Source organism: Cupriavidus sp. 291-E7 (genome assembly GCF_057798835.1).
In genome coordinates, this window is record NZ_JBYOJV010000011.1 from 164,650 (window position 1) to 220,864 (window position 56,215).

The 56,215-nt window shown below is 64.0% G+C and carries 52 protein-coding genes and 4 tRNA genes (1 of these 56 cut by a window edge); 18 read left to right on the plus strand and 38 right to left on the minus strand.

Annotation, left to right across the window (positions count from 1 at the left end; genetic code table 11):
* Position 1: 1 nt before the first annotated feature.
* Entirely contained in the window at positions 2-265 is a 264-nt protein-coding gene (locus AC3FLX_RS20465; protein ID WP_066738920.1) for a DUF1488 family protein, read from the minus strand.
* A gap of 333 nt (positions 266-598) precedes the next feature.
* Between AC3FLX_RS20465 and AC3FLX_RS20470 the strand changes: the two genes are divergently transcribed.
* Positions 599-674, plus strand: a tRNA-Lys gene (locus tag AC3FLX_RS20470).
* A 123-nt stretch (positions 675-797) separates the two neighbouring features.
* Here the strand turns inward: AC3FLX_RS20470 and AC3FLX_RS20475 are convergent.
* Together AC3FLX_RS20475 and AC3FLX_RS20480 are read right to left on the minus strand one after the other, a co-directional pair.
* Complete coding sequence (locus AC3FLX_RS20475) at positions 798-2,180, minus strand: 8-oxoguanine deaminase (RefSeq protein WP_488699131.1); 1,383 nt, start codon at positions 2,178-2,180, stop codon at positions 798-800.
* Positions 2,181-2,300: 120 nt separating this feature from the next.
* The gene (locus AC3FLX_RS20480) at positions 2,301-3,200 is read right to left on the minus strand and encodes a LysR family transcriptional regulator (RefSeq protein ID WP_488699132.1); all 900 of its coding nucleotides are present in this window, start codon (positions 3,198-3,200) and stop codon (positions 2,301-2,303) included.
* A gap of 124 nt (positions 3,201-3,324) precedes the next feature.
* Here AC3FLX_RS20480 and AC3FLX_RS20485 point away from each other — a divergent pair.
* From AC3FLX_RS20485 to AC3FLX_RS20505, 5 genes are all read left to right on the plus strand, one after another.
* Positions 3,325-3,400 (plus strand) — tRNA-Lys (locus tag AC3FLX_RS20485).
* Positions 3,401-3,682: 282 nt separating this feature from the next.
* Positions 3,683-4,660 (plus strand): tripartite tricarboxylate transporter substrate binding protein BugE, encoded by a 978-nt coding sequence (locus AC3FLX_RS20490; RefSeq protein WP_488699133.1) that lies wholly within the window; start codon positions 3,683-3,685, stop codon positions 4,658-4,660.
* A gap of 178 nt (positions 4,661-4,838) precedes the next feature.
* Entirely contained in the window at positions 4,839-5,213 is a 375-nt protein-coding gene (locus AC3FLX_RS20495; RefSeq protein WP_488699186.1) for a hypothetical protein, read from the plus strand.
* Between the two features lie 337 nt (positions 5,214-5,550).
* The gene (locus AC3FLX_RS20500) at positions 5,551-6,072 is read left to right on the plus strand and encodes a MarR family transcriptional regulator (RefSeq protein WP_488699134.1); all 522 of its coding nucleotides are present in this window, start codon (positions 5,551-5,553) and stop codon (positions 6,070-6,072) included.
* 132 nt (positions 6,073-6,204) lie between these two features.
* Positions 6,205-11,076, plus strand: coding sequence for an NAD-glutamate dehydrogenase (locus AC3FLX_RS20505; RefSeq protein ID WP_488699135.1), 4,872 nt, complete (start codon positions 6,205-6,207; stop codon positions 11,074-11,076).
* A gap of 139 nt (positions 11,077-11,215) precedes the next feature.
* Here the strand turns inward: AC3FLX_RS20505 and AC3FLX_RS20510 are convergent, their stop codons facing one another.
* The 3 genes from AC3FLX_RS20510 to AC3FLX_RS20520 form a co-directional block, all read right to left on the minus strand.
* Positions 11,216-11,605, minus strand: coding sequence for a hypothetical protein (locus AC3FLX_RS20510; RefSeq protein ID WP_488699136.1), 390 nt, complete (start codon positions 11,603-11,605; stop codon positions 11,216-11,218).
* An 81-nt stretch (positions 11,606-11,686) separates the two neighbouring features.
* A complete protein-coding gene (locus tag AC3FLX_RS20515) occupies positions 11,687-11,923 on the minus strand; it encodes a hypothetical protein (RefSeq protein ID WP_488699137.1) in 237 nt (78 codons plus the stop codon).
* A 139-nt stretch (positions 11,924-12,062) separates the two neighbouring features.
* Positions 12,063-12,464: a hypothetical protein gene (locus AC3FLX_RS20520; RefSeq protein WP_488699138.1), complete on the minus strand. Its 402-nt coding sequence runs from the start codon at positions 12,462-12,464 to the stop codon at positions 12,063-12,065.
* Positions 12,465-12,724: 260 nt separating this feature from the next.
* Here AC3FLX_RS20520 and AC3FLX_RS20525 point away from each other — a divergent pair, with 260 nt between their 5' ends.
* Positions 12,725-12,985: a hypothetical protein gene (locus AC3FLX_RS20525; protein WP_488699139.1), complete on the plus strand. Its 261-nt coding sequence runs from the start codon at positions 12,725-12,727 to the stop codon at positions 12,983-12,985.
* 27 nt (positions 12,986-13,012) lie between these two features.
* Here the strand turns inward: AC3FLX_RS20525 and eno are convergent, their stop codons facing one another.
* Complete coding sequence (gene eno / locus AC3FLX_RS20530) at positions 13,013-14,290, minus strand: phosphopyruvate hydratase (protein WP_488699140.1); 1,278 nt, start codon at positions 14,288-14,290, stop codon at positions 13,013-13,015.
* A gap of 118 nt (positions 14,291-14,408) precedes the next feature.
* On the opposite strand from eno, the gene AC3FLX_RS20535 reads away from it, so the two are divergent.
* Entirely contained in the window at positions 14,409-15,260 is an 852-nt protein-coding gene (locus AC3FLX_RS20535; protein ID WP_488699187.1) for a LysR substrate-binding domain-containing protein, read from the plus strand.
* 75 nt (positions 15,261-15,335) lie between these two features.
* On the opposite strand, the gene AC3FLX_RS20540 is transcribed toward AC3FLX_RS20535, so the two are convergent.
* From AC3FLX_RS20540 to AC3FLX_RS20550, 3 genes are all read right to left on the minus strand, one after another.
* Positions 15,336-15,764: a TOBE domain-containing protein gene (locus AC3FLX_RS20540; protein ID WP_488699141.1), complete on the minus strand. Its 429-nt coding sequence runs from the start codon at positions 15,762-15,764 to the stop codon at positions 15,336-15,338.
* Positions 15,765-15,884: 120 nt separating this feature from the next.
* Positions 15,885-17,339, minus strand: a complete 1,455-nt coding sequence (locus tag AC3FLX_RS20545; RefSeq protein WP_488699142.1) for a sensor histidine kinase — start codon at positions 17,337-17,339, stop codon at positions 15,885-15,887.
* Positions 17,336-18,079: a response regulator transcription factor gene (locus AC3FLX_RS20550; RefSeq protein WP_488699143.1), complete on the minus strand. Its 744-nt coding sequence runs from the start codon at positions 18,077-18,079 to the stop codon at positions 17,336-17,338. Before AC3FLX_RS20550 ends, AC3FLX_RS20545 begins: the two co-directional genes overlap by 4 nt.
* A gap of 168 nt (positions 18,080-18,247) precedes the next feature.
* On the opposite strand from AC3FLX_RS20550, the gene msrB reads away from it, so the two are divergent.
* From msrB to AC3FLX_RS20570, 4 genes are all read left to right on the plus strand, one after another.
* Complete coding sequence (gene msrB, locus AC3FLX_RS20555) at positions 18,248-18,766, plus strand: peptide-methionine (R)-S-oxide reductase MsrB (RefSeq protein WP_488699144.1); 519 nt, start codon at positions 18,248-18,250, stop codon at positions 18,764-18,766.
* Between the two features lie 36 nt (positions 18,767-18,802).
* Positions 18,803-20,629 carry a cytochrome c biogenesis protein DipZ gene (locus tag AC3FLX_RS20560; protein ID WP_488699145.1) on the plus strand — a complete coding sequence of 609 codons (1,827 nt, stop codon included), beginning with the start codon at positions 18,803-18,805 and terminating at the stop codon, positions 20,627-20,629.
* Positions 20,630-20,681: 52 nt separating this feature from the next.
* Entirely contained in the window at positions 20,682-21,431 is a 750-nt protein-coding gene (gene msrA, locus AC3FLX_RS20565) for a peptide-methionine (S)-S-oxide reductase MsrA (RefSeq protein WP_488699146.1), read from the plus strand.
* Positions 21,432-21,925: 494 nt separating this feature from the next.
* The gene (locus tag AC3FLX_RS20570; protein ID WP_488699147.1) at positions 21,926-22,696 is read left to right on the plus strand and encodes a hypothetical protein; all 771 of its coding nucleotides are present in this window, start codon (positions 21,926-21,928) and stop codon (positions 22,694-22,696) included.
* 161 nt (positions 22,697-22,857) lie between these two features.
* On the opposite strand, the gene AC3FLX_RS20575 is transcribed toward AC3FLX_RS20570, so the two are convergent.
* From AC3FLX_RS20575 to AC3FLX_RS20635, 13 genes are all read right to left on the minus strand, one after another.
* A tRNA-Pro gene (locus AC3FLX_RS20575) sits at positions 22,858-22,934 on the minus strand.
* 56 nt (positions 22,935-22,990) lie between these two features.
* On the minus strand, positions 22,991-23,428 hold the full coding sequence (locus tag AC3FLX_RS20580; RefSeq protein WP_488699148.1) for a MerR family transcriptional regulator: 438 nt from the start codon (positions 23,426-23,428) through the stop codon (positions 22,991-22,993).
* Between the two features lie 199 nt (positions 23,429-23,627).
* Positions 23,628-24,044 (minus strand): integration host factor subunit alpha, encoded by a 417-nt coding sequence (locus AC3FLX_RS20585; RefSeq protein WP_488699149.1) that lies wholly within the window; start codon positions 24,042-24,044, stop codon positions 23,628-23,630.
* 75 nt (positions 24,045-24,119) lie between these two features.
* Entirely contained in the window at positions 24,120-26,567 is a 2,448-nt protein-coding gene (pheT, locus tag AC3FLX_RS20590) for a phenylalanine--tRNA ligase subunit beta (RefSeq protein ID WP_488699150.1), read from the minus strand.
* A 66-nt stretch (positions 26,568-26,633) separates the two neighbouring features.
* A complete protein-coding gene (pheS, locus tag AC3FLX_RS20595; RefSeq protein ID WP_488699188.1) occupies positions 26,634-27,659 on the minus strand; it encodes a phenylalanine--tRNA ligase subunit alpha in 1,026 nt (341 codons plus the stop codon).
* Between the two features lie 185 nt (positions 27,660-27,844).
* Complete coding sequence (rplT, locus tag AC3FLX_RS20600; protein WP_008650487.1) at positions 27,845-28,201, minus strand: 50S ribosomal protein L20; 357 nt, start codon at positions 28,199-28,201, stop codon at positions 27,845-27,847.
* 28 nt (positions 28,202-28,229) lie between these two features.
* Complete coding sequence (gene rpmI / locus AC3FLX_RS20605; protein WP_006575466.1) at positions 28,230-28,427, minus strand: 50S ribosomal protein L35; 198 nt, start codon at positions 28,425-28,427, stop codon at positions 28,230-28,232.
* Between the two features lie 167 nt (positions 28,428-28,594).
* A complete protein-coding gene (infC, locus tag AC3FLX_RS20610; RefSeq protein ID WP_488699189.1) occupies positions 28,595-29,116 on the minus strand; it encodes a translation initiation factor IF-3 in 522 nt (173 codons plus the stop codon).
* Between the two features lie 47 nt (positions 29,117-29,163).
* Entirely contained in the window at positions 29,164-31,071 is a 1,908-nt protein-coding gene (gene thrS / locus AC3FLX_RS20615) for a threonine--tRNA ligase (protein WP_488699190.1), read from the minus strand.
* 356 nt (positions 31,072-31,427) lie between these two features.
* Positions 31,428-31,504: transfer RNA gene (locus tag AC3FLX_RS20620), tRNA-Val, on the minus strand.
* Between the two features lie 21 nt (positions 31,505-31,525).
* Complete coding sequence (locus AC3FLX_RS20625; RefSeq protein ID WP_488699151.1) at positions 31,526-33,757, minus strand: RelA/SpoT family protein; 2,232 nt, start codon at positions 33,755-33,757, stop codon at positions 31,526-31,528.
* Positions 33,758-33,773: 16 nt separating this feature from the next.
* Positions 33,774-34,136: a RidA family protein gene (locus tag AC3FLX_RS20630; protein ID WP_488699152.1), complete on the minus strand. Its 363-nt coding sequence runs from the start codon at positions 34,134-34,136 to the stop codon at positions 33,774-33,776.
* 25 nt (positions 34,137-34,161) lie between these two features.
* The gene (locus AC3FLX_RS20635) at positions 34,162-35,043 is read right to left on the minus strand and encodes an alpha/beta fold hydrolase (RefSeq protein ID WP_488699153.1); all 882 of its coding nucleotides are present in this window, start codon (positions 35,041-35,043) and stop codon (positions 34,162-34,164) included.
* Positions 35,044-35,219: 176 nt separating this feature from the next.
* On the opposite strand from AC3FLX_RS20635, the gene AC3FLX_RS20640 reads away from it, so the two are divergent.
* Entirely contained in the window at positions 35,220-35,996 is a 777-nt protein-coding gene (locus tag AC3FLX_RS20640) for a 3-hydroxybutyrate dehydrogenase (RefSeq protein ID WP_488699191.1), read from the plus strand.
* Positions 35,997-36,008: 12 nt separating this feature from the next.
* The gene (locus tag AC3FLX_RS20645; protein WP_488699154.1) at positions 36,009-36,488 is read left to right on the plus strand and encodes a DUF411 domain-containing protein; all 480 of its coding nucleotides are present in this window, start codon (positions 36,009-36,011) and stop codon (positions 36,486-36,488) included.
* Between the two features lie 127 nt (positions 36,489-36,615).
* Here the strand turns inward: AC3FLX_RS20645 and AC3FLX_RS20650 are convergent, their stop codons facing one another.
* Together AC3FLX_RS20650 and AC3FLX_RS20655 are read right to left on the minus strand one after the other, a co-directional pair.
* Entirely contained in the window at positions 36,616-37,254 is a 639-nt protein-coding gene (locus AC3FLX_RS20650; RefSeq protein WP_488699156.1) for a CoA transferase subunit B, read from the minus strand.
* An 11-nt stretch (positions 37,255-37,265) separates the two neighbouring features.
* Positions 37,266-37,964, minus strand: coding sequence for a CoA transferase subunit A (locus AC3FLX_RS20655; RefSeq protein ID WP_488699157.1), 699 nt, complete (start codon positions 37,962-37,964; stop codon positions 37,266-37,268).
* A 157-nt stretch (positions 37,965-38,121) separates the two neighbouring features.
* On the opposite strand from AC3FLX_RS20655, the gene AC3FLX_RS20660 reads away from it, so the two are divergent.
* Positions 38,122-38,667, plus strand: coding sequence for a PAS domain-containing protein (locus AC3FLX_RS20660; RefSeq protein ID WP_488699158.1), 546 nt, complete (start codon positions 38,122-38,124; stop codon positions 38,665-38,667).
* A gap of 74 nt (positions 38,668-38,741) precedes the next feature.
* On the opposite strand, the gene AC3FLX_RS20665 is transcribed toward AC3FLX_RS20660, so the two are convergent.
* From AC3FLX_RS20665 to AC3FLX_RS20685, 5 genes are all read right to left on the minus strand, one after another.
* A complete protein-coding gene (locus AC3FLX_RS20665; protein ID WP_488699159.1) occupies positions 38,742-39,143 on the minus strand; it encodes an acyl-CoA thioesterase in 402 nt (133 codons plus the stop codon).
* Positions 39,144-39,151: 8 nt separating this feature from the next.
* Positions 39,152-40,180 carry a DctP family TRAP transporter solute-binding subunit gene (locus AC3FLX_RS20670; protein WP_488699160.1) on the minus strand — a complete coding sequence of 343 codons (1,029 nt, stop codon included), beginning with the start codon at positions 40,178-40,180 and terminating at the stop codon, positions 39,152-39,154.
* 39 nt (positions 40,181-40,219) lie between these two features.
* Positions 40,220-41,524, minus strand: a complete 1,305-nt coding sequence (locus tag AC3FLX_RS20675; protein WP_488699161.1) for a TRAP transporter large permease — start codon at positions 41,522-41,524, stop codon at positions 40,220-40,222.
* Positions 41,521-42,111: a TRAP transporter small permease gene (locus AC3FLX_RS20680; RefSeq protein WP_488699162.1), complete on the minus strand. Its 591-nt coding sequence runs from the start codon at positions 42,109-42,111 to the stop codon at positions 41,521-41,523. The genes AC3FLX_RS20675 and AC3FLX_RS20680 overlap by 4 nt, the downstream gene beginning before the upstream one ends.
* Positions 42,112-42,224: 113 nt before the next feature.
* Positions 42,225-43,010, minus strand: coding sequence for an SDR family oxidoreductase (locus AC3FLX_RS20685; protein ID WP_488699163.1), 786 nt, complete (start codon positions 43,008-43,010; stop codon positions 42,225-42,227).
* A 430-nt stretch (positions 43,011-43,440) separates the two neighbouring features.
* Here AC3FLX_RS20685 and AC3FLX_RS20690 point away from each other — a divergent pair, with 430 nt between their 5' ends.
* Positions 43,441-45,120 (plus strand): electron transfer flavoprotein-ubiquinone oxidoreductase, encoded by a 1,680-nt coding sequence (locus AC3FLX_RS20690; RefSeq protein WP_488699164.1) that lies wholly within the window; start codon positions 43,441-43,443, stop codon positions 45,118-45,120.
* Positions 45,121-45,227: 107 nt separating this feature from the next.
* Here AC3FLX_RS20690 and torA read toward each other — a convergent pair whose 3' ends face one another.
* From torA to AC3FLX_RS20715, 5 genes are all read right to left on the minus strand, one after another.
* Positions 45,228-47,708, minus strand: coding sequence for a trimethylamine-N-oxide reductase TorA (gene torA, locus AC3FLX_RS20695; protein ID WP_488699165.1), 2,481 nt, complete (start codon positions 47,706-47,708; stop codon positions 45,228-45,230).
* The gene (locus AC3FLX_RS20700; RefSeq protein ID WP_488699166.1) at positions 47,698-48,066 is read right to left on the minus strand and encodes a molecular chaperone TorD family protein; all 369 of its coding nucleotides are present in this window, start codon (positions 48,064-48,066) and stop codon (positions 47,698-47,700) included. The genes torA and AC3FLX_RS20700 overlap by 11 nt, the downstream gene beginning before the upstream one ends.
* Positions 48,067-48,342 carry a hypothetical protein gene (locus AC3FLX_RS20705; RefSeq protein ID WP_488699167.1) on the minus strand — a complete coding sequence of 92 codons (276 nt, stop codon included), beginning with the start codon at positions 48,340-48,342 and terminating at the stop codon, positions 48,067-48,069.
* Complete coding sequence (locus AC3FLX_RS20710) at positions 48,339-49,964, minus strand: c-type cytochrome (protein WP_488699168.1); 1,626 nt, start codon at positions 49,962-49,964, stop codon at positions 48,339-48,341. The genes AC3FLX_RS20705 and AC3FLX_RS20710 overlap by 4 nt, the downstream gene beginning before the upstream one ends.
* Before the next feature lie 283 nt (positions 49,965-50,247).
* The gene (locus AC3FLX_RS20715; protein WP_488699169.1) at positions 50,248-51,153 is read right to left on the minus strand and encodes a flagellar brake protein; all 906 of its coding nucleotides are present in this window, start codon (positions 51,151-51,153) and stop codon (positions 50,248-50,250) included.
* Positions 51,154-51,466: 313 nt separating this feature from the next.
* Between AC3FLX_RS20715 and AC3FLX_RS20720 the strand changes: the two genes are divergently transcribed.
* Together AC3FLX_RS20720 and AC3FLX_RS20725 are read left to right on the plus strand one after the other, a co-directional pair.
* Positions 51,467-52,168, plus strand: a complete 702-nt coding sequence (locus AC3FLX_RS20720) for a FadR/GntR family transcriptional regulator (protein ID WP_488699170.1) — start codon at positions 51,467-51,469, stop codon at positions 52,166-52,168.
* 35 nt (positions 52,169-52,203) lie between these two features.
* Complete coding sequence (locus tag AC3FLX_RS20725; RefSeq protein WP_488699171.1) at positions 52,204-53,307, plus strand: NAD(P)/FAD-dependent oxidoreductase; 1,104 nt, start codon at positions 52,204-52,206, stop codon at positions 53,305-53,307.
* Here the strand turns inward: AC3FLX_RS20725 and AC3FLX_RS20730 are convergent.
* The 3 genes from AC3FLX_RS20730 to AC3FLX_RS20740 form a co-directional block, all read right to left on the minus strand.
* The gene (locus AC3FLX_RS20730) at positions 53,304-54,557 is read right to left on the minus strand and encodes an MFS transporter (RefSeq protein ID WP_488699172.1); all 1,254 of its coding nucleotides are present in this window, start codon (positions 54,555-54,557) and stop codon (positions 53,304-53,306) included. The genes AC3FLX_RS20725 and AC3FLX_RS20730 overlap by 4 nt on opposite strands.
* A complete protein-coding gene (aroC, locus tag AC3FLX_RS20735; protein WP_488699173.1) occupies positions 54,503-55,606 on the minus strand; it encodes a chorismate synthase in 1,104 nt (367 codons plus the stop codon). The genes AC3FLX_RS20730 and aroC overlap by 55 nt, the downstream gene beginning before the upstream one ends.
* A 94-nt stretch (positions 55,607-55,700) precedes the next feature.
* On the minus strand, positions 55,701-56,215 hold the 3' portion of the coding sequence (locus AC3FLX_RS20740; protein WP_488699174.1) for a glutathione S-transferase family protein. 265 nt of this gene lie beyond the right edge of the window; only the last 515 of its 780 coding nucleotides appear in the window; its start codon lies beyond the right edge, outside the window — the gene reads right to left on this strand; its stop codon occupies positions 55,701-55,703.

Here is a 56,215-nt window from a genome sequence, read left to right on the forward strand (position 1 = left end):
TTCAGACCGGCGCCACGTGCGCGCGCTTGACCACGACCGGCTGGGGCACGCCCTGCTCGATCAGCACCACGGCCGCGCGTTCGATCGTGTCACGACCGGCGCGGAACGCCTCCTCCAGCGACAACACCTGGTCGGCGCTAAAGCCTTCCCAAAGCGCTTCACGTGTAACCACGCATGTCACTTGCTCACCATCGACAAGCGCGTGGAACAGCAAACCCTCGTTGTTGATGTCGTAGCGGTCTTGCTCCTGGAATTTGATTTCCATCATCACAGCCCTCCATATGCAAGTGGAAAAGAATCCTAACATGGCTTTGCGGAAATCGTCTGCGATCCCCTGCACCGCTCAGGCAGATTGCGAATCGTCTCAATGACCAGTGGCGGGTACGGCAAGTTCCCTCCAGGACAGCACGATCGCCAGCGCGACGGCATAGTGTGACAAGCGTGTGTGTCAGCGTGATGTGCCGATCGATTCGGTCATGCGGGCGCGCGCTACGCGCATGCCCGCAGGTGCCTTGCGGCGCCCGCGCGCGGATTCATGCGCGGCATGCATTTAACGTTTGACAAAGCCAAAAATGCTGCTAGAATCTCGGTCTTCGTCGGGGCGTTAGCTCAGTTGGTAGAGCAGCGGACTCTTAATCCGTAGGTCGAGTGTTCGAGTCACTCACGCCCCACCAGACACATGAAAGGCCGGAAGCAGCAATGCTTCCGGCCTTTTGCTTTCTGCGGCTTTTGCGGCTGGTTGCGGCCGATTACGACTGGCCGCGCCGATGCACAAGGCCGCTCATGCGGCCTGCTCATCAAACCCTGGCACTCTCGAATAACGTGCGCGCCAGGCGGCGATGGTCGGCCAGTACATTCGGCAGGTCCACCGTCAGCAACCGGCCATCGCGTACCACCACGCGGCCATTGATGATGCTGGTCGACACATTCGCCGGCGTGCAGAACACCAGTGCCGCTACCGGATCGTGGCCGCCACCGGCAAAGCCGACGGACGACATGTCGAACGACACGATGTCCGCGGACATTCCCGGCGCCAGCGCACCGATGTCATCGCGGTTCAGCACGCGGGCGCCGCCCAGCGTGGCAATTTCCAGCGCCTCACGCGCACTCATCGCCGCGGGGCCGAATCCCACGCGCTGCAGCAGCATGGCCTGACGCGCCTCCCCCAGCATGTGCGCGCCGTCGTTCGACGCGCTGCCATCGACACCCAGCCCCACCGGCACACCGGCGTCGCGCATGCGGCGAACCGGCGCAATACCCGACGCCAGCCGCATGTTCGAGCACGGGCAATGTGCCACGCCCGTGCCGGTTCGCGCGAACAGTGCCAGCCCCTCGTCGTCGAGCTTCACGCAGTGCGCGTGCCATACATCGTGACCCACCCAGCCCAGGTCTTCGGCGTACTGCGCCGGCGTCATGCCGAATTTTTCGCGCGAGTAAGCGATGTCATTGTCGTTCTCGGCCAGGTGAGTGTGCAGCGAAACGCCATAGTGGCGCGCCATCGTCGCGGACTCGCGCATCAGGTCGCGCGACACCGAAAACGGCGAGCACGGCGCCAGCACCACGCGCAGCATCGCGTGGCGCGACGCATCGTGATATTGCTCCACCAGCCGCTGGCTGTCGCGCAGGATGTCCGGCTCCCGCTCGACCACGACGTCGGGAGGCAATCCGCCCTGACTGCGGCCCACGCTCATCGACCCACGCGCCGCATGAAAGCGCATGCCGATCTGGCGCGCCGCATCGATCGAGTCATCGAGCTTTGAACCGTTCGGATACAGGTAAAGGTGATCGCTCGTCGTCGTGCAACCCGACAGCATCAGCTCGGCCATCGCGGTCTGGGTCGACACGCGAATCATCTCGGGCGTCAGGTGCGACCAGATCATGTACAGGTTGGTGAGCCAGCCAAACAGCTCGGCGTCCTGCGCGGCGGGCACGGCGCGCGTCAGGCTCTGGTACATGTGATGGTGCGTGTTAACCAGGCCCGGCAGCACCACGTGGTCGCGCATATTCACTACCTCGGCGCTGCCGTCGTCGATCTGGCGACGGTATGCCTCGGGCAGATCCGACGTGGCACCCACCCACTCCACGACCGGCCCGTTGGCGACGAGCGCGCCATCGGCAATTTCGCGGCGCTGCGCGTCCATCGTGACCAGCACGTCGGCATGCTGAAGGATCAGGGTCATGGGATTCTCGATGTCGTGATTGTCAACGACACGGAGTCTACGCAGGACCGACATCCGTCCCAAGCGCAGAATTTCGCGCTGGGTGTCCACAAATTGTGGACACCCGTCACCCAACGCCGGCTAACGGAACAGCGCCGCCAGCGCGCCGGCCATGTCATCGGCCATCAGCCCGGCGGCGGGCGTCAGCGAACCACCCCCGCGCGCCACGAGCCGCAGCGTCTGGCGTCGCAGGTCGCTGTCACGCAGCGGCACGAATATCACCGAGCCTCGCGCGCGCTCCTCCATGACGTCGAGCGGATTGAGCAGAGCCACGCCGGCGCCCGTTGCCACCAGGCGCTGGATCAGCACGATCGATGTGGATTCCACGATAGGCATGATGCCGATCGATTGCCGCGCAAATGCGTCATCCACCAGCGCGCGGATCGACAACGACGGCGCCGGCAGGATCAGCGGGTATCCAGCACACTCGGCCAGCGTGGCGGAAGTCTGCGCTGCCAGCGGATGCCCGGGTGCCACCACGGCACCGATCGACCAATCCCGGCTGGCCACCACGCGAAAGGCCGCCACCTCCGGCAGGTCGTACCCCAGGCCGAGATCGGCATCGCCCTGCTCCACGGCCGTGACGATGCCGCCGACCGGCAGATCGGCCACACGCACGACAATGCCGGGCTGGTGCTGGCGGAAGTCATGCACCAGCGACGGCATCAGGGCGCCCGCCAGCCCCGACGTGGTAGCAATCGTCACCATGCCGCGCCGCGCCCCCTTGATCTCGGCCACGCGCGCCTGCAGGGCCTGGTGCTCGCGCAGCGTCTGCCGCACGTGAGCCAGAACCGCCTCGCCAAGCGGGGTCAGATGCAGGCGTTTCTGGATGCGGTCGAACAGGGGCGCGCCAAGCTCGGCCTCCAGTTCCAGGATCTGGCGATTGATCGCGGTCGGCGCCACGTGCAGGTGTTCGGCCGCGCGCCGGATCGAACCGCGCCGCACAACTTCATCGAGATAGCGAAGGACACGGGCGTGCATGGGCGGATGAGACTCATTGAACCGTTCAGGAATCCGCGCATTGTACGGGCCGCAAAATCTTCAAAAAAATCGGTGAAGGGGCTTGCGCGATACAAATCCGCTTGCTAGAATCTCTTTCTTCGTTGGGGCGTTAGCTCAGTTGGTAGAGCAGCGGACTCTTAATCCGTAGGTCGAGTGTTCGAGTCACTCACGCCCCACCAGCGAATTCCTGAAAGGCCCGAAGCAGAAATGCTTCGGGCCTTTTGCTTTCCCGCCCTGCTGTTCTGCCCCGCTTTCCGCCCCGCCTCCCCAGCACGACCACGATTCCGCCGCGGTGGTCATATCTCCACGGGTTCCCCCCTATATCCCACACTTACCTTTCCGGGTTGAATGCTCCTCGGCGCATATCATGGAACGTAGTTCCGTATTGCGGAACCAATAGTCTGTCTTCCGCGAATGACAGGCGACACAAGCACTACAAGCAATAAGTTGGGAGGCATCTCTTGAAAGCAGTTCTGAAAGCGGGCGCCGTGGGCGCCCTTGCCGCACTGGGTCTGATGGCGGCCACCGCACACGCTCAGTCGTATCCGAACAAACCGATTCGCCTGATCGTGCCATTCGCCGCCGGCGGCACGACCGATATCGTTGGCCGCGCCGTCTCCGACGCCCTTGGCCGCGAGCTGGGCCAACCCGTGGTGGTCGAAAACCGCGGCGGTGGCGGCGGCGCGATTGGCGCCGATGCGCTGGCAAAATCCGCGCCGGACGGCTACACGCTCGGCATCGCCACGGTCAGCACGATGGCTACCAACCCGGCCACCAATGCAAAGAACCCGTACGATCCGCTCAAGGACTTCGCACCGATCACGAACCTCGTGAATGTGCCGAACGTACTGACCGTGAATCCGAAGGTGCCCGCGAAGAACCTCAAGGAATTCGTGGCCCTGCTCAAAGCGAATCCGGGCAAGTACAGCTACGCATCGGCCGGCAAGGGCAGCATTTCGCATCTCGATGGCGAACTGTTCAAGTTCATCACCAAGACCGACATGGTCCACATCCCCTACCGTGGATCGGGCCCGGCGCTGAACGACACGCTGGCCGGCCAGGTGAACGCCCAGTTCGACAACCTGCCGTCGTCGATGCCGTTCATCCAGACCGACAAGCTGCGCGCACTGGCCGTAGCCGCGCCCAAGCGCGTGGAAGGCCTGCCCAACGTGCCGACCTTTGCCGAGGAAGGCATGAAGGACATGAACAACATGGCCTGGTACGGGCTAGTGGCACCGGCTGGCACGCCGGCCGCGATCGTCGCCAAGGTGCACGATGCTGCCATCAAGGCACTGCAGGACCCGAACGTGAAGAAGCGTCTGCACGACGCCGGCGCCTACCCCGATGGCAATACGCAGCAGCAATATGCCGCGCAGATCAAGCGCGAACTGGAACTGCGCAAGAAGATTGCGACCGACCAGAACATCACGCTGGAATGACAGCCTGATGATGGCGTGGAAGTAACGTGACGCGCCCGTCGCCCGAGTATTGTTACTACAACTCCGCGCGGCAGGCCGTCACAAATCCCGGTACAGTGTCATTATCGATACAGGCATTTTCCACAAATTTCTGTTTCCGGCCGGCCCACTGTCCGGCCCTCACTTGAAGAGGATGATGATGCTGAAGAAAACCGTACCGACGCTGATCGTTGCCGCCCTGACTACCCTGGGTGCCGTGCAACTGGCACACGCGCAGAAGAACTACACGGACGGTGGCGATCTTTACAGCGGCAGCCACACCAAGAACAAGGCGAACGCAAACCAGAACGCAGCCAAGTCCGGCAAGTTCGATCCGTACACCGACGGCGCAAAGAAATCGACCCGCACCGATCTGGCACCGAACAAGAAGGTCGATCCCTACACCGACGGCGCCAAGTCCGGCAAGCCGGACCCGTACCTGGACGGTGCCAAGGTTGGCAAGGCTGACCCGTACACCGACGGCGCGAAGTCGGGCAAGGCCAATCCCTATACGGACGGCGCCAAGAAGCAATAAGCGGCTTGCGGGTCATCGCCCGCAAACGCGAAGGTCCTCGCAGCCCCTGCCATCCGGCAGGGGCTTTTTCATTGCCGCGCTCACGTCAGACATCCGACAATTCCCGCGCTGCACGGCATGCAGCCACTCCGGCGCCCCTCCGCCAAAAGATTGACTAGGAAATACCCGACCTGTCATGCAAATGTCCCAACATTACTGATAGTGTTCGGCCTACCGATTTTTACAGAAGCGACCGGCCCCACTGAGAGGCAGGCGCCCACGCCGTCCGGGCCGGCTAAAGCACCGGCCCAAGAAGTGTCATAGGCGGCAAGAACCCTTATATGGGAGACCTGAGCAAATGCAGCCCAAAGCACTCGAAATTCATGAGCCTGCCGTGATATCGCTTGTCGATGCCGTCACCGCATGGCAAAGCGCCCTCGAACAGACGCTGAGCGTATCGGGGCTGACCTATCCGAAATGGCTGCTGTTGCGAGCAATCCGGCTCGACCAATTCACGCGCGGCCAGCCATGCCAAGGTGCCATCTTCCTTGATGTGCCCCAGACCGAGCGGATGCTGCGCGAACTCCATGCCGATGGCTGGCTGGAATTCCCGGCAGACGGCAACCCGACGATCGCCCCCGATGCGCGGCCGCGTCTGGAGCGTGCGGCCCAGGCCGTGCGCGCATTGCACTCGGTGTCGGTCGGCCAGCTGGCTTCGGCCGAGCGTGCGGCGCTGACCAGCCTGTTGCATCGCATGACGACCACGCTGAACGATCACGCGGATCGCCACAGCCGGCGCGCCGCGCGCGACACGCACGAGCTGTCGCTGGTGGTATCGGGCCATGCCGGCCACACCGCGCCACAGGCATTGGCTGCCTGACCCTCGCTTCGTTTTCTTCGCCCGGTATCACCGTGACGCCCCGCCCTGCGGGGCGTCGGCGTTTTGTCGCCCCGGCCGTGCAAATCTTTCCTACAGTGTGAGGATGCACCGGCACACCACCGAGGAGACGCCATGCCCCCGGAAAACGAAGAAAAGGTTGCGCAACTGCTGGAGGATCTGGTCGCATTCGCGCGCGAGCGCCTGCCCGCGGCCACCTTTGCCATCGTTGAACCGCTGTTCCGGCACTACTACGACCTTGCCGATACGGAAGACCTGCTGGCGCGCGACGTGGCAGACCTGTACGGCGCCGTGATGGCGCACTGGCAGACCGCGCAGAAATTCGTTCCCGGCTCCGCGCGACTGCGCGTGTACAACCCGAACCTCGAAGAACACGGCTGGTACTCCGACCACACGATCGTCGAGATCGTGAACGACGACATGCCGTTCCTGGTCGATTCCGTGGCGATGGAAATCAACCGCCTCGGCCTGACGCTGCATTCGGCGATCCATCCCGTGTTCCGCGTGTGCCGCGACGCGCGCGGCGGCATCGAAAGCATCGGCCTGGGCGGCAGCGAGGACAGCACCGAAAGCTGCCGGCTCGAATCGTTCATCCATTTCGAAGTGGACCGCACCGGCGAGGCCGCGCGGCTCGACGCGCTGCGGATGGGCATCGCCGCATCGCTGGGCGACGTGCGCGCCGCGGTGGAAGACTGGCCGCGCATGCGGCAGATCGCGCAGGAAACCGTGGCCGGCATGGCCCACGCAAGCGACGCCGGCACACCCGAGTCGACGGAGGCGCGCGCCTTCCTGGAATGGATGCTGGACGACCATTTCACGTTCCTGGGCCAGCGCGACTATGAACTGGTGTCGCGCGACGGGCAGTTCTTTCTGCGCGGCGTGTCGGGCTCCGGCAGCGGCATTCTGCGCGAGGCACTGCGCGACCCCGGCACCGACGATCTCACACCGCTGCCATCCGCGGCGCGCGCCATCGTCGAAGGCGCTTCGCCGATTTTCATCACCAAGGCCAATTCGCGCTCCACGGTGCACCGGCCCGGCTATCTCGACTACGTTGGCGTGAAACTGCTCGACAGCAACGGCAAGCTGTTCGGCGAGCGTCGCTTCGTGGGCCTGTACACGTCCACCGCTTATATGGTGAGCACCAGCGAGATCCCGCTGATCCGGCGCAAGTGCGCCAATATCCTGACGCGAGCGGGCTTTCTGACAAAGGGCCACCTGTACAAGTCACTGGTCACGATCCTTGAGCAGTATCCGCGCGATGAACTGTTCCAGGCCGACGAAGACGAGCTGGCCGAGATCACGCTAGGTATCCTGCGCCTGCAGGAACATCAGCGCACGCGGCTGTTCGTGCGGCGCGACCGCTTCGACCGCTTTATCTCGTGCCTGGTGTTCGTGCCGCGCGACAAGTACAACACCGATCTGCGCCAGCGCATCCAGAAACTGCTGGTGCAATCGTTCAACGGTACGAGCTGCGAATTCTCGCCGCAGCTTTCGGAATCGCCACTGGCGCGCATCCAGCTGACCGTGCGCGGCCAGCCCGGCACGATGCCCGAGGTCGATACGCGCGAACTCGAAGAGAAGATCGTTCAGGCCACGCGCCGCTGGCAGGACGACCTCGCACAGGCGCTGCACGACAGCCGGGGCGAAGAGCAAGGCAACCGCCTGCTGCGGCGCTACGGCGACTCCTTCCCCGCCGGCTTCCGCGAGGACTATGCGGCCCGCACCGCCGTGCGCGATATCGAACTGATGGAACACGCGCGCGCGCATCCAAGCAAGCTGGCGATGAATCTGTACCGCCCCATCGAGGCGCTGCCGGGCGCATTCCGCTTCAAGGTCTATCGCGCGGGCGAACCCATCGCGCTGTCTTCGAGCCTGCCGATGCTGGAGCATCTGGGCGTCCGGGTGGACGAAGAGCGGCCCTACCTGATCGAGCCCGACGGTTGCGAGCCAGTCTGGATCCACGACTTCGGACTCGAGATCGCCGCCGACCCAGACGGCAAGCAGGTGGACGTGGATATCGAGAAAATCAAGCCGCTGTTCGAAGACGCCTTTGCGCGGGCCTGGAACGGCGAGATCGAGAACGACGACTTCAACCGGCTGGTGCTGCGCGCGGGCCTGGCTGCGCGCGACGTGACGATCCTGCGCGCCTATGCCAAGTATCTGCGCCAGGTGGGTTCCACGTTCAGCAATGCCTATATCGAACGCGCGCTGACGGCCAACCCCAATATCGCGGCGATGCTGGTGTCGCTGTTCCTTGCGCGCTTCGACCCGGCAACGGCCACGCCGGGCGCGACGGAAGACGCGCGCAGCCAGAAGTGGCTCAGCGACATCGACGCCGCGCTCGACCAGGTGCCGAACCTGGACGAAGACCGCATCCTGCGACTGTTCCTGAACGTCATCAACGCCACGGTCCGCACCAACTACTTCCATCGTGGCGCGGACGGCCAGTCACGGCCATTCGTATCGTTCAAGTTCAATCCCGCGCTGGTGCAGGGCCTGCCTGAGCCGCGTCCGATGTTCGAAATCTGGGTCTATTCGCCGCGCGTGGAAGGCGTGCACCTGCGTGGCGGCCGCGTGGCACGCGGTGGCCTGCGCTGGTCCGATCGCCGCGAAGACTTCCGCACCGAGGTACTGGGCCTGATGAAGGCGCAGATGGTCAAGAACACCGTCATCGTGCCCGTCGGTTCCAAGGGCGGTTTCGTCGTCAAGCGCCCGCCTCCCGCCACCGACCGCGATGCGTTCCTGGCCGAGGGTGTGGCGTGCTACCAGACCTTTCTGCGCGGCCTGCTGGACCTGACGGACAACCTGGTGTCCGGCGAACTGGTGCCGCCGCCCGACGTGGTACGGCGCGACGACAACGACCCGTATCTGGTGGTGGCCGCCGACAAAGGCACGGCCACGTTCTCCGACTACGCCAATGCGATCTCCGCCGAGTACGGCTTCTGGCTCGACGATGCCTTTGCATCGGGTGGCTCGGTCGGTTACGACCACAAGAAGATGGGGATTACGGCGCGCGGCGCATGGGAAAGCGTCAAACGCCACTTCCGCGAAATGGGCATCGACATCCAGAGCACGCCCTTCACCGTGGTGGGCGTCGGCGACATGTCGGGCGACGTATTTGGCAATGGCATGTTGCTGTCGCCGCATATCAAACTGCTGGCGGCGTTCGACCACCGCCACATCTTCCTTGACCCCGACCCCGATTGCGCCAGGAGTCTCGCCGAACGGCAGCGCCTGTTCGACCTGCCCCGCTCCAGCTGGGCCGACTACAACACCGCGCTGATTTCAGCGGGCGGCGGCATATTCCCGCGCACGGCCAAGACCATCCCGCTATCTCCGCAGGTGCAGGCCGCGCTGAATATCCAGGCCTCGACGCTGTCGCCGAACGAGTTGATGCACGCGATCCTGACCGCGCCGGTGGATCTGCTCTACAACGGCGGCATCGGCACCTACGTCAAGGCCAGTAGTGAGACACACCTGCAGGCCGGGGATCGCTCCAACGACGCCATCCGCGTGAACGGCAACGAGTTGCGCTGCAAGGTCGTAGGGGAAGGCGGCAACCTGGGCTTCACCCAGTTGGGCCGCATCGAATTCGCGCGCAACGGCGGCCGCATCAATACCGATGCCATCGACAATTCGGCCGGCGTCGACTGCTCCGACCACGAGGTCAACATCAAGATCCTGCTTGGCCTGGTGGTGGCCGATGGCGAGATGACGGAGAAGCAGCGCAACAAACTGCTGGCCGAGATGACCGACGAAGTGGGCCTGCTGGTATTGGAGGACAACTACTACCAGACCCAGGCACTGTCCGTGGCCGGACGCGAGGCGCCGGCGCTGATCGATGGCGAGGGCCGCCTGATCCGCTGGCTGGAGCGTGCGGGCCGCCTCAACCGCCCGCTCGAATTCCTGCCTGCCGAGGAGGACATCGCCGAACGCAAATCGCTGGGCCAGGGCCTGACCTCGCCCGAGCGCGCGGTACTGCTGGCCTATAGCAAGATGTGGCTCTACGACGAACTGCTGGCCTCCGACGTACCGGAAGACGCGCTCGTGGCGAACCTGCTGGTCGACTATTTCCCCAAGCCGCTGCAACAGCAGCACGCGGCGGCCATGCAACGGCATCCGCTGCGGCGCGAGATTCTGGCCACGCACCTGACCAATATGCTGGTGAATCGCATCGGCGCGACGTTCGTGCACCGGCTGATGGAAGAAACCGATGCCCGGCCGGCGGATATCGTGCGCGCGTGCCTGTTGGCGCGCGATGTCTTCGGACTGACCGCGCTATGGGAACGCATCGATGCGCTCGACAATCGCGTGGACGATGCCGTTCAGGCGCGCATGTTCGGCGCGCTGGGTCGCCTGCTCGAACGTGCAACGCTTTGGTTCGTGCGCTACCTGCGCGGCGGCGGCACCGTGGAGGCGGGTGCAAACCGTTTCATGGAAGCCGCGCAATGGCTGGCCCCGCAACTGGCGGCGCTGCTGCCGCCAGAGACCTCGCAGACGATGGCCGACGCGGCCCTGTCGCTCACCGAAGCGGGCGTCGACGACGACCTTGCGCTGCGCGTGGCAGCCAGCGACAACGCCGCGGCCGCGCTCGACATTGCCGAGGTGGCCGCATCGTGCAAGCGCAGCCTCAGTGCCGTGGCGGCGGTCTACTTTGCGCTCGACACCGAGCTGAACTTTGGATGGCTGCGCGAGCGCGCGCTGTCTCTGCCGGCCGATACACACTGGGATCTGCTTGCCCGCACAACCACCCTGGAAGACCTGGGCCGGCTCAAGCGCGCGCTGACCACGAGCGTGCTGGCACAGTCGCAGGACAGCGACGATGCCCAGGCGCTGATCGAATCCTGGCGAGGCAGCCGGCAAACAGCACTGGCCCGCTATGCGCAGATGCTGGCCGACCAGCGTGCCTCGGGTGTGTCGGGTGCGGCAGCGCTGTCGATGCTGTCGGTGACGGTCAGGGAGATCGGGCTGCTAGAACGGGCGTGATCCGCGCGGCCACGCAAAGACGCGCTTGATGCCACCGATGCGCGCGAGGGATGTCGTGCCGAGGTACGACATCACGCGACTATCAACGCGGCTAACGGGTGACTCGTGGAGTCGAACCCGTTGACGCCATGCGTGCGTTTCAGTCTTCGTCGATGACGTCGTCGTCGTCGATGTCGCGCAGCGGTGGCGCGTCGTCGCCGTCGTCCATCAGATCGTCATTGGCACCTTCGCCGCGCGCGCGGAATTCCAGCCCCAGGCGCAGAAACAGATCGAACGCATCGGCCAGCAGATGCTTCTGGCGCGGCAGCAGGCTGGCATATGGCATGTCGTAGATCGACTGGTGCGTGCCGCGTGCGCCTTTGAGTCCGCGATCACGTGCGATGTCAGACAGCAGCGCGGCAAAGCCCGAAAGATCCTGAGCGGCCAACGCGGTGTTGAGCACGCGGGCAATGACCTGAGGGGATGCGCCCGCCCAGCCAATGACTTCTGCATTAGAGGCGGAATCGTGGGAGATGTCGCTAATGTCCATGATGTCTTAACGGTACGAGACCGCGCAGCCTTGAGGTGACATCGCTATCGCCATCGGCGTCGCCCCTGTTGCGCAAGAAAGTCAGTGCCGTTTTCCACGGTGAGGCGCCGGCTTGGCGGGACGCACTTCGGCGGGCGCGGCGGCCGCGTGCGTGACCTGGCGGTATTGCAGCGCGCCGTCCCGCCCCTTGCGGGCCTCCAGGTGATTGCGCGCGCCACACATCGGGCAGCGAAAAAGCGGGCCCTGCCCCTCGTTCCTGATCTCCACCTCGTCGAGCGACCAATGGGCACCGCAAGGCTGGTTCTGGCAGACAAACATCATGGACTCCAAATGAAGCGAGTCATCGTATCACGCAGGCATGGCCTGTCACACCGCACGCGGCAATGAATCACGCCCCACGTCGGCGGGATGGCGTGGCGCCATCAGGTGCGCAGTCCTGCTCTTGGCGTGCGCAACACTAGCCGTTGTTCTGCACCCAGTGGCGCGCCCACGCACCCGCGGCGAGCCTTGCCTCCGCCGCGCTAAGGAAGGTCGATGGCGGTCCGCCTGCCTCCTGCACGACTGCACCGGCTTCCCAGATATCGCACCACGCGCGATATCGCTCGGGACCCAGCGCCTGCCAGAACAGGTGCACAACAAACCCGCGGTACTCGAACATGTCCGACCCGCCATCGGTCTCGTGCGATGCCGCCACGGAACGCATCGGCCTGACATCGTCATCCGGCTCCGTATCGGCCTGGCCGGCCATCTGCTGTCGTCGCGCACGCTGGCTGCCCAGCAGCGCACATAATCCGGCCGTGATGGCACCGGTCAGCATTCCGGCCGCAAACCAGCATGCCTTGCTTTCTCGTTCCACCATGCCTCACCTCCCGCTTCGAGACGTCTCTCCGATGTCGAGATGCGTCGGAAGATCGGAGGTTCCTGCACTTCAGGTTATACCAATCTGGCTGCATACCGGATTTCGGCGGGCCGCCTTGCCACCGAAGCCAGACTTTTCAGATGTGATCGGGGCAGCGATTTTGAGAATCCGATACGTGCACGGCCGCGGCAAGGCCGCTATACTACTGTATGTTTATACAGTATTCAGCCCGCCCGCCCCGCCTCTTCCGATTGCTCACCATGCCTGCCTACCAAGCCGCCTCGATTCTGCTGGAAGCCCACTACTTCGGCGACGACGCCGAATTGCTGCACCTGCCCTGCGACAGCGTCACGGTGCACGGCGGCGCCATCGTCGTCGATGGCCTGGAGACAAGGTATCTGCGCAATCTGCGCTGGACCCCGGACTATCTGTCGTTCGAGGCAGGCGGTGACCGTCATCGCTATCCGGTCAGCCGCCCGGCCGTCGTGGGTCCGCAGGCGGCGCGTTTTGCGCTGCTCTAGCGGGATGCTCGATGCTCGCCGGCCTGTTCAGCGACGCAGGGCCGCGCCGCCCGCATAGACCGCGCTGGCGCCCAGCATGCGCTCGATACGCAGCAACCGGTTGTACTTGGCCGTACGATCCGCGCGCGATAGCGAACCGGTCTTGATCTGCCCGCAGCGTGTCGCCACGGCCAGGTCGGCAATCGTGACATCCTCGGTCTCACCCGAGCGGTGCGACATCACGGCGGCATAGCCATGCCCACGCGCCACGCTCACGGTCTCCAGCATCTCGCTGAGCGTGCCGATCTGGTTGGCCTTGACCAGGATGGCATTGGCCATGCCTCGATCCACGCCCTCGCGCAACAGCACGGGATGGGTACAGAACACATCGTCGCCAACCAGTTGGCAACGTTTGCCCAGGCGCTGCGTCAGCAGTTGCCAGCCTGCCACGTCATCTTCGGCCATGCCGTCCTCGATCGATACGATCGGGTAGCGCGCGACCAGGCCAGTCAGATAGTCGACCTGTTCCGCACGCGAGCGTGTGACGCCCTCCCCCGCGTATCGATATGCTCCGTCGACGTATAGCTCGCTCGCCGCCGGGTCCAGCGCGAGCGCAATGTCTTCGCCCGCACGATAGCCAGCGCGGCCGATTGCGTCGACCAGGAAATCCAGTGCCGCCTCCGCGGTGCGCAACGCTGGCGCGAACCCACCCTCGTCCCCCACGTTGGTGTTGTGGCCCGCCGCCTTGAGCAAGCCACGCAGCGTATGAAAGACCTCGGCGCTGGCGCGCACCGCCTCGGCGAATGTAGGTGCCCCAACGGGGGCAATCATGAACTCCTGGAAATCGAGCGCATTGTCGGCATGGGCGCCACCGTTGATCACATTGATCAGCGGCAACGGCAGCAGCGTGGCCCGTTCACCGCCAAGGCTGGCAAACAGCGGCTGGCGCTTTGATGCGGCGGCGGCCCGCGCGACAGCCAGCGACACCCCGAGCAGCGCGTTGGCGCCCAACCGGCTTTTGTCCGCCGTGCCATCGAGGTCGATCATGAGCGTGTCGACCTGCGCCTGATCATGGGCATCGCGGCCCATCAGCGCTTCGTGCAACGTCGTATTGACGGCCTGCACGGCACGCGACACTCCCTTACCAAGAAAGCGTTGTGGATCGCCATCGCGCAACTCCAGCGCTTCACGCGCGCCGGTCGACGCACCGGACGGCACGATGGCACGCCCGCTTGCGCCATCGTCCAGCATCACTTCCACCTCGACAGTCGGGTTGCCCCGGCTGTCCAGAACCTCCAGCCCCGATACCTCCACGATACGTGCCATGCCAACTCCCTCTGTGAGAAAAATAACGATGAGGCGATCGTAGAAGGCTTCCTCTGCACCGAATATCGAGTTATTTTCCAGACTTCGTCAGCTTTTCTCACAAAGACAGATCATGCCGATGCGCAGCCTGCCGCCGATGTCCACGCTCCGTGCGTTCGAAGCGACCGCTCGCACGGGTTCGGTCACGCGCGCCGCCGAGGAACTGTTCCGCACCCACGGCGCCGTCAGCCGACAGCTACGCCAGTTGCAGGAGCACGCCGGCGTTGAATTGTTCGAGCGCGATGGCACCGGCGTGCGACTCAACGAACACGGCCGCGCCTTTTACGATGTAGTGCGCGCCGTATTCGACCAACTCGAACAAGGCTACGGCCGCGTACTGGACCAGGCTCGCGGTCCCACGCTGCATGTGGCGTGCAGCGCCACGTTCGCCATGCGCTGGCTGGTGCCGGAACTGGTGGATTTCTATCGCGTGCGGCCCGACATCCGCATTCGCCTGTCGATGACCTCGGCGCGCGAGATGCGCACCGAAGGTGCCGACTTGGTGATTGCCTGGGACCTGTCGTCCTATCCCGCCACGGATCGTCAGCGCGCGATACCGCTGGCGCCGGTCATGTTCGGGCCTGTCTGCACACCGGCGAATGCAAGGAAGTTGGCCAAGGGCCAGCGGATCACGCACGACTTCACATCGAGCGCCTGGGACCAGTGGGAAGCCAAGACCGGTCACCGTATTGCACCCAACACCGGACTGACATTCCCCCACACACATCTATGCATCCAGGCGGCGCTGGCGGGGCTGGGGGTGGCACTGATCGAGCAGCGGTTGATTCGCGCCGAACTTGAGGCAGGCACCCTGGTGGCGCCTTACGGGTTCACCGGTTTCGATGGGGGCCTGATGGCGGTGCCGGCGGAGCGGCAGATACATGCCGACGTCGCGGCATTCGTTGAATGGTTGCGCGAGCGATTGCGCTAAGCGGCGCCCCAAGTGGCGCGCCGCGTGGTGCGGCACCCCTCTCCCGCCCGCGGAAGAGGGGAAGCCCAGCGCTCGTCAGGCGTCCACGCCAACGATCACGCTCGATGCCTTGAACATCGCCGCGGCAGCCTTGCCCACGGCCAGACCCAGGCGATCGACGCTGTTGTTCGTGATGATGGCCGACACTGCCAGGCCGCTGGCATCGGTGATCGTCAGATCGGCGTTCACAGCGCCTTTGGTCAGCTCGGTAACCTTGCCCTGCACTACGTTGCGCGCGGATACCTTGCTGGCATCGGCATCGACCATCACGATGACCGACGTCGCCTTGACCAGCGCAACGGCCTTCTTACCCAGCGTCAGACCCAGGCGCGTCGCGCTGTCATGGGTCACCGTGGCCACGATCTGCTGGCCGCCGGCCAGCTTGATGACGATCTCGTCATTGACGGCGCCAGTCGTGGCCTGGATGACTTCACCCTGGAACTGGTTGCGAGCGCTGGTTTGCATGATCTTTCCTTTCTGTGGAAATTCGATTCAATGGAACGACGATCGGTCAGTGTGCCCGATAACGACATCGCCGAAAAGTACGCCGCCGCTATGGCACGCATCACGGGCCACGGATGGTCGCTAGCGCCCCGCCGCGCGCAGCGCAAACGTCAGCGTGGTGCCACCCTGCCGGTCCACGAGCTTCACCTGACTGCCATTGAGCTGCAGCATGCGCTGCACGATCAGCAGGCCCAGGCCGCCCCCTCGATGCGCACCGCCCGACGGAAACGGCCGCTGGAAGATCGATTCCCGCAGCGCCGGCGGAATGCCCGGCCCCGTGTCGCTGACTGTCACCGCCACCTTGCCATCCTGGCTGGCCAGGTCGATTTCGACCGTGCCACCGGCCGGTGTGTGGCGGATCGCATTGTCCAGCAGGTTCGTCAACACCCTTTCGATCATGCCAAGGTCAGCCGATACGGCCGGCAGCGCCGGTGGCACACCCGCGCGCAGCTGCAGGTGCTTGGCTTCGGCAGGCAGGGCAAATTTCTCAAGCACGTCCTGCGTCAGATCCACCATTGAAAATTCTTCCGGCACGGCCTGCACCATGCCGTGCTCCAGCCGCGCCAGTTCGAACAGCGCCTGCGCCAGTCCGCCTACCTTGGCACTCTGTGCCAGCGCAATCGCCAGGTAGCGCTGGCGCTCTTCCGCGCTCAGGCTATCGGCCTTGACCGACAGCGTTTCCAGATACCCATGCAGCGATGTCAGCGGCGTGCGCAAGTCGTGCGAGATATTGGCCACCATCTCGCGCCGCTCCTGGTCCTGCTGCTTGAGCGCGCGCCATTGGCTGTCGATCCGGTCGGACATCTGCCGGAATGCCGATTGCAGTGCCGCCATCTCGTCGCGCGTCTCGTCGCGCGACGCTGGTTCCGCCGGCAGCGACCGCTCGCCGGCCGCACCCCCTGACTCGAACTGCCGGATCTCGTTGGTCAGCCGGCGCAGCGGCCGCGTGATCAGCGCAAACGCCACCAGGCCGGCGATCAATCCCAGCGAAGCCACCAATGCCATCGACCACAACGTGGTGCGCATGACCGAGTCCTGCGACGCCTGCGCGGCCAGCCTGTCATGTGTTTCACCCATCAGCACCACGTAGATGTAGCCCCCCTGGCGAAGCGGCGCGGCGCTGAACACCTTGCGCCCCGATGCGCTGCGCGGGTCGTCGCCCAGTATCGGCAGCGCGCCGCCATCGATCAGCTTCTTTACCGGCGTCAGGTCGACGTGATCGCGGATCAGGTGACCGCTCGGCGCATCGTGGCCACGGATGTGCCCCTGGTCGTCGAGCAGGTAGACCTCGACGCTTGGATTCACCACCATCAGCTGGCCGAACAGTTGGCGCAGCGCCTGCGGCGCAATGGCGCTCTGGTCCTCCAGCAGCGCATTGCGCGCGATGTAGGCGGCCAGACCGCGCGAAAGGCTCTGAACCACCTCTTTCTCGTGCATCGCGTTGGCGCGCACCTGCAACCACGCCGACGCCCCGCAGCACGCGAGCAGGAGCGCCGCAAAAACGGCGGACAGGCGCTGGGTCAGCGACAGGTTCACGATGCCGCCCCCTCGTCGCCCTGCATCGCCGCGGCAGGGTCCGCCACGAAACGGTAGCCGCGCCGCCAGACGGTCAGGATGCGCAACGGCCGCGCCGGATCGGCCTCGATCTTGGTGCGCAACCGGTTGATATGCGTGTTCACCGTGTGCTCGTAGCCTTCATGCTGATAGCCCCAGACCGCGTTGAGCAGGTCCATGCGCGAGAACACCTTGTCCGGATGCCGCGCGAAGAAATACAGCAGATCGAATTCCCGCGGCGTGAGATCGAGCCGCTTGCCATCGACGGAGGCCTGGCGCGCGAGCGGATCGATAGCCAGGCCCGCCAGTTCCAGGCTGCCCGCATCGGCACGCACATCGCGCGCCATCGCCTCCACGCGGCGCAGCAGCGCCTTGACGCGCGCCACCAGCTCCAGCACCGAAAACGGCTTGGCCAGGTAATCGTCGGCGCCAAGTTCCAGGCCCAGGATGCGGTGCACTTCGCTGGACCGCGCGCTGGTGATGATGATCGGCGTGTAGCGCGTCATGGCACGTGCCCGGCGGCAGATCTCCAGGCCATCGACGCCCGGCAGCATCAGATCCAGCACCAGGGCATCCCAGCCGCCCTGCTCCAGCAGGCGCAGCCCTTCCGCGCCATCCGCGCTGTGCACGACCTCATAGCGTTCGTCGCGCAGATGCATGGCCAACACATTGGCGATGCCAGCATCGTCTTCAACCAGCAGGATCCGTTTGGGTTGTTCCATGTTGCACCGGGATGTCAGGGCCTGACGGGAATCAGGAATCGGGAATGTGTCGCTATTGTGCAGAATTCCGCCCGGCCAGTTATCACGAATTGTTTAAGGTTCGGCGAAGACTCCGATACGCCCCGTTGCCTACCATCCGATCAACCCATGTTGAGCACGGAGTCCATCATGCGCATCACCCGACGCTTTCTGCTGTCCGGCGGCACGCTGACCGCGGCGGTAGCCGCCGTTGGCGGCTGGCGGTTACTGTCCGGCCCGGCTGCCGCCGGCACCGGTTCGCAAGCCCCGGCCACGTTCGAGGTCACGATGAGCGACGCCGAATGGTGTAAGAAGCTGACGGCCGCCCAGTACAACGTGCTGCGCCAGGAAGGCACCGAACGGCCATACAGCAGTCCGCTCAACGACGAGCATCGCCACGGCATCTTTTCCTGCGCCGGCTGCCAGCTCGATCTGTTTGCGTCGAATACCAAGTTCGACAGCCGCACCGGCTGGCCCAGCTTCTGGGCACCGCTGGCCAACGCGGTGGGTACCACCCAGGACGTGTCGTTCGGGATGATCCGCACCGCCGTCCATTGCCATCGCTGCGGTGGCCACCTGGGTCATGTGTTCGACGACGGCCCCAAACCCACCGGCCTGCGCTACTGCATGAACGGCGTGGCCATGAACTTCCGGCCAACGCCGGCCTGAGCCACCCCAAGACCCGTTGCCATCGAGCCCAATGCCATGCTGCTGCTGATTCTTGCCTATCTGGGCGGGGTCCTGACGATCCTGAGCCCCTGCATCCTGCCGGTACTGCCCTTTGTCTTTGCGCGTGCCGATCAGCCTTTCGTGCGTAGCGGCCTGCCGCTGCTGGCCGGCATGGGCATCACGTTCGCGGGCGTTGCCACGCTTGCCGCCGTGGGTGGCGGCTGGGTGGCGCAGGCCAATGAGTTCGGCCGCTGGCTCGCCATCGGCCTGCTGGCCGTCTTTGGCCTGACACTGCTGTTGCCGGGCCTGGCCGAACGGCTGACCCAGCCGCTGGTCAACGTGGGCAGCCGCCTGACCAACTTCGCGCACGCCGACGGACGGCCAGCCAGCCCCACCTCATCGTTCCTGCTCGGCATTGCCACGGGTCTGCTCTGGGCGCCGTGCGCGGGGCCGATCCTGGGCCTGGTGTTGACGGGCGCCGCGCTGCAGGGCGCCAGCATCGGCACCACGCTGCTGCTGTTGGCCTATGCGGCCGGCGCGGCGACATCGCTCGCCGTGGCGCTGCTGATCGGCGGACGCGTGTTTACCGCAATGAAGCGATCGCTCGGTGCCGGCGAGTGGGTTCGACGCGGCATCGGCGCGGCCATGCTGCTGGGTGTGGGCGCCATTGCGCTTGGCCTCGATACCGGCATCCTCACGCGGATTTCCACGGTTGCCACTGGCGGCCTGGAACAGCGGCTGATCGACACGTTTGCAAGCCACAAGACAAATGGCAACGCCGACAAAGGCGGCGCCATGATGATGCAAGCCCAGAATTCGATGGCAATGAGCGCCAGGCCCGAGGCGGGTGGATCGATGATGATGCGCGCGGCCAACCCGGTGTCACAGCTTCCGGTGGAGGGCGCCTTCCCTGGCCTGAACGGCGCGGTGGCGTGGCTCAATTCGCCTCCGCTCACCGCGGAAGCGCTGCGCGGCAAGGTGGTGCTCGTCGACTTCTGGACGTACTCGTGCATCAACTGCCTGCGCTCCCTGCCCTACGTGAAAGCCTGGGCCGAGAAGTATCGTGATCAGGGGCTGGTGGTCATCGGCGTGCACGCGCCCGAATTCGCCTTCGAGCGCAACATCGACAACGTGCGTAAGGCCGCCAAGGATCTGGGCGTGGAATACCCGATCGCCATCGACAACAACTACGCCATCTGGCGCGCGTTCAACAATAACTACTGGCCTGCCCACTATTTCATTGATGCGCAGGGGCGCGTGCGATTCCACCATTTTGGTGAGGGCGAGTACGACAAATCCGAAGCGGTAATCCGCGAACTGCTGGCCGAAGCGGGCCACGGCGACATGGACAAGACGGTCAAGGCATCGACCGGAACTGTGCAAGGCGTGGAAATGGCGGCCGATGCTGAAGCGGTGCGGTCGCCGGAGACGTACGTCGGCTATGCCCGCGCCGAGAATTTCGTCTCGCCGGGCGGCGCACGGCAGGACGCCGCAAAGGACTACAGCACACCCGCGCAACCGAGGTTGAACCAGTGGGGCCTGGCCGGCCAATGGAAAATCGGCGAGGAACAAGCCACGCTGGTGCAGCCGGACGGCCGCATCGTCTATCGCTTTCACGCGCGTGACCTGCACCTGGTACTGGGTCCGGGCAGCGACGGCAAGCCGGTCCGGTTCCGCGTGACGATCGACGGACAGGCGCCAGGCGCATCGCATGGCACCGATGTCGCGGCCGACGGCAGCGGCACCGTTGTCGACCAGCGCCTCTACCAACTGGTGCGGCAGGACGGCGATATCCGCGACCGCACCTTCGCCATCGAATTTCTCGATCCCGGCGTGCAGGCCTACGCCTTCACGTTTGGCTGATCGCCCGCCCCACTTTGCGCATATTTACCCTGACGGTGAAAGGAAAACGACCATGACTGCCAAGACCACGCTGCAACGCTGGGCACGCCCGACCACGCTCAAGATGATGGGGCTGGCCATGCTCGCGGCCGTCGCCACCACGTGGCGCGTGCCCGCGCTTTCGGCCGAAGACGCGGTGCGGATTCCCGCGCCCACTGTCGACGAAAAGGCCGGCGCCAGCCACGCCGAAACCGCTGTGTTCGCGGGCGGCTGCTTCTGGGGTGTGCAAGGAGTGTTCCAGCATGTACGCGGCGTCACGCTGGTCACATCCGGTTACGCCGGCGGCGCGGCCAATACGGCGCAATACGAGAAGGTCGGCACCGGCAGGACGGGCCACGCCGAATCCGTGGAGGTTCGATATGACCCGACGAAGATCAGCTACGGCAAGCTCCTGCAGATTTTCTTTTCCGTCGCCCATAATCCAACCCAGCTGAACTACCAGGGTCCGGACCACGGCACGCAATACCGATCGGCGATATTCCCGCTGACGCCGGAGCAGAAATCCATCGCCGATGCCTATATCTCCCAGCTTGGCGCAGCAAAGGCGTACGCATCGCCAATCGTGACGCGCGTGGAGCCGGGCAAGCCGTTCTATGCCGCCGAGAGTTATCACCAGGACTATCTGGTCAGGAATCCCAACGACATGTACATCGTCTTCAACGATTTGCCGAAGATTGGCAACCTGAAGAAGATGTTCCCGGATGTGTATCGGAACGATCCGGTACTGGTGTCGCAGTCGAAGGAAGCGAAGGATCTGAAGTAAAGGAAGGAAAGGATCGGGCAGCTCACTCGAACAGTTTGACCGCCACGGTCACAATCCAGCCCACGGCCAAGCAGGCCCCAATCCATCCACATCCGATTAATAGAACGTCACGCCAGGTCATCAGTAAATATGCAGCCGCACGATGCAGTACCGTCGTGCGGCATTCTTTTTGAGTTCGACAGATGCCGTCAAGGCTAGGCGATCCACAACTCAGAACAATGTCCGAGATGTAAGGAAATCTTGCGATACATCAAGAGCGAGCGTGTGCGGCGACACCCTGCTCGAAGGGTAAATCGTATGGCATCGCAAAATGCTTAAAATGTGACCCGCCGTTGAAGTCGCGGATTTTTTCATCTCTGCCAGATGAATGCGTCTTTTCCTTCGGCAGGCATGGACCACACCCATGTCGGAAAGGCTGGCGACCACGATGTCGGCCGCGACGCCACGCCGGACCAACAACAAAAACGCAGCCGACGATAGATAGGGAAGATTCAATGAAGAACAAGAGCATCCTGGCCATTGCCGCATCCGCGGCCATTCTGGCTGGTTGCGGCGGTGGCGGCGACGATTCATCCTTTTCGCCACCGGCGCCCGCACCTACCCCGGCCGCCAGCGCCGAAGGTATCTGGGCCGGCAAGAGCAGCGCCAACCGGGATATCACGGGCATCGTGCTGAACGACGGCACCTACTACGTCATGTACACCGTCGTCGGTGTACCGACTGTCCTCGACGGCGTGATCCAGGGCACGGGAAAGATCAACGGGGCCAGCTTTGCGTCCACGGATGGACGCGACTTCAATTTTTCCACCGCATCGGTGCAGGGCCTGAGCGTTTCGGCGACCCCGCAAACCAAACAGACCCTGAACGGCAGCCTTGCGTATATTTCACCGGCCAGCACGCTGACGTTCACCAGCGCATATAGCGCTGACTACGAAAAGACGCCGACGCTGGCGAGCATCACCGGCCGGTACACGGGGCAGTCCGCACTGCTGGGCAACGTCGAGAACCAATCGATCACGATTGCGGCCGACGGCTCCCTCACGGCCACGGGCGCGAGCGGTTGCATTACCACCGGCAAGGCCACGCCTCGCGCAAGCGGCAACGCCTACGATCTTTCGATCACGTTCGGCGCAGCACCCTGCCTGTTCTCGACGCAGACGTTCAAAGGCGTCGCCTACTTCGACCCCGCATCGAAGCGACTCTACGCAGCCAGCCTGAACACGGGCCGCACGCAGATCGCTGTGTTCCTGGGAACCAAGCAGTAATGGCGAACGGGTGAGCGATGCTTGCCTGATGGACAGTCCGTCGTTGGTTTTTTTTTTGGATGGTGGACTGTCGTCTTCGATGAAGAATCGGCAGACAGTAGTAGGAACGCAGAAAAGACAAAGCCCGCGTAACCATACGATTACGCGGGCTTCTTTTTTTCTGGTCGGGGCGAGAGGATTTGAACCTCCGACCACCTGCACCCCATGCAGGTACGCTACCAGGCTGCGCTACGCCCCGAAGAAGAACGAGATTATATCAGAGCCATCAGTAATGGCTAGTAGTTTGCGGGTAATTTATTCGTGTCCTGCGATCTGCTTTAGCTGGGCCAGCAGGTGTTGGACTTCCACCAGTTCGCCGCGCAGTGTGTTGAGGTCGACCGACAGCACGGGCGCCTCCAGCGTGACATCGGACTTCGCTTCGACGGCCTCGGCCGGCGTGCTGGCACCTACGCCGTGGTGACGTCCTTCGTCTAGGCGATTGCGGGCGCCGTTGATCGTGAAGCCCTGCTCGTAAAGCAGGTCGCGGATGCGCCGGATCAGCAGGACTTCATGGTGCTGATAGTAGCGGCGATTGCCTCGGCGCTTCACCGGCTTGAGTTGCGTGAACTCCTGCTCCCAATAGCGCAGCACGTGTGGTTTGACGGCGCAAAGCTCGCTGACTTCACCAATCGTGAAGTAGCGTTTCGCGGGAATCGGCGGCAGCGCAAGGCGCTCGCTGGATTTGTCCGTCATGCGATGCAGAAGCTGATGTCAGCCCCATCGGGGCAAGACTCGGTTGGCGCGACGCGCGCGCGGCATTGCAGGATACAGATTGCTACCGCCTCGGGCAATCCAACCAATGTGGCAAATTGATACAGATTGGTGGCAGCCGCGACGACGGTGCTACCACTGACGCTTGCGCATTTGCGCAGCGCCAGTGTGCATGGCGTCGTCAGCCCGGAACGGCCAGGTCGGCGCGTTCCTCGACCAGGCTCTTGAGCTTCTGGCTGGCGTGGAACGTCACCACGCGGCGCGCGGTGATCGGAATGATCTCGCCCGTCTTGGGATTGCGGCCGGGGCGTTGCGCCTTGTCGCGCAACTGGAAGTTGCCGAAGCCCGAGAGCTTCACGCTGTCGCCCTGTTCCAGGGCTTCACGAATCACGTCGAAGAAGGCTTCGACCATATCCTTCGATTCGCGCTTGTTCAGGCCAACCTGGTCGAACAGCATCTCTGCGAGTTCGGCCTTGGTCAGCGTAGGCACCTCGGTAGCGCGGGCTTCCGGCGATGCATCGTCGAAGGAGGCAGCGTGCCGGTCGCTTGCCTCACCCAGGTCTGCAGCATTCATGGAAATCGCGTCTCGATCGTTCATCCTTGATCGCTCTCTTGAAACTGTCTGGCGATCCGCCCGGGGGCTGTGCCCGGGCGCTCCAAATGCGATAGTTGCTTAACCGCGCAGGCGGGCCGCGAAGCCTGCCGTCAGCGCATCGATCATGCAACGCACCGCACTGTCGACTGTCTCGTCCTGGAGGGTCGACCCAGTATCTTGCAAGGTTACCCGGAAGGCAAGACTTTTCTCATCGGCGCCAATTGACGCCGATGCCGCCTTGGGACGGAACTCGTCGAACAGCACCAGGCTCTGTACAAAGTGGCCCGAGCCGGCCTTGTCCAGCGCCGCGCGCATGGCATCGATCATGTCCTGCACGCGCACCTGCTGCTTGACCACCACAGCCAGATCGCGCACGGCCGCCGGGAACTTCGAGATCTCGGTGTAGACCGGCAGACCCACGTCGCGCAGCGCATCGAGCTCCAGCTCGAACACCACGGGCGCGTTGGTCAGCTCATATTCCTGCAACCAGCGCGGGTGAATCTCACCCACCACGCCAACTTCCTTGCCGTCGACGATCACGCGCGCGGCACGCCCCGGGTGCAGCGCGGGATGCGCCACCGGTTCGAAGCGCGGCGTGCGCGGATGGAACAGCGCTTCCACATCACCCTTGATGTCGAAGAAATCCACCTGCCGCGTAGCCACGCCCCACTGCTCTTCAAAAGCAGGACCGTAGGCGATACCAGCGGCCATCATCGGCTGACGGTAGCCCGCCACGGTCAGGCCGCCATCGGCAACGCTCGGGTCGCGGTGGAACACGCGGCCCACTTCGAACAGCCGCACGCGTGCGGCCTTGCGGTTGAGGTTGTAGCGCACCTTGTCGACCAGGCCGCCAATCAGCGTGGAACGCATCACGGCCAGCTGGCTCGCGATCGGGTTCAACAGGCGGATCGGGTTGTCGTTGGCGGCAAAGTCGCGTTCCCACTGCTCTTCCACGAACGCGAAGTTGATCACTTCGTTGAAGTCGCGTGCAGCCAGCGCGTGGCGCACCACGTGCTGCGAGCGCCGGCCTTCGTTGGTCGGGCGCATCTCGCTTTCGGCGATCGGCGGACGGGCCACGATACGCTCGAAACCATAGATCCGCGCCACTTCCTCGATCAGGTCTTCTTCGATCTCGATATCGAAGCGGTAGCTCGGCGGCGTGACTTCGAATACTTCGCCTTCGGCACCTTGCGAACGCGTGAACGGCAGGTTCAGGCGCAGGAACACATCGGCGATTTCCGCCGAAGACAGTTCGATACCCAACACACGCTCGGCGCGTGCCACGCGCAGCTTCACGGGCGCACGCTGCGGCAGGTTGACGATCTGGTCGTCAACGGGACCAGCCTGGCCGCCGCAGATTTGCAGGATCAGCGCCGTGATGCGCTCGATGTGCTCGACGGTGGTGGCGTAGTCCACTCCGCGCTCGAAACGATGCGCGGCATCGGTCGAGAAGTTGTAGCGGCGCGCGCGGCCCTGGATGGCATTCGGCCACCAGAACGCGGCCTCCAGATAGATGTTCGTCGTATCCAGCGTCACGGCGGTGCTGTCACCACCCATGATGCCGGCCAGGCTCTCGATTTCCTTGTCGTCGGCAATCACGCCGACCTGCTCGTCCACCTCGACGGTATTGCCGTTCAGCAGCTTGAGCTGTTCGCCCTTGCGGCCCCAGCGCACGTCCAGCCCGCCGTGGATCTTGTCCAGGTCGAACACGTGGGAAGGACGGCCCAGTTCGAGCATCACGAAGTTCGAGATATCGACCAATGCCGAGATGCTGCGCTGGCCCGAGCGTTCCAGTCGCTGCACCATCCACGCCGGTGTGGCGGCGTGGGCGTTGACGCCACGGATGATACGGCCCGAGAAACGGCCGCACAGATCGGGCGCCGAAATCTTCACCGGCAGCTTGCCCTGGATCGTCACGGCAACCGGCGACATGTCCGGCAGCGTCAGCTCGGCGCCGGTCAGTGCCGACACTTCGCGGGCGACACCGTGGATCGACAGGCAGTCAGCCTTGTTCGGCGTCAGCTTGATCGTGAAGATCTGGTCGTCCAGGTCCAGATACTGGCGGATGTCCTGCCCAACCGGGGCGTCGTCCGGCAGCACCATCAGACCGCCGTGATCCTCCGACAGCTTCAGTTCGCGGGCCGAGCACAGCATGCCGTAGCTATCCACGCCACGCAGCTTGCCCACCTTGATTTCGAACGGCTTGCCACCGTCTTCGGCCGGCGGCAGCACTGCACCCACCAGCGCGCACGGCACCTTGATGCCGGGCTTCACGTTCGGCGCGCCGCAGACAATCTGCAGCGTCTCGCCGGTGCCGGCGTCCACCTGGCACACGTTCAGGCGGTCGGCGTTGGGATGGCGTTCGGTGGCCAGCACGCTGGCCACCACGATCTTGTTGAACGGCGGCGCAACCGGGCCCACCTCTTCCACTTCGAGCCCGGCCATGGTCAGGCTGTGCGACAGCGCGTCGGTGGAGATCTTTTCAGGGTTGGCGAACGTGCGAAGCCAGGATTCCGAGAATTGCATGGCGCTACTGATCCGGTAGGTATTCTGTGATGTCTGGGACGATATGCGTAAGGCGTACTATGGCGGTCAGGCGAACTGGCGCAGGAAGCGCACGTCGCCTTCGAAGAACAGCCGCAGGTCGTTGATGCCATAGCGCAGCATCGTCAGGCGCTCCAGGCCGGAGCCGAACGCGAAGCCGATATAGCGCTCCGGGTCCAGGCCCATGTTGCGCAGCACGTTGGGGTGCACCTGACCCGAGCCGGAAATCTCCAGCCACTTGCCATTGCCGAACGCCATGTCGATTTCCGCCGACGGCTCGGTGAACGGGAAGTACGACGGGCGGAAGCGCACCTGGATATCGTCGCGCTCGAAGAACTTGCGCAGGAAATCGGTGTAGACCCCCTTCAGGTCGGCGAAGCTCACGTCCTCGCCAATCCACAACCCTTCCACCTGATTGAACATCGGCGAATGGGTGGCGTCGCTGTCCACACGATAGGTGCGGCCAGGGCAGATAACCTTGATCGGCGGCATGGCCTTGCCAGCGTACTTCTGCACGTGCATGCGCGCGTAACGCACCTGCATCGGGCTGGTATGGGTACGCAGCAACAGAAGCTTGTCGTCGCTGTCACGGCCGTCCACATAGAACGTGTCCTGCATCGAACGCGCCGGATGGTTATCCGGGTTGTTCAGCGCGGTGAAGTTCATCCAGTCGGTTTCGATCTCGGGGCCGTCGGCCACGTCGAAGCCGATCGAGCCGAAAATCTGCTCAACGCGTTCCCAGGTGCGCATCACCGGGTGCACGCTGCCACGCGCCACGGCGCGGCCAGGCAGCGTCACGTCGATGGCCTCGGCGGCCAGGCGCGCGTTCATCAGCGCATCGGCCAGCGCTTGGCGGCGCGCCTGCAGCGCGGCTTCCACCTGCTGCTTCACCTGGTTGATGCGGGCACCTTCGGTCTTGCGGGCTTCAGGGTCCAGCTTGCCGAGGCCCTTGAGCAGTTCGGTCAGCGCGCCAGTCTTACCCAGGAAGCGGGCCTTTTCGTTTTCCAGCGTGGCGTTGTCGTTGGCAGCAGCGAAGGCGGCCTGTGCGTCGGCGACGATTTGATCCAGATCCAGGGACATGACAGTGGATGGTACGTGGAAGGAAGTCGCACCAGGTGCGGACATTTCGGATGACGTTTCGGATGGAGGCCATCGACACGGCATTCGAAATGAAAACGGGGCTCGGTGAGGAGCCCCGTTTCAGCAGACCTTGCGGTCGGTGCTTGCCCGGAAGCGCTTACGCGCTTCCGCAGCCGGCATCAGGCAACGGTGGCTTTCACCTGGTTGACGATGGCGGCAAAGGCAGGCTTGTCATGGATAGCCATGTCCGACAGCACCTTGCGGTCCAGTTCAATCGAAGCCTTCTTCAGGCCGTTCATGAACACGCTGTACGTCATGCCATGCTCACGCGTAGCAGCGTTGATACGTGCAATCCAGAGAGCGCGGAACACGCGCTTCTTGTTGCGACGATCGCGGTATGCGTACTGGCCAGCACGCATGACCGCCTGCTTGGCGATACGGTAGACATTATTGCGACGGCCGCGGTAACCCTTGGCAGCGTCGATGACTTTCTTGTGACGGGCCCGTGCAGTAACCCCACGCTTGACTCGAGGCATATGAAACTCCTTTCGTTATCGTTTGAGGTTATGCGTAAGGCATCATTGCGCGAACGGACTTCAGGTTCGTCTCATGGACGTCCTGGGTGCCGCGCAGTTGACGCTTGTTCTTGGTGGTCTTCTTGGTCAGGATGTGACGCTTGAAGGCCTGGCCGCGCTTGAACGAACCGTTCGGGCGCGCCGTAAAGCGCTTGGAAGCGCTTTTCTTGGTCTTCATCTTAGGCATGAAAAACTCCAGCTCTATGACATGCATGCAGGTGGATGACTGACGCCATCGCTTGCAAAACCCGCATCCACTTGTTTTTGTACGCAGCACTCCAGGCGCCACGCACGGTTTCCGCACAGGACGACGCCGGGACACGCATGGCATCCCGGCCGTCACCCGCGCAAGAATCACTTCTTCTTCTTGGGGGCGATCACCATCACCATCTGGCGACCTTCCATCTTCGGCATCTGCTCGACCTGACCCAGTTCCTCTAGGTCCGCCTTCAGACGCTCGAGCACGCGCGCGCCGATTTCCTGGTGGGCCATCTCACGACCGCGGAAACGCAGCGTGATCTTGGTCTTGTCCCCATCCTCCAGGAAGCGCCTCAGGTTGCGCAGCTTGACGTTGTAGTCGCCATCATCCGTGCCAGGACGGAACTTCACTTCCTTGACCTGGATGATCTTCTGCTTGAGCTTGGCCTCATGGGCGCGCTTAGCTTCCTCGTACTTGAACTTGCCGTAGTCCATGATGCGGGCCACGGGCGGAGCCGCGTTGGGCGCGATCTCCACGAGATCCAAGTCCTTCTCCTCGGCCATGCGCAGTGCGTCCATGAACTTGACGATGCCGAGCTGCTCGTTATCAACCCCTACCAGGCGCAGCTCAGGCGCACTGATTTCCCGGTTGATACGGTGACCTTTGTCTGTAGCGATGTTCCGTTACCTCAAGAAGACAAAAAAACAAGCCGTGCTTCACACCCTCAGGCTTTGCTGGAAACGTCGTTCTGGAGACGCTCCACAAACGCGGAAACGGGCATGACACCCAGATCCACATTGCCACGGGCACGCACGGCCACTTGATTGGCGTCCCGCTCCTTGTCGCCTACCACCAACAGGTAAGGGATCTTCTGGAGCGAGTGCTCGCGGATTTTATACGTAATTTTCTCGTTACGCAAATCAGCCTTGGCCCTAAACCCTTGTTTTTGCAAGAGTTGCACGACGCTTTCTGCATATTCCGACTGCGATTCGGCAATGTTCATGACCACGACCTGCTCCGGCGCCAGCCAGGCGGGCAGCGCACCCGCGTGATTTTCGAGCAGGATGCCCAGGAAGCGCTCGAACGAACCCAGGATCGCACGGTGCAGCATGACGGGGCGTTTCCGGCCGTTATCGTCAGCGACGTATTCGGCATCCAGGCGCTCCGGCAGCACCAGATCCAGCTGCAGCGTGCCGCACTGCCACGAGCGGCCGATGGCGTCCTTGATGTGATACTCGACCTTCGGGCCGTAGAAAGCGCCCTCGCCCGGCAGCTCTTCCCACTCCACGCCACAGGCTTGCAGCGCCAGGCGCAGGCCTTCCTCGGCGTGATCCCAGACCGCGTCCGAACCGGCGCGCTTTTCAGGGCGCAGCGACAGCTTTACCTTGACGTCCTTGAAGCCGAAGTCGTCATAGACCGAGAACGCGAGTTCGTTGAACGCCTTCGCCTCCGCGACGATCTGCTCTTCGGTGCAGAAAATGTGCGCATCATCCTGCACGAAGCCACGTACGCGCATCAGGCCATGCAGCGCGCCCGACGGCTCGTTGCGGTGGCACGAGCCAAACTCGGCAAAACGCAGCGGCAGGTCACGATACGAACGCAGGCCGTGGTTGAAGATCTGAACGTGGCCCGGGCAATTCATCGGCTTGATCGCGTAATCGCGCTTCTCCGACTCCGTCACGAACATGTTCTCTTTGTAGTTCTCCCAGTGGCCCGACTTCTCCCAGAGAGAACGATCCATCACTTGCGGCGTGCGAACTTCCTGGTAGCCAGCCTCCGTCAGACGGCCGCGCATGTATTGCTCGACGGCCTGCCAGACGCTCCAGCCCTTCGGGTGCCAGAACACCATGCCCGGCGCCTCTTCCTGCAGATGGAACAGATCCAGCGTCTTGCCCAGACGGCGATGATCGCGCTTCTCGGCTTCCTCGAGCATCGTCAGGTAAGCGTCCTGGTCTTCCTTTCGGGCCCAGGCCGTGCCGTAGATGCGCTGAAGCATCTCGTTGTTCGAGTCACCGCGCCAGTAGGCGCCGGCCACCTTCATCAGCTTGAAGACCTTGAGCTTGCCCGTGGACGGCACGTGCGGGCCGCGGCACAGGTCGACGAAGCTGCCTTCACGATAGAGACCGATTTCCTGGTCGGCCGGAATCGACGCGATGATCTCGGCCTTGTACTTCTCGCCCATCTGCTCGAACAGCGCCACCGCCTCGTCGCGGTTCCACACTTCGCGCGTGACCTTCTCGTCCTTGCGGGCCAGCTCCGTCATCTTCTTTTCGATGACGGCCAGATCCTCGGGCGTAAAGGGGCGCTTATAAGAGAAGTCGTAGTAGAAGCCGTTCTCGATGACCGGGCCGATCGTGACCTGAGCATCGGGAAACAGCTCCTTCACCGCATAGGCCAGCAAGTGGGCCGTCGAATGACGGATCACGTCGACGCCGTCGGCATCCTTGTCCGTGACGATGGCCAGCGACGCGTCGTCGCCAATCGTGTAGCTCGTATCGACCAGACGGCCATCTACCTTGCCGGCGAGCGCCGCCTTGGCCAGGCCCGAGCCGATGCTCTGTGCCACTTCGGCCACCGTGACGGGGCCGGGGTATTCTCGACGGGAACCGTCCGGCAGCGTGATTGCGATCATCATTGCACCTCTTGTGGATTCCACCGCGCCGGCTTCTGGGTGCCGTGGCGAGCGGAGCATAGCAACTTTTATGGCACCGGCTCGTCAGATGCGGCGGAGCACGCATCGGACATCACCGGCTACGAAATCTTTCGGGCTGACCCGCACCCCGAAACTTCCGAAACAGGGAACGCGGCAGCTTAGCAGGCTGCTGGAAAACGACAGACGAAAAAAAACGCGGCCAAGGCCGCGTTTTTCTGTCTTTCCCCGCATTCGCTGCGGGTCGAAGGCGCACCTCGACTACTGTCGCTAACCAGCGGTAGTAGTTCGAGTTGTCATGTTCATGGTGCGCTTCCGGCGTTGTACTGCATGTTCGTTGGTAGGCTCGATTGGACTCGAACCAACGACCCCCACCATGTCAAGGTGGTGCTCTAACCAGCTGAGCTACGAGCCTAGCGAAGCGCGAAGTATAACCTTATTTTCGTCGCGCGTGCAACACCCCCTGCACATCCTCGATCAGCGACAGCGCGCGTTGCAGCTGCGTGGCCTCGGCAACTTCCGCGGTGAACTGCATGCGCGCAACGCCCTTGCTCGACAGCGTCTTCACGCCCGTCACATTGATCTTCTCGCGCGACAGCACTTCGGAAATATCCCGCAGCAGCCCCTGCCGGTCCACCGCTTCCACCTGGATATCGACGGGATACACCGCATCGCTGCGCTTGCCCCATTCGGTCTGGATCACGCGCTCGGGCGCGCGGGTCGACAGCTGCACGAACGTGCTGCAGTTGCGGCGGTGAATCGACACACCGCGACCGCGCGTGACGAAACCGACGATATCGTCGGGCGGCGCCGGCTTGCAGCAACGTGACATCTGAGTCATCAGCGAGTCCACCCCCACCACCAGCACGCCGCTCTTTGCGCCGCGCGCCACACTGGTGGAGCGACTCTTCTTGGTGACCGCTTCTTCCTCGTTGAAGGTGTGCTGCGGTTCGCCCTCAGGATGGCGCAGCGCATGCTCCACGTGACGCAGGCTGAACTCTTCCTTGGCCACCGCCGCGTACAGATCATCGGTCGTCTTGAAGTTGAGTCGCGTGGCCAGGTCATCGAGATTGACCGCCGTCTTGCCTTCGCGCTGCAGCGTCTTTTCGATCAGCGCCCGACCCTGTGCCAGGGTTTCCTGCGAATCCAGGGCATTGAACCACGCCCGCACCTTGGCGCGGGCCCGGTTGCTCGCCAGATAGCCCAGCTCGGCGTTGAGCCAGTCGCGCGACGGCCCGCCCTGCTTGACCGCCACGATCTCCACGGTCTGACCGTTCTTGAGCGACGTATTGAGCGGCACCATCGCACCGTCCACGCGCGCGCCACGGCAGCGGTGACCCAGGTCGCTGTGCAGGTAGTAGGCAAAATCCACCGGCGTGGCGCCCTGCGGCAGCGCCACCACGCGCGCCTGCGGCGTCAGCACATAGATATGGTCGTCGATGGCCGCATGCTTGAGCTGCTCCCACGGCGAATCCTCATGGGCGACGGTGTGGTCGGCTTCGTCCTTCCAGGCCAGCAGTTGCCGCAGCCATGCAATCTTTTCGTCGTAGGTGTTATCGGCGGCAAACTGGCCGCTGTAGCCCTTGCCGCCCGCTTCCTTGTAGCGCCAGTGCGCGGCCACGCCGTACTCGGCAAAGTGGTGCATCTCGTGCGTGCGGATCTGCACTTCGAATGCGCGGCCATCGTCGCCAATCACTACCGTATGAAGCGACTTGTAGCCATTCGCCTTCGGCCGCGAGATATAGTCGTCGAACTCGCGCGGAATCGGCTGCCAGATATGGTGCACGATGCCAAGGACGGTGTAGCAGTCCTTGATGTCGTCAACGATCACCCGGAACGCGCGCACATCGTACAGATCGGCGAAGTCCAGTTCCTTGCCGCGCATCTTCTTCCAGATGCTGAAGATGTGCTTGGGCCGGCCGCTCACCTCGGCACGTATGCCGGCCGAGGCCAGTTCCGATTGCAGCCGCTCGATCGCGCTTGAGATATACCCTTCGCGTTCGATCCGCTTTTCATCGAGCAACTTCGCGATGCGCTTGTAGGTATCGGGCTGCTCGAAGCGGAAAGCCAGATCCTCCAGCTCCCACTTCATCTGCCAGATCCCGAGCCGGTTGGCCAGCGGCGCGTAGATGTCCAGCGTTTCGCGCGCCACGCCGGGCAGCGGCGGATTCTTGGTCTGCGCCAGCCAGCGCAGCGTTTGCAGCCGCGACGCCAGCCGCACCAGGACCACGCGGATGTCCTGGGCAAAGGCCAGCAGCATCTTGCGCAAGGCCTCGACCTGTTCGTGGCGGGCAGCCACCTGCGACTTGGACGATTCCGAAACATCGGCCTGCGTCACCGCGATGGCACCGATGCGCAGCAACTGGCGCACGCCCTTGACCAGGCGTACCACTTCTTCACCGAATCTGGGTTCGATCTGCGCTTCGGCATCGGGCACGAAGGCCGCCGCCGCGAACAGACACGCCGCGGCGCGCGCGGCATCGTCCACGCGCAAGCCGTCCAGGATGCGCAGCATCCCCTCGGCATGCGACAGCACACTCTCACCGGTGGGCAGCAGCACAGGCGTGTCACCGTCCGCCACGTCGCGCACGAATGCGAGCGCGCGCTCGACGAGTCCGGCATCCGGAATACCCGCGGTCTGGCCCGTCAGCTCCGTCGACGTCACCATGTCACAACGCCCTGCATCAGTTAAGGGCGGCCGTCACCACCACTTCGATCAGGTAGTCGGGGTTGGCCAGTTTTGCTTCCACCGTGGCGCGCGGGGGCGTGTTGCCCTGCGGCACCCATGCGTCCCACACCTCGTTCATCTCGCCGATGCGCGTGACGTCGGTCAGAAAGATCTGGCACATCAGGATGCGGGTCTTGTCGCTGCCAGCTTCTTCCAGCAGACGATCGATATGGCCGAGCACCTCGCGGGTCTGGCCACGCAGATCGGCCTTGGGGTCAACTTCGGGCACCTGGCCCGCCAGATAGACCACGCCGTTATGGACCGCGTATTCGGACAGGCGCTTGCCCACGTGGGCGCGCTTCAGGGTGTTGGTGCTCATATCAGTTCTTCTCAAAAAATTCTGTTTACGTTCCCAGGAAGAATTCCCGGGCGATGGCAATCTGGGCAGGATCGACGAACGTCGGCGCGTGGCCCACATCGGCAATTTCCACGCTCGACACCTGCTTGCCACGGGCCACCATCTCGGCAACCGTCTCGCGCAGCAGCAGGTCCGATTGGGCGCCCCGCACAATCAGCGTCGGACCCTGCGCTGCCTCGAACATGCGCCACAGCGCCAGCTCGCCGGCCTGCACGGCCTCGGGCGGCGTTTCCTTGAACGGCACGGCCAGCGCGGGGTCGTAGTGCAACCCCCACTCCAATCCTTCGGCGCCTTGCACGGGCTTGAGGATGGCCCCATTCAGCTCGCGCCATTGCTCGGGCGTATGGCGGCCGAACGACGAGCTGATGGTCTGCAGGTACGCCAGACCTTCTTCGAACGTCTTGAATCGCACGGGCAGACCCAGGTAGGCGCCGATGCGCTCGATCGCTTGCGCGGTGATGCGCGGCCCCACGTCATTGAGCAGCAGCTTGCGCACGGGCGACTTCGGCAAGCCAGCAAGCCCCATGCCGATCAGCCCGCCCATCGACGTACCGAACCAGTCCACCTGCTCCACATTGAGCCGCGCGATCAGCGTGACCATGTCCGAGACATACTGCGGCAGCACGTACTGGCGCGGATCGGCCAGCCACTCCGACCGCCCGCGACCCACCACATCGGGACACACCACGCGATACTCGCCGGACATCGACTGTGCCAGCACATCGAAATCGCGCCCGGTCCGCGTCAGGCCATGCACGCACATCAGTACGCGCGGATTCGAAGGGTCGCCCCATTCGTGGTACGCCATGCGATGCAGGCCCACCGGGCTGATGCACTGAACGAATCCGAGGCGCGGACTGGAAGACATCTGGAACTCCCTGCTTGGTGCCGCCGCATCCCCTGCGGCGTACGGGTTTTTCGGAAATGCCTGCCTATGACGAGATCGCGCAAACTATGCGAAATACGGCGCCTGGCCAAAGCCGGATTGTACGCCCTGCGAGTACAATGCCACAGCACATCCTGACACTCCCGATGGAGGCTTACATGCTCAAAGGCAAGACGGCACTGGTCACGGGCTCGACCAGCGGTATCGGACTCGGCATCGCGCAGGCACTGGCTGCGCAGGGCGCCAATATCATCGTCAACGGATTCGGTGATGCCGACGGCGCAAAGGCGGAGATCGCCCGCGCGGGCAGCGGCATCCAGGTGGGCTACCACGGCGCCGACATGAGCCGTGCGGCCGAGATCGAGGACATGATGCGCTATGCCGAGAAGGACTTCGGCGGCGTGGACATCCTCGTCAACAACGCCGGCATCCAGTTCGTGGCGAAGATCGAGGAATTCCCGGTGGACAAGTGGGATGCGATCATCGCCATCAACCTGACCTCCGCCTTCCACACGACCCGTCTCGCCCTGCCGTCGATGAAGGCGAAGAACTGGGGCCGCGTCATCAACGTGGCATCCACCCACGGCCTGGTCGCTTCGGCGGAAAAATCGGCCTACGTCGCCGCCAAGCATGGCATCGTCGGCTTCACCAAGGTAACCGCGCTGGAAACCGCGCAGACCGGCGTCACCGCCAACGCGATCTGCCCCGGCTGGGTACTGACACCGCTGGTGCAGAAGCAGGTGGAAGCGCGCGCGCAGAAGGAAGGCATTCCCGTCGAGCAGGCCAAGCGCGAGCTGGTGCTGGAAAAGCAGCCGTCCGGGCAATTCGTCACGCCCGAGGAACTTGGCGCGCTGGCCGTGTTCCTGTCCAGTGAAGCCGCCCGCCAAGTGCGCGGCGCGATCTGGAACATGGACGGCGGCTGGGTGGCGCAGTAAGGAGAATCAAGCATGACTCAACGCTCACGGCGCCAGGCGCTGCGCGCAATGGGTGCCAGCGCGCTGCTGCTGTCCCCGCTGATGGCACTGGCGCAGGCGCCAAAAGACCTGAAGATCGACGTCTACAAAAGCCCGACCTGCGGCTGCTGCGAAGACTGGGTCAAGCATCTGCGTGACAACGGCTTTACCGTCGCCACGCACGACGTGGAAGATACCGGGGTCTATCGCAAGAAGTACGGCATCCCCGAGCGCTTCGGCTCCTGCCATACCGGTGTCATCGACGGCTATGGCATCGAGGGTCACGTGCCGGCCGGCGATATCAAGAAACTGGTCGCCGCGAAACCGAAGGCGGCCGGACTGGCCGTGCCGGGCATGCCGGCCGGATCGCCGGGCATGGAGTACGGTCCGCGCAAGGACCCGTTCGACGTGCTGCTGGTGAAATCGGACGGCGCCGCATCGATGTTTTCGAGCTACAACAAGGCCAAGGGCTGAACCGTTCGCCCTCCGCTCGGGCCTGACTGGCACGCGTCAGGTCCGCGCCCATCAAAAAACCCCGCCGGCGCAAACCGGCGGGGTTTTTCTATCGGCGGACCGATCCGATCCTAAGATCAAAATCTGATCAGATCAGTTCGGCTTCGGTCTTCGCCTGAACTTCCTCGCGCGTGACGCCCGGCGCCGTTTCCACCAGCTTCAGGCCCTGCGGCGTGATATCCATCACCGCCAGATCGGTGATGATGCGGTTCACCACGCCCACGCCGGTCAGCGGCAGGTTGCATTCCTTCAGGATCTTCAGGTCCTCGGTGCCGTCCTTCTTCTTGGCGGTGTGTTCCATCAGCACCACCACCCGGCCCACGCCGGCCACCAGATCCATCGCGCCGCCCATGCCCTTGACCATCTTGCCCGGGATCATCCAGTTGGCCAGGTCGCCACGCTGATTCACCTGCATCGCACCCAGGATGGCCAGATTGATCTTGCCGCCGCGAATCATCGCGAACGAGTCCGCCGACGAAAAGATCGACGAACCCGGCAGCGTCGTCACCGTCTGCTTGCCGGCGTTGATCATGTCGGCGTCCACTTCTTCTTCAGTCGGGAACGGGCCGATGCCGAGCAGGCCGTTTTCCGACTGGAGCCACACCTCCATGCCTTGCGGCACGTGGTTGGCCACCAGCGTCGGCAGGCCGATACCAAGGTTCACATAGAAGCCATCCTGCAGCTCCGCGGCCGCGCGCGCGGCCATTTCGTCACGTGTCCATGCCATGATCTGTCTCCTTACTTGGCACGCACGGTGCGCTGTTCGATGCGTTTCTCGGGGTTCGTGTTCAGTACGATGCGGTGCACGAAGATGCCAGGCAGGTGCACGTCGTCCGGGTCGATCTCGCCAATTTCGACGATCTCTTCCACTTCGGCGATCGTGACCTTGCCGGACATGGCGCACACCGGGTTGAAGTTGCGCGCGGTGCGGCGGAACACCAGGTTGCCGGCCTTGTCGGCCTTCTGGGCCTTGACGATGGCCACGTCGGACACCAGCGAGCGCTCCATCACATAGGTATCGCCGTTGAATTCGCGGGTTTCCTTGCCATCGGCGACGATCGTGCCGACACCGGTCTTGGTGAAGAATGCCGGGATGCCCGAGCCGCCGGCGCGCAGCTTCTCGGCCAGCGTGCCTTGCGGCGTGAATTCGAGCTCAAGTTCGCCGGCCAGGTACTGGCGCTCGAACTCCTTGTTCTCGCCCACGTACGACGAGATCATCTTCTTGATCTGCCGCGTCGCCAGCAATTGGCCCAGGCCGAAGCCGTCGACGCCGGCGTTGTTGGAGATGCAGGTGAGCTGCTTGGCGCCGCTATCGCGCAGTGCAGCGATCAGCGCTTCGGGGATGCCGCACAGACCGAAACCGCCCACGGCGATCGTCTGGCCGTCGCGTACGACGCCCGCGAGCGCCTCGGCGGCGCTGGCGTAGACCTTGTTCATGTTCGCTCCTTCCTCGGTAGTCCCGCTCTTGCGCGGCCACTTGGCCACACGCGGAAATTGTAACGGTACAATCGGCGGTCAGGCGCCGCCGTTGACGCCCCAAAGGATACGTCAACGCATGCCGCGAACGCCATTACGTAAAAGTACATAAGGGATAATGCCGTCCATCGACTATCAGACCGCATTCCAGCTGGCGCCAGTTGGCCTGGTGCTTTCGCGCGCCCGCGTGATCGAGGATTGCAATGACGAGGTCTGCCGGATCTTTGGCACGACGCGCGAAGCGCTGATGGGCCAGTCGTTCCAGGTGCTCTACCCCACCGCCGACGAGTTCGAGCGCACCGGCGCGCGCATCGTGCCGGTCATGAACACCAAGGGACTGTATTCGGACGAGCGAATCATGAAGCGCGCCAACGGCGAACTGTTCTGGTGCCATGTCACCGGCCGCTCGCTGGACCGCAAGGACCCGCTCGGCGCCGGCATTTGGACTTTCGAGGATTTGTCGCAGAAGCGGCCGGTCACGGCCGAGCTGACCGCCCGGGAACGCGACATCGCCGCGCAGCTGGTGGAAGGCAAGACCAGCAAGCAGATCGGCAAGCTGCTGTCCATCAGCCCGCGCACCGTGGATATCTATCGGGCGCGGCTGATGAAGAAATACGGGGCGCACACGGCGGTGGACCTGGTCCAGCGCCTGGTGAATCACTGAGAGGGAGCATTGCCGGGGCGTGCTCCCCTCCCTCGCAACGCGGGAGAGGGGACCCACCGGCAGTCAGCGAAGACCTACCCCTCGATCAGACGCCGGATTTCCTCCGGCACCGGCACGCTCTTCTCCACCGCGTAATCGCACCACACCACCTTCGCCCCGCCCTCCGCCCAGACCACATCGGGCAGATCGGTCCGGCGAATCTCTATCTTCGTCTCGAAGCTCGACCTCCCCAGCTGTCCCGCGTACACCCGGCACTCGATATCGCCGGGGTAGCGCAACTGCTTCAGGAACGTCATGTGGGCGTTGATCAGCACCGGACCATGACCGTTGCCGTCACGGCCATTGCGGCCGATCGACTCGAACCATTCGATCCGGGCCTGCTCCAGGTAGCGGAAGTACACGGTGTTGTTGACATGGCCCATTGCGTCCATGTCACCCCACCGGATCGGCATCACGCAGGTGAAGACGTGTTTCATCGGCCCGTTCAGCGCTTGGCGATCGACGTTTCGGCCTTGGTCACCAGGTCCGCGCCGATCTGCTTCTTCCACTTGTCGTAGACCTTGGCCGTGGCCTTCTTGAACGCGTCGTGCTCGGCCGGGGACAGCGAGACCACCTTCACGCCGTGCTGCTCCATATCCTTCCAGGCCGGCGCGCCCGGCTCGACCAAGCCCTTGCGGGCCAGCGCGATTTCCTGCTTGCCGGCGTCGATGGCGGCCTGCTTCACGATCTCGCGGTCGGCCGGCGTCCAGCTTTCCCAGATCTGCTTGTTGACCACGAAGATCAGCGGATCGGCAACATAGCCCCAGGTGGTCACGTACTTCTGGCCCACCGTGTAGAGCTTGGCGGCGGCGAACACGCTTTGCGGGTTCTCCTGGCCATCCACGGCGCCCGACGCCATCGCCGGCTGCGCATCGGCCCAGCTCATCTGCGTCGGGTTGGCGCCCAGCGCGTTGAACGTTTCAATGTACAGCGGCGAGCCCACCACGCGCAGCTTCAGACCCTTGAGGTCTTCCGGCTTGCGGATTTCACGCTTGGAGTTCGATACTTCGCGGAAGCCGTTCTCGCCCCAGGCCAGCGGCACCACGCCAGCCTTTTCCAGCGTACCGAAGATCGACTTACCGACATCGCCTTGCGTCAGCGAGTCCAGCGCCTTGTAGTCGGGCATCAGGAACGGCAGCGAGAACAGGTTCAGTTCCTTGACCTGCGGCGACCAGTTGATGGTCGAGCCAACGGCCATGTCGATCACGCCCTGGCGAATGGCCGAGAACTCGCGCGTCTGGTCTCCCGCCACCAGCGACGTGCCCGGGTACAGCTTGATATTGATGCGGCCGCTGGTGCGCTGGCGCACCAGGTCCGCCCAGATCTCGCCGCCCTTGCCCCACGGGAACGCGGGGCCCAGCACCAGCGACATCTTGTACTCGGCCTTGTAGGTTTGCGCCATCGCGGCCGGCGCGGTGAAGGCGGCGGCGGCAATCGAAGCGGCAACGGACAGCATCAGGGCACGGCGTTTCATTCGGGACTCTCCTCGTTTCGTTTTTTCTTTCATGGCAAATCAGTAGCCCAGGTAGTCGGGCAGCCAGGTGGCCAGCGGCGGATACGCCAGCACCATCAGCATGGCAATGAACATCGCCAGCAGCATCCAGATCACCCAGGGCACGGTTTCCTCCATGCGCACACGGGCAATGCGGCACGACACCATCAGGTTCACGGCCAGCGGCGGCGTGAACTGGCCCAGCGCCACCTTCAGCGTCAGCACCACGCCAAACCATACCGGGTTCCAGTGGAACGCGTTGGCAATGGGCAGCAGCAGCGGCACGAAGATCAGGAAGATCGAGATGCCGTCCAGGAACATGCCCACCGTCATCAGCAGCAGCACGATCAGCGCCAGCACGCCGTACTCGCCCAGACCCGAATTCGCAATGGCGTTGGCCAGCGGATCGATCACGCCGAGCGTGGACAGCGCATAGGCGAAGATGCCGGCCAGCGCCACCACCAGCAGGATGACCGCCGATGTTTCCGCGGCTTCCTGGAAGATCGTGAACAGGTCGCGCATGCCGATGCTGCGGTAGATCACCATGCCGACGAACAGCCCATAGACCACGGCCACCACGGCGGCCTCGGTCGGCGTGAACCAGCCCGCGCGCATGCCACCGAGAATCAGGAACGGCGCCACCAGACCCCACGCGGCTTCGCGCAGGCTCTTCCAGAACGGCGGGCGCGGCAGCCCGGCCTCGATATGCCCCATGTTGTGTTTGCGTGCCAGCCATACCGCCGGCACGATCAGCGCCACGCCGGCCAGGATGCCCGGGATCATGCCGGCCGCGAACAGCGCAGGCACCGATGCGCCCGGCACCAGCACGCTATAGATGATGAATGCCACCGACGGCGGGATCAGAATGTCCGTAGCCGCCGCGGCGCCCACCACCGCGGCGCTGTACGAACCGGGATAACCGGCACGCGACATCGCCGCGATCATCACGCCGCCCACGGCCGCCGCGTTGGCGGGTCCCGAACCGGAGATGCCGCCGAGGAACATTGCCACCAGGATGGCCACCAGCGGCAGCATGCCCGGACCGCGTCCGACGATGGCGATGGCAAATGTCACCAGCCGCTGCGCCACGCCCGAGCGGTCGAAGATCGAGCCCACGAGCACGAACATCGGAATCGCCAGCAGCGGATACTTGGCCAGCCCGGCGTAGAAGTTCTGCGGCACGGCCAGCAGGCCGAACATCTGCGTATCGAGGTTCGACAGGCCAATGGCCACCAGCCCGCCCAGCCCCAGCGACACGCCAATCGGCACGCCAAGCAGCATCAAGCCGATGAACACCACGAAGAGAATGATGGCGACCAGCGTCATTGCGCATGCCCTCCGTCCTGCTTCAGGGCCTTCAATGCGCGGAGATTGCGCAGCGCCAGTGCCAGCGCACGCAGCGCGATGCCCACCGACAGCACCGGCAGCCAGACCGAGTACCACCAGCTCGGCACGCCAATGCCCGGCGAGGTTTCGCCGAACGTGTATTCATCCCAGGTAATCCGCGCGCCCAGCACTGCCAGCGCCAGGAACATGGCCGCGACGGCCAGCGCCGACAGTACCGCCAGCCGCTTCTGCCGCGCGGCGCTGCCACGCTCGAAGAAATACTCGATGCGAATATTGCGATCGCGCGCCACGGCCGCGCTGCCCGCCACCAGGGCCAGCACGATCATCAGGAAAACCGAGAATTCCTCGGTCCAGGCGAACGATTCGTCGGTGAAATAGCGGACCACCACATTGGCGAACGTGATGGCCACCAGCAGCACCATCACGATCACGCCAATCCAGTCTTCGATACGCGGTGAAATGCGGAATTCGCTGTCGCGCGCCTCGTCGGCGGCTTCGGGGATGATCACCGAATCGACGACGTGCTGCGGCCCGGCGTCGCGCCGTGCCTGTTCTTCTTGAGCCATGTTCTACCCCCGGCCTCCGGTCCGGGCCACCCCCCAGAGCCATGCCGGCCATCGGGGGCGATTCTCCTGTTGCTTATTCTTGTAGGCCCGTCCCCTCCCCGAAGGGTCAGCGGTCAGACCATGCCATCGTCGGCAGTGACCACCGCGCCGTTGATAAAGCGCGATGCATCGGACGCCAGCAGCAGCAAGAGGCCGTCGAGGTCTTCGGGTCGGCCCAGGCGCTTGCGCGGCAGCATCTGGATCAGCTTCTGCCCCGCATCGGTATCCCAGTGGTGGTGGTTGATTTCGGTGTCGATATATCCGGGGCAGATCGCGTTCACGTTGATCCCGTGACGCGCCCACTCCAGGGCCATAGCCTTGGTCATATGAACGACCGCGGCCTTGCTCATGCAATAGACACCAATCTGCGACAGTACCTTGAGACCGGCTACCGACGCAATATTGACAATGCGTGCCTGTGGCAACGGGTTGCCCAGCTTCTCCGCGCCCTTGGCGCGGGCAATCATGCGCTTGGCCACTTCCTGGGCCACAAAGAACGCGCCGCGCGTGTTGGTATCGAAGACGAAGTCGAAGTCGTCAGCGGTGACGTCAGTCAGCTTCTGCGTGGTGGAAACGCCGGAGTTGTTCACCAGGATATCGATGGAACCCGCTTCGGTTTCCGCATGCGCCACGGCGGCGCGGATGCTGTCCGGGTCGGTCACGTCCAGGCGCACCACGTGCGCGCTGCCGCCATCGGCCTCGATCGAAGCGCGCAGCTCCTTGAGCCGCTCCACGCGGCGCGACGCCAGGATGACCTTGGCCCCCGCGGCGGCCAGAACATGAGAAAACCGCGTGCCCAGCCCGCTCGACGCACCGGTCACCAGCGCGACCTTGCCTTCCAGATTGATCGACAAACCCATAGTTACCCTCGATGTGGGAGCAACCGCGCCGGCTCGGCACGGCCCGCTGTTCCGCATGGCGGGCGCCGGAGAAGGCACCTGCTGCCGCGCGGCCGCAGCTTATCAAAAAAAAGAACGGTCGTTCAAAAAAATGTCTTGCCTGAGGGTGTCGAGTCCCGGACAATGCCGAAGATTCTAAGAACTTGGTCCCCAAAGGGAAAGAGGAAAAACGCCTAGATCCGGCCCGGTAACCCACCGAATGCCCGATCACCGCGCATGCCGCACCGCGCTCTCACCGGGCCGCGCATGCCGCCCATCCCGGCCCTGCCTCGTTCCCCGCCGGCCACCGTTCCGCAGAGCACGATCACCGCATCCCACAAACCGCACGCCTGGAGAGGGCTGCAACCATGCGGCAGTATTGCCGCCCAGAAGAAACTGAGGGTTAGAGACAATGGATCAGCAACAGCTCGTCGAGCAGTTCGGCCCGCGTGAAGCGATGGAGTATGACGTCGTCATCGTCGGTGGCGGCCCCGCCGGCCTGGCCACGGCCATTCGCCTGAAGCAGCTTGCTGCGGAAAAAGGCGGCGACGTCAATGTCTGCGTGCTCGAAAAAGGCTCCGAGCCCGGCGCGCACATTTTGTCGGGTGCCATCATGGACCCCCGCGCGCTGAATGAACTGATCCCGAACTGGAAGGAGCTGGGCGCGCCGCTGAACCAGCCCGTCACCGAAGACAAGTTCCTGTTCCTGGACGAGTCCGGCTCCAAGGGTGCTCCGCTGCTCCCCGAGTGCTTCCACAACGAAGGCAACTACATCGTCAGCCTGTCGAACTTCGTGCGCTGGCTGGGCCAGCAGGCCGAAGCGCTGGGCGTGGAAATCTTCCCGGGCTTCCCGGCCGCCGAGGTGCTCTATAACGACGACGGCTCGGTCAAGGGTGTGGCCACCGGCAACATGGGCATCAACAAGGAAGGCGAGCCGACCGAGAACTTCCAGCTCGGCATGGAGCTGCATGCCAAGTACACGATCTTCGCCGAAGGCGCGCGTGGCCACCTGGGCAAGCAGATCATCGCCAAGTACAAGCTCGACGCCGGCAAGGACCCGCAGAGCTACGGTATCGGCCTGAAGGAACTGTGGGAAATCGACCCGGCCAAGCACAAGCCCGGCCTGGTGGTTCACACGGCCGGCTGGCCGCTGGACCCGGCCACCTACGGCGGCTCGTTCCTCTATCACATGGAGGACAACAAGGTTGCGGTCGGCTTCGTGGTGGGTCTGGACTACACGAACCCGTGGCTCTCGCCATTCGAGGAATTCCAGCGCTTCAAGACGCATCCGGAGATCCGCCAGTATTTCGAAGGCGGCAAGCGCATCGGCTATGGCGCGCGCGCCATCACGGCCGGTGGTCTGCTGTCGCTGCCGAAGACCGTATTCCCGGGCGGCGCGCTGGTGGGCTGCGACGCCGGCTACCTGAACGCCTCACGCATCAAGGGCAGCCACGCCGCGATCAAGACCGGCATGATGGCCGCCGAAGCCGCGTACGACGCGCTGCAAGCCGGCCGCCAGCATGACGAGCTGACCGCCTACCCGGCCGCGTTCGAGCAGAGCTGGCTGCACAAGGAACTGCTGCAGGCCAAGAACTTCAAGCAATGGTTCAAGAAGGGCCGCACCACGGCCACGCTGATGACTGGCATCGAGCAGTGGCTGCTGCCGAAGCTCGGCATCCGTAACCCGCCCTGGACCATCCACCGCACCAAGCCGGACCACGTGTACCTGAAGCCGGCTGCCGAGTGCGAGAAGATCGAATATCCGAAGCCGGACGGCAAGCTCACGTTCGACCGGCTGTCGTCGGTGTTCATCAGCAACACGAACCACGAAGAGAACCAGCCCGCGCACCTGACCCTCAAGGACGCCAGCGTGCCGGTCAACGTCAACTGGGAAAAGTTCGCCGGCCCCGAGTCGCGTTACTGCCCGGCTGGCGTGTACGAGTTTGTGCAGAACGACGATGGCAAGGAGCGCCTGCAGATCAACGCGCAGAACTGCGTGCACTGCAAGACCTGCGACATCAAGGACCCGACGCAAAACATCGTGTGGATCACGCCGGAAGGCGGTGGCGGTCCGAACTACGTGGGGATGTAAGCCTGTGGCGATGTAAGCCTGGCAACCGCGAATTCGAGTTGAACGCGAATTGAAAATGCCGGCCCGAGGGCCGGCATTTTCATTCGTGGTGGCGATCGTGGTGACGATCAGGCATCCGTGCCGCGCGGTGCCGTGAAGACTTGCACCGCGGGCACCGTACCGCGGAATTTCTCCACGTCGGCCATTGCCGTATGGCCGCAGTTCCCTTGCGCCAGCTTTGACGTGCCGATACCTGTCGTCAGATTGTTCACGTCGCCGTAGCGGCACAGCGTGCCAGGCTTGCCGGCTTCGGAGGGGTCATACCACCCACCCTCGCAGACGCGAATGGCACCGCGACGGATATCGTCAGTCAGCCGGACGCCGACCAGAATCTGCCCACGGTCATTGAAGACGCGAACGATGTCGCCATCGGCAATGCCGCGTGCCTTGGCATCCTCGGGATGCATCAGGCAGGGCTCGCGGTCCTTGATCGTATAGCTCTTGCGCAGCTCGGTGCCGCACAGCTGCGAATGCAGCCGGCTCTTCGGATGGCTACTGACGATATGCAGCGGGTATTTCGTCGTGGGACCACCGAGCCGTTCGAGCGGCTCCATCCACGTCGGGTGCGGCGGGCAATCGTCGTACTGCATCTTCGCGATATTCGTCGAATAGATCTCGATGCGCCCTGACGCCGTGCCCAAGGCATTGAGCAATGGATCGTCGCGGAATGCCTTATGTCGGATAAAGCCTTTCGCATCGTCACTGATCGGGAATGCCAGCGGCTTGTTGCTGTTCCAGAACACATCGAACACCGGCATTTCCATGCGCTTGCCGCGTGCCTGTACGCGCCCGGCCTCATAGAACGACCGGATCCAGGCCATATCGTCGCGCCCCTCCGTGAACGCCTTGCCAGTGCCCATCCGCTCGCAGATATCGGCAAAGATGTCGTAGTCGTTGCGCGCCTCGAAGAGCGGCTCCACCACCTTGCGCATGGCCACGATATGGCTCATCGAATAGTCGCCGATTCCCTCGATATCGTTGCGCTCGTAGCTGGTGGTACAAGGCAGGACGATATCGGCGTGCCGCGCGGTGGCGGTCCACTGGAAATCATGGACGATGAAGGTATCGAGCTTCTGCCACGCCTTCAGCATCCGGTTGCGATCCTGATGGTGCATGAACGGATTGCCACCGACCCAATACGCCAGACTGATATCGGGATACTTCGACCGCCTGCCGTTGAAGTCGTACGGCTTGCCGGGGTTTTCCAGCATGTCTACGATCCGCGAGACCGGGATCGACTCCGTGCCTCCCGTGTCCAGCCATGCCGCACCGTCCTTCGGCTTGGAGCCGGCGGTGATACCCGGCAGCACCGGACCGGTCGCCGTGGGACTGCCGCCATTGGCGTAGTGATACGTGAAGCCGTAGCCGCCACCCGGCAGGCCGATCTGTCCCAGCATGGACGCCAGCGTGACCAGCATCCAGTGGGACTGCTCGCCGTGATGCTGACGCTGGATCGACCAGCCCGCGGCCAGCATCGTGCGTTTCGCGGCAAACCGCCGTGCCAGATCGCGGATCGTATCGGCGGGAATCTCGCAAATTGCGGATGCCCACGCTGCATCCTTGGGCACACCATCGGACTTGCCCGTGAGATACGGCACAAAACGGTCGAAACCGGTGGTGTAGCGCGCCAGGAATTTGGCGTCGTGCAGGTTCTCCGTATAGAGCGTGTGGGCGATGCCAAGCATCATTGCCACGTCCGTATGTGGACGCGGGGCGATCCATTCGGCATTGAAGAACTCGCACGTTTCCGTGCGCACGGGATCGATGCAGATTACCTTGACGCCCTTCTTCTTGAGCGCGTCCATGCCCGGATAGGCGCCGTGATCGGGCACCTGCCAGCCGATCTGGTTCGTCACCATCGGGTCCGCGGCCCAGAACACCATCAGTTCGGTGTGTTCCTCCAGCACTGGCCAGACCGTGGGCTGCTCGTACACGTCGATCGAGCCAACCACATAAGGCATGACGACCTGCGCCGCGCCGGTTGAATAATCGCCGCTGCGGCTGACGAAGCCACCATTGACCGTCATCGCGCGCGACAACAGCGTCTGGCAGTTGTGCATCTTGCCGGGACTCTTCCAGCCGTACGAACCGGCAAAAATTGCCTTCGGCCCGTGCTTGCGGCGCACACGATCGAGTTCCTTCGCCACCAGGTCCAGCGCCTTTTCCCAGCTCACGCGCACAAAATCGCCCTTACCCCGGCCGGCCGGATCGGCGCCCGGCCCTTTTTCCAGCCAGGCACGCCGCACCATCGGGTAGCGGATGCGCGTCGGCGAATAGATCGAGTCGATCACGCCCGGCAACTGATGCGACGGCCTTGGGTCCTTCTCCCAGGGGCGTACGCCAGTGACCCGGCCATTCTCCACGCGCGCATAGAACGTGCCCCAGTGAGAGCCGGTCAGTACTTCGGCGGTGCCAGTCGGTGCCGCCACCTTGGCGGCGCCGGCGGCCAGCAGCGCGGGGCTGGTGCCCAGGGCGCCAGTGGCCAGCACACTCTTGATGAAACGTCGACGGGATGCGCTCGGCTCCCGGTTCTTGCATTCATTCGGCATATTGACTCCATTCTTGTGGTGCGGAATCCGGCGTGTGCTCCAGCAACACGCCGAGCAGTCTGGCAGTGGCGCCATAGAAGCCGTCGGGATCGTTCGAGTGGCATCGCTCGATCAGCGTCGGCACCCAGGCGTAAAGGCGTTCACGCATCAACGCGATGCCATCGGCGTCACCGCGGCACAGCAGATGCGCATACAGGGCAAGCTCCACCGCAACGTGGTCCGGTGGCTCCGCGCGGCTCGCCAACGACATCTCAAAGCGCGTCAGCAGTTCGTTCATCTCGTCGACCGGCTTGCCAAACAGCCGTCGTGCGGACGGCGCCGCGGCGTCGTCCACGTAGGCGCTTTCGTAAGGGGGCACCTATGGCGCACCCATCACGCCTTCGAACAGCCGGGTCCAGGACACTGCAATGTCCAGCGCCCGCGTGGAAGGCGATGCCCCGGTCAACGCCGCGCACAGCGCTCGCGCCTCTGCTTCGCAATCGAATTCTTCAGCGATGGCGTCAAGCATCGCCTGCCCGTCGGGCGATTGAAGCTGCGCGACGACATGCTCGGCCGGAGGCGCCGCCAGCCAGCCGGCCATGCGCTCGATCGTGATCCCGCGCAACGCGCGGGCCGATACTTGTGGCGAGGTCATTCGTCGCCGCCGTGAGGTTTGCCATGCGCGCCCGAACCCACGTCTTTCGAATGGTTCTGCAGCCACGACAGCATCAGGCGGTACTCGGCGTCATCGAGCGACGTATATCGCTTCATCGCGCCAAGCGTGCCAATCCACTGGTTCGCCAGATATTCTTCGGAGTGCGGCAATGCATGGCAGCTCGCGCAAGAGCGCCGATAGGTCTCGTCGCTGTGCTTCCACAGCTGCGCAAGATCCGCGGACAGGCCCGTCGATGGAATCCAGACGGTGAGGCTGCCCTGATGCCAGTCCTGCCCGGTCTCTTCATCGCGCTCCGTCTTGACGCGCTCCACCTTGGCAATCGCCTCGGGCGACAGCACGGCCTGCATGATGCGCTGACCCCTGAGCGCATACATCGCGCTTTCGGAGCCATCCTGCTGCCAGCCATCGACGCGCACCTGCACCCGCCCGGCGTCACGGCTCACCACGGTCAGCTTCGTTGCACCCAGCAGCTTGCCGGCCTCGGACGCGCCATTGGCGTCCAGCGTGAACGGCGTGGGCGACACGACGTACAGCTCGTTCCGACTTGCCAGCGCATCGGGCGATGTCGCCAGCGACGTCAGCCGCGAGGGTCCGGAATGGGCCTGGTCGGCAGGCAGCATGACCACTTCTTCGGTCCGGTTCGGCTTTGGTGCACCGGCGTTTGGCGCTTCCACGCCAGCCAGCGACTTCAGATAGACCGACATGGCCAGCCGATCCTCTTCGGAAAGACGCGCCGTGTTCATGACCACTTCCTTCATATCGCCGCCGGCCTTGATGCCGATGGGATTGACGCCCTGCTCAAGATATCGGGCGATGTCGCCGACCGACCAGTAGCCGATGCCCGTCTCATCCTGTGTGATGTTCGGGATGTACCCCGTGCCTTCCGGATTCGGTCCGCCGGAGAAACGCTTGGCGAACGGCACCGCGCCCATCACGTTGCGTGGCGAATGGCACTCCACACAGTGCGCCGAGCTTTCCACCAGGTAGCGGCCACGATTCCACTGCGCGCTCTGCGCGGGATCGTCGGGCACGGGCTTGCCATCGAGGAAGGCCAGCCGCCACAGTCCGACACCACGGCGAATCGAGAACGGAAATTTCAGATCGTGATCGGCTACCTTGCCGGCCACCGGCGGCAGCGTCTGCATGTAGGCAAACAGGTCGCGTAGATCGTTGGCCGTCATGCGCTGGTACGACGTGTAAGGGAAGGCCGGATAGGCGTTGCCCTTGCCCGGAATCACGCCCTCGCGCATGGCCATGATGAACTGATCGAGCGACCATGCGCCGATGCCGTCATCTCGATGCGACGAGATATTCGGCATGTTGAACTCGCCGAACGCGGTTTCCAGGGACCGGCCGCCACCCAGCAGGGTTTCATCGCCCTTGCCAACCGAAGCGTGGCATGTTGCGCAATCGCCGGCGATGAATTGGGTGCGCCCGTTTTTCAGGTCGGGGACCGAAGTGTCCGGCACATCCCGCGATGCATGCAGGAGCCGCCAGGTGCTGGGTGCCGTCAGTAACAGGAATCCAGTGATACCCACTAGCGCGACGATGGCGCCAATCGATAGGTGCTTGAATAGGGACTTTCTCTTCTTCGTTGCCATGCGGTTACCTCGTTGAGCAATCCGTCGAATGCCCGTAACCGTATGCCTTTCACGAAGGCAAGAAATTGATGCTACGCAACGGTAATACCACCTATGACAGTTTGGTGCAAAGTGAGTGGAACTCACGCCGCGCATCAGCGCGCAGACGCTGACCGTGCAGCGTTGTCGTGTACGTATTCGCGCAGTGCCTGAGCCTGAATCGATCGGGTCCCAACGGCGGACTGGTTTCCGTATGCAGCAGCGATGCAATCCACCAAACACTCGCCAGCCGAAGCCGGCGGACTCAGACCGGCATGCAGGTCGTGGCCAGCAGTTGCTCGTAGATAAAGCACTGCAGCAGTGTCAGTTCCCGTTCGCCGAGCGCGTCGAACGCCACGCCGAAGGCCGGAAACTCGTCATCGTCCTGCGCGGGTGCGCTGCGGACAGTGGCGTCGATCGTGACTTCCGCATCGAGCGCGCCAGTGCGCAACTGAAAGCGCAAGCTGACCTTCTGCCCCACCGCGGGTGCCGGCGACGACGTTTGCACCAGCGCGCCGCCGGTGCTGAGATCGGATAGCAGGCCCAACCGCGCAAGCCCTTCGCGCATGCGTTCGTCGTGGCTGGTTTCGGGAGCGTCGTGGTCGCCCTCTTCCACGGTATCGATCAGGTAGGCTGCCAGCCGCGTCGGCACGCGCGCCGCTCGCCGTACGGGCATCTGTTCCGTCTGCGCCGGGGCGGACAGCACCAGGTACCGGAACGGACTGCGGCATACCGCGGTCACCGTGGACGTGAAACTGTGGATGGCGTGCCCGGAGAAGCCGCGCAGCAACAGCGTTTCGCCCGCCGCCACATTCATCTCGCGGCCGCCCAGCGTCGGCCAGGTAACGAACAGCCCCTGCTCGATAAAACCGATCAGACGGCTGGCCGCCGCGCGCGACTGCTCGCCCGGCGTCTTCACATGCAACAGGGTGCCAACCTGCAGCCCCAGCGGCCCGCTGCTCAGGCGCGAACCGCCCTGAACATCGGGTTCATTGCCTGCCTCGGGCATGTCGTCGGGACGGCTGACCGTACCGTGGCGGAACACCAGCGCCAGGTCGCGCGCATCGGGGATGATGCTGCCGCTGCCGAGCATCAGATTGCCCTGCCCGTCCAGCAAGGACCAGGGCAATGGCTGCCCGACAGGCAGATCTTGAGGAGTGAGCGGAATCATGGCGAAAGGACGCTCCATGAAACGCGTGGAGCGAAAGTCGCGTCCACGCGGTAAATCGTGGTTGGGGGGGCTGCCTGCCATCACCCGAGAAGGCGGCACCAATCCTGATGCGTCTGCTATCGACCAATGTGACAGAACCTTGACCCCACCTTCGTGGCGTCGCCATTCGGGAAATACCCTTGTGGCGCCGACGCCATTCCGCCATCACCGCCGCAAACCTCGCTTGACGGCTATCAACTAACTCTGCAGAATCAGCCATCCAATGAAATCTGTCAGACAGCCTGACAGACTTTACAAACACATTCTGGCCTCGATGGACCGACTGCCCCGCCCCGCTTCGCTCGCCAACCGCATCGCCCAAACCCTGCGCGACGATATTGCCGCCGGCCGCTTTGCCGCTGGCGCGCGACTGCCCGCGGAAGCGGCGCTGGCCGAGACCTTTGACGTCAGCCGGCCCATCGTGCGCGAAGCCATCGCCCTGCTCAAGGCCGATGGCGTGCTGGTGACGCGCAAGGGGTCGGGCGCCTATGTGTCGGCAACCCCAGGCGGTCAGGTCTGGCGCGTGGCCAGTGCCCCCGATGGCGGACCGACGCTCGACCAGTTGTTCGAGCTGCGCCGCGTGGTGGAAACAGCCTGCGCCGAGATGGCGGCATTGCGTCGCACCGAAGCCGACCTGCTGGCAATCCGGGAGGCCCTGGGCGCCATGCAGCGCCACGCCGACGATTTTCCCAGCGCGGCGGCCGCCGATATCGCGTTCCATCACGCCATTGCCCAGGCCGCGCACAACCCGTGCTTCACGGGCCTGACCGATTTCGTCAGCCAGCAACTGCTGGTAGCGCGCCAGCGTGCCTGGGAGAACAGCGCAAGCCTGCACACCGCCGAGGGCACCCCGCGTGCCGCCGACGCCGAACACGCCGCGCTTGTCGATGCCATCGCCGCCGGCAACCCCGAGGCGGCGCGCGCCGCGGCATCCTCGCACCTGAGCGCCGCCGCGCGCCGGATGGGCCTTGGCTGATCACCCGAACCGAAAAGACAGACAGGAGTAGACAGATGGAAAACGTGGACTGCGTCGTGATCGGCGCTGGCGTAGTGGGGCTGGCCGTGGCCCGCGCCCTGGCCCAGCAGGGCCGCGAGGTCATCATTCTCGAAGCCGAGAACGCATTCGGCACGATCACGAGCGCGCGCAACAGCGAGGTCATTCACGCCGGCATCTACTATCCGGCCGGATCGCTCAAGGCCGAACTGTGCGTGCGCGGCAAGGCCATGCTCTACGACTATTGCGCCAGCCATCACGTCACCCACCAGCGCTGCGGCAAGCTGATCGTGGCCACCAGCGAAGCACAGGTCGCCACGCTGGCGGGCATCCGCGCCAAGGCCGAAGCCAACGGCGTGCATGACCTGCGCCTGCTCACCCGCGACGAAGCACGCGCGATGGAACCGCAACTCGAATGCCATGCGGCGCTGCTGTCGCCGTCCACCGGCATCATCGACAGCCACGGCCTGATGACCGCCCTGCTGGGCGATGCCGAGCAGGCGGGCGCGATGCTGGCGGTGCAGTCTCCAGTGCTGGCGGGCGAAGTCACACCGGACGGTATCCGGCTGGAAATCGGCGGCACCGACGGCGCAACCACGCTACTGGCCCGTACGGTCGTCAACTCGGCCGGGCTGACGGCACCGGACCTGGCGCGCCGCATCACGGGCATCGCGGCCGAGCACATTCCGCCGCAGTACTACGCCAAGGGCTGCTATTTCACGCTGGCCGGCCGCGCACCGTTTTCGCGCCTGATCTATCCCGTGCCCGAAGCGGCCGGGCTGGGTGTGCACCTGACGCTGGACCTGGGCGGTCAGGCGCGCTTCGGCCCCAATGTGCGCTGGATTGACGAAATCGAATACAGCGTGCCACCGCATGACGCGGACAGCTTCTACGCCGAGGTGCGACGCTACTGGCCGGGCTTGGCCGATGGCGCTTTGCAGCCGGGCTACGCGGGCATCCGCCCCAAGATTAGCGGCCCCGGCGAGACGGCCGCCGATTTCCGCATCGACGGCCCGCAAGTGCACGGCGTACCGGGGTTGGTCAATCTGTTCGGGATCGAATCGCCAGGGCTGACGTCGTCGCTGGCGATTGCCGAGCGTGTGGCGGGGTTGCTGGCTTAAGCCTGCTGCGCGGCTTCAGCGTGCTCGCCACGGAAGCTCATCGCCGCGCAGCCAGCCCCGATCAACGCTGCCAGCGCGGCGAGGCCGAACGTATGCATCGGCGCCAACGATTTCCACGTCCACCCCATGACCAGGCCACCGAGCGTACCGCCGACGCCGTAGGAAATTCCGGTGTACAGCGCCTGCCCCCTGCCCTGCAGCGGCCCCGCAAACCAGCGCTGCAGGCGTTTCAGGCTGGCGCTGTGATGCGCGCCGAACGTGGCCGCGTGCAGCGTCTGCACGACCGCCATCAGCCAGACGTGCTCGGCAAAATACCCCGTCACGCCGAAGCGAATCGCCGCCAGCACGAACGTACCGGCCAGGATCGTGCGCAGCGCCAGCGCGCTGAACATCCGGCCCTGATAGAAGAAAAACACGATCTCCGCCACGACGCCGATGGTCCACATCACGCCAATGGCGATCTTGCTGTAGCCAAGCTGTTCCAGGTACAGCGAATAGAAGACGTAGAGCGCCGCGTGCGCAAACATCATCAGGAATGCCGAGGCCAGGAACCAGGCCACGTCGGGACGCCGTAGCAGCGGCAGTGCGGGCGGCGGCTTTACGCGCGGCCCTTCGTCTTCCGCATCGCGCAGGCCGAAGACCACCAGCGCAAAGAGCGCGAGCATCGCGCTGGCCAGCCACGGAAAAGCCGGCATGCCGAAGTGCTCGAACAGGGCCCCGCCCAGCAGCACGGCCGCGATGAACCCCACCGAGCCAAACATGCGCACGCGCCCGTAGCGATGATCGAATGCGCCGTGGCGCCGCAACGTGGAAATCGTCAGCGCGTCGCCCAGTGGCGACATGGCACTGGTGATCAGATTGAGTCCGATCATCATCGCCATCATGCCGCCATAGCTGTGAATGCCAGGCACCGCAAGGAACGCGAGCAGTGCCGTGACCGCCGCCAGCCGCAATAGCCGGACGCGCGTATGCATGACGTCGGAAAGCCAGCCCCACAGATACGGCCCCACGATCCGGCTCAGCTGAAAGCACGCCATCAGCACGCCGATCTGTACCGGCGAAAAGCCGCGATCGGCAAAGAACAGACTCACATACGGCGAGATCACGCCGACGTAGCCGTAGTAGCCGAGGTAGAAAAGTCCGAAACGGAGATAGGTTGCCGGGTCGATCGACCCGGGCTGGTAAGGGGTGGCGCTCAGGATTTGACCTGCGCCGGAATGCGCGGCGTGTCGACGCGCACGTCGCCACACTGGGCACGATGGCGCAGCGCGTGGTCCATCAGCACCAGCGCCAGCATGGCCTCCGCGATCGGCGTCGCGCGAATGCCCACGCACGGGTCATGGCGGCCGAACGTCTCGACGCTCGCCGGCTGACCGGCCTTGTCGATCGACTCGCGCGCGGTGCGGATGCTCGAAGTCGGCTTGATCGCCAGCGAGACGCTGATGTCCTGCCCCGTCGAGATGCCGCCCAGCACGCCGCCCGAGTTGTTGGTGCGGAAACCTTCGGGCGTCAGTTCATCGCCATGCACGGTGCCGCGCTGGGCAACGCTGTCGAATCCGGCGCCGATCTCCACGCCCTTGACCGCGTTGATGCCCATCATCGCGTGGGCGATGTCGGCATCCAGCTTGTCGAACAGCGGCTCGCCCAGGCCCACGGGCACGCCGCTGGCCACCACCTCGATGCGCGCGCCGACGGAATCGCCGTCGCGGCGCAGTGCATCCATATAGGTTTCGAGTTCCGGGACGATGTCGGCATTGGCCGCGAAGAACGGATTCTCCGGCACGTGCTTCCAGTCCGTGAACGGCACTTCCACCTCACCGAGTTGCGACATATAGCCGCGAATCTCGGTGCCGTACTGCTCGCGCAGCCACTTCTTGGCAATCGCCGCCGCCGCCACCACCGGCGCGGTCAGGCGCGCCGACGAACGGCCGCCGCCGCGATAGTCGCGGATACCGTACTTGTGCCAGTAGGTGTAGTCAGCATGCCCCGGCCGGAAGGTCTCGACGATGTTGCCGTAGTCCTTGCTGCGCTGGTCCGTGTTGCGGATCAGCAGGCAGATCGGCGTGCCGGTGGTCTTGCCCTCGAATACGCCGGACAGGATTTCAACCTGGTCGGGTTCCTGGCGCTGCGTCACGTGGCGCGACGTGCCGGGCTTGCGGCGGTCGAGGTCGATCTGGATGTCGGCCTCGGTCAGCGACATCCCCGGCGGGCAGCCATCCACAACCGCGCCAATGGCAGGTCCGTGCGATTCGCCGAACGTGGTGACTGTGAAAAGCAGGCCGAGGGTATTGCCGGACATGGTTGAAATGCGCAGGAATTGGGGGACGGGCTACATTGTACGGCCATTAGCGCCTTGCACACGGATTAGCGTCAGCGCCCCCCTCCGCTCAGGCTCAGGCGCCGGCGGCGGCCTCGGCGGCCCCCACTCCCGCCGCGGGCTTTCCAAAATCGGGCGCAAACACCCCGCCGCCCACGAAATCGGGATAGAACTGTGCCCGCATGCGCGCCAGATAGGCCTGCAGATTGGCATGAGACTCGGCGGCCGCCCGGATCGGCGTCTCGAAGACCGGCGACTGCAGGCTGGCCGCGAACGCGAACAACGTGGCGTCGGCGCCGCATGGCCGGTCGCCCATCAGATAGGGCTTTTCGCCCAGGATGTCGGCGATGGACTTGACGCCCTGAATCGCCAGGGCAGCCATGTCGTCCTCGCTGTGGCGGCCCAGACCCTGGGACCACAACATCTGCCGCACGCGGCGCTTGACCAGCGCCTTGACCATGCCGCGCAGCGGCCCCGGCACCATGCTGAAGAACTTTGCCGGACCACGCTCGAAATTGTCACCGTCCAGCCAGCGCACGCGGGCCACTGCCCAGTAAAGATTGTCCTCCAGCAGCTTTTCGACGGCCCAGG

What these genes read in the sequence shown, in the direction of transcription:
- AC3FLX_RS20690 (WP_488699164.1), top strand. Translation starts at nt 43,441, where the DNA reads ATGGATCAGCAACAGCTCGTCGAGCAGTTCGGCCCGCGTGAAGCGATG.
- AC3FLX_RS20680 (WP_488699162.1), bottom strand. Translation starts at nt 42,111, where the DNA reads ATGGCTCAAGAAGAACAGGCACGGCGCGACGCCGGGCCGCAGCACGTC.
- AC3FLX_RS20515 (WP_488699137.1), bottom strand. Translation starts at nt 11,923, where the DNA reads ATGTTTGTCTGCCAGAACCAGCCTTGCGGTGCCCATTGGTCGCTCGAC.
- AC3FLX_RS20675 (WP_488699161.1), bottom strand. Translation starts at nt 41,524, where the DNA reads ATGACGCTGGTCGCCATCATTCTCTTCGTGGTGTTCATCGGCTTGATG.
- AC3FLX_RS20685 (WP_488699163.1), bottom strand. Translation starts at nt 43,010, where the DNA reads ATGGGTTTGTCGATCAATCTGGAAGGCAAGGTCGCGCTGGTGACCGGT.
- AC3FLX_RS20710 (WP_488699168.1), bottom strand. Translation starts at nt 49,964, where the DNA reads ATGGCAACGAAGAAGAGAAAGTCCCTATTCAAGCACCTATCGATTGGC.
- AC3FLX_RS20655 (WP_488699157.1), bottom strand. Translation starts at nt 37,964, where the DNA reads ATGAACAAGGTCTACGCCAGCGCCGCCGAGGCGCTCGCGGGCGTCGTA.
- AC3FLX_RS20665 (WP_488699159.1), bottom strand. Translation starts at nt 39,143, where the DNA reads ATGAAACACGTCTTCACCTGCGTGATGCCGATCCGGTGGGGTGACATG.
- AC3FLX_RS20505 (WP_488699135.1), top strand. Translation starts at nt 6,205, where the DNA reads ATGCCCCCGGAAAACGAAGAAAAGGTTGCGCAACTGCTGGAGGATCTG.
- thrS (WP_488699190.1), bottom strand. Translation starts at nt 31,071, where the DNA reads ATGATCGCAATCACGCTGCCGGACGGTTCCCGTCGAGAATACCCCGGC.
- AC3FLX_RS20580 (WP_488699148.1), bottom strand. Translation starts at nt 23,428, where the DNA reads ATGACGGACAAATCCAGCGAGCGCCTTGCGCTGCCGCCGATTCCCGCG.
- AC3FLX_RS20725 (WP_488699171.1), top strand. Translation starts at nt 52,204, where the DNA reads ATGGAAAACGTGGACTGCGTCGTGATCGGCGCTGGCGTAGTGGGGCTG.
- AC3FLX_RS20510 (WP_488699136.1), bottom strand. Translation starts at nt 11,605, where the DNA reads ATGGACATTAGCGACATCTCCCACGATTCCGCCTCTAATGCAGAAGTC.
- AC3FLX_RS20535 (WP_488699187.1), top strand. Translation starts at nt 14,409, where the DNA reads ATGCGCAGCCTGCCGCCGATGTCCACGCTCCGTGCGTTCGAAGCGACC.
- torA (WP_488699165.1), bottom strand. Translation starts at nt 47,708, where the DNA reads ATGCCGAATGAATGCAAGAACCGGGAGCCGAGCGCATCCCGTCGACGT.
- AC3FLX_RS20520 (WP_488699138.1), bottom strand. Translation starts at nt 12,464, where the DNA reads ATGGTGGAACGAGAAAGCAAGGCATGCTGGTTTGCGGCCGGAATGCTG.
- AC3FLX_RS20550 (WP_488699143.1), bottom strand. Translation starts at nt 18,079, where the DNA reads ATGGAACAACCCAAACGGATCCTGCTGGTTGAAGACGATGCTGGCATC.
- AC3FLX_RS20630 (WP_488699152.1), bottom strand. Translation starts at nt 34,136, where the DNA reads ATGAGCACCAACACCCTGAAGCGCGCCCACGTGGGCAAGCGCCTGTCC.
- AC3FLX_RS20585 (WP_488699149.1), bottom strand. Translation starts at nt 24,044, where the DNA reads ATGAACGATCGAGACGCGATTTCCATGAATGCTGCAGACCTGGGTGAG.
- AC3FLX_RS20660 (WP_488699158.1), top strand. Translation starts at nt 38,122, where the DNA reads ATGCCGTCCATCGACTATCAGACCGCATTCCAGCTGGCGCCAGTTGGC.
- AC3FLX_RS20540 (WP_488699141.1), bottom strand. Translation starts at nt 15,764, where the DNA reads ATGCAAACCAGCGCTCGCAACCAGTTCCAGGGTGAAGTCATCCAGGCC.
- AC3FLX_RS20715 (WP_488699169.1), bottom strand. Translation starts at nt 51,153, where the DNA reads ATGATTCCGCTCACTCCTCAAGATCTGCCTGTCGGGCAGCCATTGCCC.
- AC3FLX_RS20625 (WP_488699151.1), bottom strand. Translation starts at nt 33,757, where the DNA reads ATGGTGACGTCGACGGAGCTGACGGGCCAGACCGCGGGTATTCCGGAT.
- AC3FLX_RS20670 (WP_488699160.1), bottom strand. Translation starts at nt 40,180, where the DNA reads ATGAAACGCCGTGCCCTGATGCTGTCCGTTGCCGCTTCGATTGCCGCC.
- aroC (WP_488699173.1), bottom strand. Translation starts at nt 55,606, where the DNA reads ATGTCCGGCAATACCCTCGGCCTGCTTTTCACAGTCACCACGTTCGGC.
- AC3FLX_RS20570 (WP_488699147.1), top strand. Translation starts at nt 21,926, where the DNA reads ATGAAGAACAAGAGCATCCTGGCCATTGCCGCATCCGCGGCCATTCTG.
- AC3FLX_RS20475 (WP_488699131.1), bottom strand. Translation starts at nt 2,180, where the DNA reads ATGACCCTGATCCTTCAGCATGCCGACGTGCTGGTCACGATGGACGCG.
- AC3FLX_RS20645 (WP_488699154.1), top strand. Translation starts at nt 36,009, where the DNA reads ATGACTCAACGCTCACGGCGCCAGGCGCTGCGCGCAATGGGTGCCAGC.
- AC3FLX_RS20705 (WP_488699167.1), bottom strand. Translation starts at nt 48,342, where the DNA reads ATGACCTCGCCACAAGTATCGGCCCGCGCGTTGCGCGGGATCACGATC.
- AC3FLX_RS20500 (WP_488699134.1), top strand. Translation starts at nt 5,551, where the DNA reads ATGCAGCCCAAAGCACTCGAAATTCATGAGCCTGCCGTGATATCGCTT.
- AC3FLX_RS20640 (WP_488699191.1), top strand. Translation starts at nt 35,220, where the DNA reads ATGCTCAAAGGCAAGACGGCACTGGTCACGGGCTCGACCAGCGGTATC.
- pheT (WP_488699150.1), bottom strand. Translation starts at nt 26,567, where the DNA reads ATGCAATTCTCGGAATCCTGGCTTCGCACGTTCGCCAACCCTGAAAAG.
- AC3FLX_RS20495 (WP_488699186.1), top strand. Translation starts at nt 4,839, where the DNA reads ATGCTGAAGAAAACCGTACCGACGCTGATCGTTGCCGCCCTGACTACC.
- AC3FLX_RS20525 (WP_488699139.1), top strand. Translation starts at nt 12,725, where the DNA reads ATGCCTGCCTACCAAGCCGCCTCGATTCTGCTGGAAGCCCACTACTTC.
- AC3FLX_RS20720 (WP_488699170.1), top strand. Translation starts at nt 51,467, where the DNA reads ATGGACCGACTGCCCCGCCCCGCTTCGCTCGCCAACCGCATCGCCCAA.
- msrA (WP_488699146.1), top strand. Translation starts at nt 20,682, where the DNA reads ATGACTGCCAAGACCACGCTGCAACGCTGGGCACGCCCGACCACGCTC.
- rplT (WP_008650487.1), bottom strand. Translation starts at nt 28,201, where the DNA reads ATGCCTCGAGTCAAGCGTGGGGTTACTGCACGGGCCCGTCACAAGAAA.
- msrB (WP_488699144.1), top strand. Translation starts at nt 18,248, where the DNA reads ATGCGCATCACCCGACGCTTTCTGCTGTCCGGCGGCACGCTGACCGCG.
- AC3FLX_RS20635 (WP_488699153.1), bottom strand. Translation starts at nt 35,043, where the DNA reads ATGTCTTCCAGTCCGCGCCTCGGATTCGTTCAGTGCATCAGCCCGGTG.
- rpmI (WP_006575466.1), bottom strand. Translation starts at nt 28,427, where the DNA reads ATGCCTAAGATGAAGACCAAGAAAAGCGCTTCCAAGCGCTTTACGGCG.
- AC3FLX_RS20465 (WP_066738920.1), bottom strand. Translation starts at nt 265, where the DNA reads ATGGAAATCAAATTCCAGGAGCAAGACCGCTACGACATCAACAACGAG.
- AC3FLX_RS20560 (WP_488699145.1), top strand. Translation starts at nt 18,803, where the DNA reads ATGCTGCTGCTGATTCTTGCCTATCTGGGCGGGGTCCTGACGATCCTG.
- AC3FLX_RS20650 (WP_488699156.1), bottom strand. Translation starts at nt 37,254, where the DNA reads ATGGCATGGACACGTGACGAAATGGCCGCGCGCGCGGCCGCGGAGCTG.
- eno (WP_488699140.1), bottom strand. Translation starts at nt 14,290, where the DNA reads ATGGCACGTATCGTGGAGGTATCGGGGCTGGAGGTTCTGGACAGCCGG.
- AC3FLX_RS20480 (WP_488699132.1), bottom strand. Translation starts at nt 3,200, where the DNA reads ATGCACGCCCGTGTCCTTCGCTATCTCGATGAAGTTGTGCGGCGCGGT.